At 61.1% G+C, this 57,671-nt stretch carries 49 protein-coding genes (2 of these 49 running past the window's edge); 19 read left to right on the forward strand and 30 right to left on the reverse strand.

Features of this window, described 5'->3' with window-relative positions; all coding sequences use genetic code 11:
• Positions 1–48, forward strand: the final stretch of a protein-coding gene (locus CPY51_RS11950; RefSeq protein WP_111160449.1) for a DUF4169 family protein. Its footprint begins 147 nt before the window's first position; only the last 48 of its 195 coding nucleotides appear in the window; its start codon lies beyond the left edge, outside the window; the stop codon is at positions 46–48.
• Between the two features lie 105 nt (positions 49–153).
• Entirely contained in the window at positions 154–381 is a 228-nt protein-coding gene (locus tag CPY51_RS11955; RefSeq protein ID WP_111160450.1) for a ribbon-helix-helix domain-containing protein, read from the forward strand.
• Between the two features lie 18 nt (positions 382–399).
• Here CPY51_RS11955 and CPY51_RS11960 read toward each other — a convergent pair whose 3' ends face one another.
• The 3 genes from CPY51_RS11960 to CPY51_RS11970 form a co-directional block, all read right to left on the reverse strand.
• Positions 400–4,191 carry an AsmA family protein gene (locus CPY51_RS11960; protein ID WP_111160451.1) on the reverse strand — a complete coding sequence of 1,264 codons (3,792 nt, stop codon included), beginning with the start codon at positions 4,189–4,191 and terminating at the stop codon, positions 400–402.
• Positions 4,192–4,284: 93 nt separating this feature from the next.
• Positions 4,285–5,697 carry an FAD-binding oxidoreductase gene (locus CPY51_RS11965; protein WP_111160452.1) on the reverse strand — a complete coding sequence of 471 codons (1,413 nt, stop codon included), beginning with the start codon at positions 5,695–5,697 and terminating at the stop codon, positions 4,285–4,287.
• Positions 5,698–5,822: 125 nt separating this feature from the next.
• Positions 5,823–6,857 carry an aldo/keto reductase gene (locus CPY51_RS11970; RefSeq protein WP_111160453.1) on the reverse strand — a complete coding sequence of 345 codons (1,035 nt, stop codon included), beginning with the start codon at positions 6,855–6,857 and terminating at the stop codon, positions 5,823–5,825.
• 91 nt (positions 6,858–6,948) lie between these two features.
• Between CPY51_RS11970 and CPY51_RS11975 the strand changes: the two genes are divergently transcribed.
• Positions 6,949–7,854 (forward strand): LysR family transcriptional regulator, encoded by a 906-nt coding sequence (locus CPY51_RS11975; protein ID WP_111160454.1) that lies wholly within the window; start codon positions 6,949–6,951, stop codon positions 7,852–7,854.
• 13 nt (positions 7,855–7,867) lie between these two features.
• On the opposite strand, the gene CPY51_RS11980 is transcribed toward CPY51_RS11975, so the two are convergent.
• A complete protein-coding gene (locus tag CPY51_RS11980; RefSeq protein ID WP_111160958.1) occupies positions 7,868–8,743 on the reverse strand; it encodes an AraC family transcriptional regulator in 876 nt (291 codons plus the stop codon).
• A 38-nt stretch (positions 8,744–8,781) separates the two neighbouring features.
• On the opposite strand from CPY51_RS11980, the gene CPY51_RS11985 reads away from it, so the two are divergent.
• Positions 8,782–9,189, forward strand: a complete 408-nt coding sequence (locus CPY51_RS11985) for a DUF2000 family protein (protein WP_111160455.1) — start codon at positions 8,782–8,784, stop codon at positions 9,187–9,189.
• A gap of 274 nt (positions 9,190–9,463) precedes the next feature.
• Here the strand turns inward: CPY51_RS11985 and CPY51_RS11990 are convergent, their stop codons facing one another.
• On the reverse strand, positions 9,464–10,132 hold the full coding sequence (locus tag CPY51_RS11990) for a YiaD family glycine zipper/OmpA-like lipoprotein (RefSeq protein ID WP_111160456.1): 669 nt from the start codon (positions 10,130–10,132) through the stop codon (positions 9,464–9,466).
• Between the two features lie 153 nt (positions 10,133–10,285).
• Positions 10,286–11,287 carry a flagellin N-terminal helical domain-containing protein gene (locus CPY51_RS11995; protein WP_244598625.1) on the reverse strand — a complete coding sequence of 334 codons (1,002 nt, stop codon included), beginning with the start codon at positions 11,285–11,287 and terminating at the stop codon, positions 10,286–10,288.
• 370 nt (positions 11,288–11,657) lie between these two features.
• On the opposite strand from CPY51_RS11995, the gene CPY51_RS12000 reads away from it, so the two are divergent.
• Both CPY51_RS12000 and CPY51_RS12005 read left to right on the forward strand, forming a co-directional pair.
• Positions 11,658–14,150: an ATP-dependent helicase gene (locus CPY51_RS12000; RefSeq protein ID WP_111160458.1), complete on the forward strand. Its 2,493-nt coding sequence runs from the start codon at positions 11,658–11,660 to the stop codon at positions 14,148–14,150.
• A gap of 245 nt (positions 14,151–14,395) precedes the next feature.
• Positions 14,396–14,920 carry an SAM-dependent methyltransferase gene (locus CPY51_RS12005; protein WP_244598626.1) on the forward strand — a complete coding sequence of 175 codons (525 nt, stop codon included), beginning with the start codon at positions 14,396–14,398 and terminating at the stop codon, positions 14,918–14,920.
• Positions 14,921–14,922: 2 nt separating this feature from the next.
• Here the strand turns inward: CPY51_RS12005 and CPY51_RS12010 are convergent, their stop codons facing one another.
• A complete protein-coding gene (locus tag CPY51_RS12010; protein WP_244598627.1) occupies positions 14,923–15,183 on the reverse strand; it encodes a hypothetical protein in 261 nt (86 codons plus the stop codon).
• 426 nt (positions 15,184–15,609) lie between these two features.
• Here CPY51_RS12010 and CPY51_RS12015 point away from each other — a divergent pair, with 426 nt between their 5' ends.
• Positions 15,610–16,890: a sugar MFS transporter gene (locus tag CPY51_RS12015; protein WP_111160460.1), complete on the forward strand. Its 1,281-nt coding sequence runs from the start codon at positions 15,610–15,612 to the stop codon at positions 16,888–16,890.
• A gap of 78 nt (positions 16,891–16,968) precedes the next feature.
• On the forward strand, positions 16,969–17,604 hold the full coding sequence (gene pncA / locus CPY51_RS12020) for a bifunctional nicotinamidase/pyrazinamidase (protein WP_111160461.1): 636 nt from the start codon (positions 16,969–16,971) through the stop codon (positions 17,602–17,604).
• Positions 17,605–17,616: 12 nt separating this feature from the next.
• On the opposite strand, the gene CPY51_RS12025 is transcribed toward pncA, so the two are convergent.
• Together CPY51_RS12025 and CPY51_RS12030 are read right to left on the reverse strand one after the other, a co-directional pair.
• Positions 17,617–19,005, reverse strand: coding sequence for a polysaccharide biosynthesis protein (locus tag CPY51_RS12025; RefSeq protein WP_244598628.1), 1,389 nt, complete (start codon positions 19,003–19,005; stop codon positions 17,617–17,619).
• 216 nt (positions 19,006–19,221) lie between these two features.
• Positions 19,222–19,626, reverse strand: a complete 405-nt coding sequence (locus tag CPY51_RS12030; RefSeq protein WP_111160463.1) for a hypothetical protein — start codon at positions 19,624–19,626, stop codon at positions 19,222–19,224.
• Positions 19,627–19,921: 295 nt separating this feature from the next.
• On the opposite strand from CPY51_RS12030, the gene panC reads away from it, so the two are divergent.
• On the forward strand, positions 19,922–20,797 hold the full coding sequence (panC, locus tag CPY51_RS12035; RefSeq protein WP_111160959.1) for a pantoate--beta-alanine ligase: 876 nt from the start codon (positions 19,922–19,924) through the stop codon (positions 20,795–20,797).
• 1 nt (position 20,798) lies between these two features.
• The gene (panB, locus tag CPY51_RS12040; RefSeq protein WP_111160464.1) at positions 20,799–21,620 is read left to right on the forward strand and encodes a 3-methyl-2-oxobutanoate hydroxymethyltransferase; all 822 of its coding nucleotides are present in this window, start codon (positions 20,799–20,801) and stop codon (positions 21,618–21,620) included.
• 5 nt (positions 21,621–21,625) lie between these two features.
• Here panB and CPY51_RS12045 read toward each other — a convergent pair whose 3' ends face one another.
• Positions 21,626–21,880: a DUF2164 domain-containing protein gene (locus tag CPY51_RS12045; RefSeq protein ID WP_111160465.1), complete on the reverse strand. Its 255-nt coding sequence runs from the start codon at positions 21,878–21,880 to the stop codon at positions 21,626–21,628.
• A 133-nt stretch (positions 21,881–22,013) separates the two neighbouring features.
• On the opposite strand from CPY51_RS12045, the gene CPY51_RS12050 reads away from it, so the two are divergent.
• Both CPY51_RS12050 and CPY51_RS12055 read left to right on the forward strand, forming a co-directional pair.
• Complete coding sequence (locus CPY51_RS12050) at positions 22,014–22,733, forward strand: AzlC family ABC transporter permease (RefSeq protein ID WP_111160960.1); 720 nt, start codon at positions 22,014–22,016, stop codon at positions 22,731–22,733.
• Positions 22,734–22,735: 2 nt separating this feature from the next.
• Entirely contained in the window at positions 22,736–23,044 is a 309-nt protein-coding gene (locus tag CPY51_RS12055; protein WP_111160466.1) for an AzlD family protein, read from the forward strand.
• A 9-nt stretch (positions 23,045–23,053) separates the two neighbouring features.
• Here CPY51_RS12055 and CPY51_RS12060 read toward each other — a convergent pair whose 3' ends face one another.
• Positions 23,054–24,889 (reverse strand): aminopeptidase P family protein, encoded by a 1,836-nt coding sequence (locus CPY51_RS12060; RefSeq protein WP_111160467.1) that lies wholly within the window; start codon positions 24,887–24,889, stop codon positions 23,054–23,056.
• Positions 24,890–25,168: 279 nt separating this feature from the next.
• Here CPY51_RS12060 and CPY51_RS32825 point away from each other — a divergent pair, with 279 nt between their 5' ends.
• Entirely contained in the window at positions 25,169–25,336 is a 168-nt protein-coding gene (locus tag CPY51_RS32825) for a hypothetical protein (protein WP_195909530.1), read from the forward strand.
• Positions 25,337–25,544: 208 nt separating this feature from the next.
• Here the strand turns inward: CPY51_RS32825 and CPY51_RS12065 are convergent, their stop codons facing one another.
• The 3 genes from CPY51_RS12065 to CPY51_RS12075 are packed head-to-tail and all read right to left on the reverse strand — an operon-like array spanning position 25,545 to position 28,176.
• A complete protein-coding gene (locus tag CPY51_RS12065) occupies positions 25,545–26,423 on the reverse strand; it encodes a 50S ribosomal protein L11 methyltransferase (protein ID WP_111160961.1) in 879 nt (292 codons plus the stop codon).
• 14 nt (positions 26,424–26,437) lie between these two features.
• Positions 26,438–27,562 carry an FAD-dependent oxidoreductase gene (locus CPY51_RS12070; RefSeq protein ID WP_111160468.1) on the reverse strand — a complete coding sequence of 375 codons (1,125 nt, stop codon included), beginning with the start codon at positions 27,560–27,562 and terminating at the stop codon, positions 26,438–26,440.
• Between the two features lie 8 nt (positions 27,563–27,570).
• Positions 27,571–28,176 carry an SCO family protein gene (locus CPY51_RS12075; protein WP_111160469.1) on the reverse strand — a complete coding sequence of 202 codons (606 nt, stop codon included), beginning with the start codon at positions 28,174–28,176 and terminating at the stop codon, positions 27,571–27,573.
• 449 nt (positions 28,177–28,625) lie between these two features.
• On the opposite strand from CPY51_RS12075, the gene CPY51_RS12080 reads away from it, so the two are divergent.
• Positions 28,626–29,090, forward strand: coding sequence for a chemotaxis protein CheW (locus CPY51_RS12080; RefSeq protein WP_111160470.1), 465 nt, complete (start codon positions 28,626–28,628; stop codon positions 29,088–29,090).
• A gap of 280 nt (positions 29,091–29,370) precedes the next feature.
• On the opposite strand, the gene CPY51_RS12085 is transcribed toward CPY51_RS12080, so the two are convergent.
• From CPY51_RS12085 to CPY51_RS12105, 5 genes are all read right to left on the reverse strand, one after another.
• Entirely contained in the window at positions 29,371–29,859 is a 489-nt protein-coding gene (locus CPY51_RS12085) for a CreA family protein (RefSeq protein ID WP_420820691.1), read from the reverse strand.
• 62 nt (positions 29,860–29,921) lie between these two features.
• Complete coding sequence (locus CPY51_RS12090) at positions 29,922–30,512, reverse strand: 3'-5' exonuclease (RefSeq protein ID WP_111160963.1); 591 nt, start codon at positions 30,510–30,512, stop codon at positions 29,922–29,924.
• A 127-nt stretch (positions 30,513–30,639) separates the two neighbouring features.
• On the reverse strand, positions 30,640–31,293 hold the full coding sequence (locus CPY51_RS12095) for a methionine ABC transporter permease (RefSeq protein WP_111160471.1): 654 nt from the start codon (positions 31,291–31,293) through the stop codon (positions 30,640–30,642).
• Entirely contained in the window at positions 31,274–32,365 is a 1,092-nt protein-coding gene (locus tag CPY51_RS12100) for a methionine ABC transporter ATP-binding protein (protein WP_111160472.1), read from the reverse strand. The genes CPY51_RS12095 and CPY51_RS12100 overlap by 20 nt, the downstream gene beginning before the upstream one ends.
• Positions 32,366–32,471: 106 nt before the next feature.
• Complete coding sequence (locus CPY51_RS12105; protein ID WP_111160473.1) at positions 32,472–33,317, reverse strand: MetQ/NlpA family lipoprotein; 846 nt, start codon at positions 33,315–33,317, stop codon at positions 32,472–32,474.
• Positions 33,318–33,595: 278 nt separating this feature from the next.
• Between CPY51_RS12105 and CPY51_RS12110 the strand changes: the two genes are divergently transcribed.
• The 4 genes from CPY51_RS12110 to pbpC all read left to right on the forward strand — a co-directional run bounded on the left by CPY51_RS12110 (position 33,596) and on the right by pbpC (position 42,715).
• Positions 33,596–34,237: a DUF1007 family protein gene (locus CPY51_RS12110; protein ID WP_111160964.1), complete on the forward strand. Its 642-nt coding sequence runs from the start codon at positions 33,596–33,598 to the stop codon at positions 34,235–34,237.
• A 62-nt stretch (positions 34,238–34,299) separates the two neighbouring features.
• Complete coding sequence (locus tag CPY51_RS12115; RefSeq protein ID WP_111160474.1) at positions 34,300–34,986, forward strand: DUF2161 domain-containing phosphodiesterase; 687 nt, start codon at positions 34,300–34,302, stop codon at positions 34,984–34,986.
• A 188-nt stretch (positions 34,987–35,174) separates the two neighbouring features.
• On the forward strand, positions 35,175–40,628 hold the full coding sequence (locus CPY51_RS12120; protein ID WP_111160475.1) for an alpha-2-macroglobulin family protein: 5,454 nt from the start codon (positions 35,175–35,177) through the stop codon (positions 40,626–40,628).
• A complete protein-coding gene (pbpC, locus tag CPY51_RS12125; RefSeq protein ID WP_111160476.1) occupies positions 40,628–42,715 on the forward strand; it encodes a penicillin-binding protein 1C in 2,088 nt (695 codons plus the stop codon). Before CPY51_RS12120 ends, pbpC begins: the two co-directional genes overlap by 1 nt.
• 193 nt (positions 42,716–42,908) lie before the next feature.
• On the opposite strand, the gene CPY51_RS12130 is transcribed toward pbpC, so the two are convergent.
• The 11 genes from CPY51_RS12130 to aqpZ form a co-directional block, all read right to left on the reverse strand.
• On the reverse strand, positions 42,909–43,289 hold the full coding sequence (locus tag CPY51_RS12130) for a helix-turn-helix domain-containing protein (protein ID WP_111160477.1): 381 nt from the start codon (positions 43,287–43,289) through the stop codon (positions 42,909–42,911).
• Positions 43,289–43,585, reverse strand: a complete 297-nt coding sequence (locus tag CPY51_RS12135) for a type II toxin-antitoxin system HigB family toxin (protein WP_111160478.1) — start codon at positions 43,583–43,585, stop codon at positions 43,289–43,291. Before CPY51_RS12135 ends, CPY51_RS12130 begins: the two co-directional genes overlap by 1 nt.
• Positions 43,586–43,631: 46 nt before the next feature.
• Entirely contained in the window at positions 43,632–45,785 is a 2,154-nt protein-coding gene (gene ligA / locus CPY51_RS12140) for an NAD-dependent DNA ligase LigA (protein ID WP_111160479.1), read from the reverse strand.
• 190 nt (positions 45,786–45,975) lie between these two features.
• Positions 45,976–47,649, reverse strand: a complete 1,674-nt coding sequence (gene recN / locus CPY51_RS12145) for a DNA repair protein RecN (protein WP_111160480.1) — start codon at positions 47,647–47,649, stop codon at positions 45,976–45,978.
• 13 nt (positions 47,650–47,662) lie between these two features.
• A complete protein-coding gene (locus CPY51_RS12150) occupies positions 47,663–48,532 on the reverse strand; it encodes an outer membrane protein assembly factor BamD (RefSeq protein ID WP_195909510.1) in 870 nt (289 codons plus the stop codon).
• 286 nt (positions 48,533–48,818) lie between these two features.
• Positions 48,819–49,775, reverse strand: a complete 957-nt coding sequence (gene lpxC / locus CPY51_RS12155) for a UDP-3-O-acyl-N-acetylglucosamine deacetylase (RefSeq protein ID WP_111160482.1) — start codon at positions 49,773–49,775, stop codon at positions 48,819–48,821.
• Positions 49,776–50,086: 311 nt separating this feature from the next.
• A complete protein-coding gene (gene ftsZ, locus CPY51_RS12160) occupies positions 50,087–51,820 on the reverse strand; it encodes a cell division protein FtsZ (protein ID WP_111160483.1) in 1,734 nt (577 codons plus the stop codon).
• Positions 51,821–51,928: 108 nt separating this feature from the next.
• Positions 51,929–53,260 carry a cell division protein FtsA gene (gene ftsA / locus CPY51_RS12165; protein ID WP_111160484.1) on the reverse strand — a complete coding sequence of 444 codons (1,332 nt, stop codon included), beginning with the start codon at positions 53,258–53,260 and terminating at the stop codon, positions 51,929–51,931.
• Complete coding sequence (locus tag CPY51_RS12170) at positions 53,257–54,189, reverse strand: cell division protein FtsQ/DivIB (RefSeq protein ID WP_111160485.1); 933 nt, start codon at positions 54,187–54,189, stop codon at positions 53,257–53,259. The genes ftsA and CPY51_RS12170 overlap by 4 nt, the downstream gene beginning before the upstream one ends.
• Positions 54,177–55,103 (reverse strand): D-alanine--D-alanine ligase, encoded by a 927-nt coding sequence (locus tag CPY51_RS12175; protein ID WP_111160486.1) that lies wholly within the window; start codon positions 55,101–55,103, stop codon positions 54,177–54,179. Before CPY51_RS12175 ends, CPY51_RS12170 begins: the two co-directional genes overlap by 13 nt.
• A 305-nt stretch (positions 55,104–55,408) precedes the next feature.
• Positions 55,409–56,098 (reverse strand): aquaporin Z, encoded by a 690-nt coding sequence (gene aqpZ / locus CPY51_RS12180; RefSeq protein WP_111160487.1) that lies wholly within the window; start codon positions 56,096–56,098, stop codon positions 55,409–55,411.
• Between the two features lie 300 nt (positions 56,099–56,398).
• Here aqpZ and CPY51_RS12185 point away from each other — a divergent pair, with 300 nt between their 5' ends.
• A protein-coding gene (locus tag CPY51_RS12185) for an MFS transporter (protein WP_111160488.1) crosses the window boundary here: on the forward strand, positions 56,399–57,671 show its 5' portion. The gene runs 32 nt beyond the window's last position; 1,273 of the gene's 1,305 nt are visible here — the first part of the coding sequence; its start codon is at positions 56,399–56,401; the stop codon falls past the right edge of the window.

Below are 57,671 nucleotides of genomic sequence, written 5' to 3' on the forward strand. Positions count from 1 at the left end.
AAGGCTCTCGACCAAGGCCACATCGAGCCTCCAAAATCAGACGACTGAGACAGACGTCAGGCGCCAATTGCATCTGAAATCAATCACTTACTCCTCTATCCGGAATCAGTTTCCGAGCCCCTTGATTCAATTCGTGAAGCGCCGGAACCCCTGATGATCCGCAAGCATTCCGCGACGCTGCACGGCCACCGCACCAGCTTTTCCCTCGAAGACGCGTTTTGGGATGAGCTCAAGATCATAGCGGGCGCACGGGGCATATCGCAGGCCGCCTTGATCTCCGAAATCGACGACCAACGTCCGCCGGACAGCAACCTTTCCTCGGCGCTGCGGCTTCACGTTCTGCAGTGGCTGAAAGATCTCGCCGCCGAAGGTGGGGGATAGCGTCGGCGAGTACTGACCCTATTGAGGGTTGCCCGGCAGGGCGTTGAAGTTCAGCGAGCCGGCGCCCTGCGGAGAGACCCCATTCGTCGTCTGGCCTTGCTGCGATTGTGCTTTCGTCTTGGCATCCGCGTCGGCCTTTGCCTTGGCGTCGGCCTGCGCCTGGGCAGCAGCCTGCGCCTTTGCATCGGCATCCGCCTTTGCCTTGGCTTCGGCGTCGGCCTTCGCCTTTGCCTCGGCATCCGCCTGGCGTTGCGCAGCTGCCTGCTGTGCCAGCACCCTCAGCCGCTGCTCCTCCGCCTCCCGCTGCTGCTGGGTGATGGCGTCTCGCTGGCGCTGCAGCTCCCGCTCCACGGCGTCGTATTTGTAGAGCGCCACTTCGCGGCGCAGGCGCTGCTTTTCGAGCACGCTCGCCTGCAAGCGTTCCACACGCCGCCGTTCGCGCTCAAAGGCCCGCAGAGATAGGAATCCGGTGATATCAGTGACGTCGAGCGTGCGGCCGGGCGTCACCAGCGCGCCGGAAAAGTCGAGACGCAGCCCTGGATTGGCACCGGTCATCGCGTCCGCGCCGGCATTGAGGTCGATCCCGAGCGAGCCCTTGAGCCTTTGATCCGGCAGGTCGATCTCCGCATGCCCGGAGACCTTGGCAAGGTCGTTCACCGCATTGACATTGTCCACACGGACGACCCCGGACGAGATGTTGAACGGAACGCTGAGCGGACCGAGCGCGGCCTCGCCATTGTTGAGCAAAGTCTGCACGATCGGGCGAATTTTGTCGGCGGCCACGTCGCCCTGGATCTGGTCCGTCGCCGACAGCAGCGACGGCAGAATGGCAAGATTCAACCCCCGGATCTTGGTCTCGCCAAGCTTCAGTTCGCCTGAACCGCTCGCGGCGGCGGCAAGCTCGCTCATATTCTTGCCGCTCGCCTCAAGTGTCAGACCCATAGCAAAGCGGCCGGTCGCCAACGGCGCGCCGTCGCGCTGCCAGCCGACCGCGGCAAGATCGGCATTGGCGAGATCGAGCTTCGTCTGCAGCAGCGCGGTGCCGTCGGAATTGGCAAACATCAGCCGGCCGCTGAGCTTGCCGCCGCTCCAGCCGCCGGCGATATCGTTCATCTGTACAGCATCGCCCTTGTAGGCGACGTTGCTGCTGAAATCGCTGATCGGCCCGAAAACATCAGGCCACATCTGTTTGGCCGAAAGCTTGAGGTTGACGTCAAGCCCGTTGAACGTCGGCAGGCCGAGCTTTGCCTTGGTGAGATTGCCGGTCGCGGGATCCGTGACCGATCCATAGATCGCCTCCGCCAGCCAGCCGAGGTCGGCTTTGCCAAGTGCAATCTCGCCCGACGCCTTCAAATTCGGCGCCTTGCGGTCGAAGGTGAGTGCACCTGAAACAGGATTGTCGGCAAACTGCCCCTTCATATCGGAGAAAACCAGCTTGTCGGCATCGATCGCCGCATTGGCCTGGAACTTGGCCGGCATCCCCGTCCCCATCTGCGGTAAGCCGATGCCGTTCATGACGAGGTAGGGATCGAGATCGGCGCTCTCCAGCGACATCGCGATATTGCCGTTGAGAAACGTTGCCGGCCGCACGTCGACTTTTCCGTTGGCCGTAAACGAGGTCTTGTCGGTAGCAAAAGTCAGGGCCGCATCGGCGGGATCGGTGCCGTTTGCCGTAACCTTCAGCGTCAGGCGGCCATTGGCATCGGCCTCGACCGGCAGAGGATCGAGCCCTGCCTGGCCGAAGAGGATCGAGGTGACGGAGTTCTCGAGCGTCGCCTCCAGCGTTGTCGTCCCCTTTCCGGTGAGCGCCAGGAGATCCGACATGCGATAGTCGAGGTTGACGCGGCTGCCGTTCGAGACGCCGGCAAGCGTCAGCGCCAGACCATCGCCCTGATCGCCACCCAGCGTCAGTGCGCCGCGAAGTGCCGTATTGCCATACCAGGCCGAATTGCGCACGAGGCGGTCAAGGACGGGGTGATGTGGCAAATGCTTGCTCATCATCTCGAAGAACGCGCCGGGATCCGCCGCCTTGAAGGTGATCTCGCCGGAGCCCTTGTAGTCGAGCAGCGACCCTTGAGCCCTTCCCGTCGCGGTTATCTCGGCGCCGGCAAGGTCGCGCACGGACAGGCGGTCGAGCTGCAACGACCCATCGGCAATACCGAACGCGGTCTCGACATTCTCGGCCTGTACACCGAAGGCGCTGAACTTGTCGGCCTTCAGATGAGCGCTGATCCGGTGGTCGAGAACGTTGTTGCCCGCCTCCTGGCCGGTGAACAGGCTCGTCAAAGCCCTGAGCGCATCGAGATCGAGCGTATCGCCGGAAAGATCGACGGCAAGTTTCGGTTGCTCGTTCGCCTGCGCCTCACGGTCGAGCCGGCCCTTGAGGTTTGCCGAACCGATGGCGATTTCGAGGTTCTCGAAGCGTTGCCGCCCATGCGCCAGGCTGACATCTGCGGAAAAACCGGCGGCCTTCAACTGCCTGATTGCCGGATCGACAGCGCCGGAAAGCCACGAGGCGAGCCCCGACGGCTGGTTCGAAGCGACGACGATGTTGCCGGTGAAATTGGCGTCGCCATGAAGGGTCAGCCTGCCCTTCGCCTCGACCTGGGTTCGTCCTGGCAAGGTGCCAACCGCATTGTCGATCTTCCAGCCGGTCCCAGCCGGCTCGAGATCCAGCTTGATATCGCGCAACGTCGTGTCGCCCGCAACGATCGCCGGCAGCCGCACACTCGCGTGGCCCGGCACCTGCGGCACCGGTATGTCGGCAGCGATCGCGATCAGGTTGTTCAGCCGCTGCCGCGCCGAGACGCCGGGATCGCGCGTCGTCTTGCCGCTGGGGCCGGGATCGGCGAGCCGGTTGACGTCGATCTGCTGACCGTCGGCCGTCAACAGGAATTCCGGCTGGTTGCCGGTATCGAGCGTTGCTTCGCCGGTGATGACATAAGGGTCGTCGACCGCGCCGAGTTCAAGGCGATATTCGGGAACGCGGATGCGCTCGTTGGTCAGCTCGAAACGGCCCTTGATGCGCGGGTCCGACGACTTTCCGTCGCCCGAGGACTTGCGCACCTGCTTGGTTTCGACGCCGCCGGAGAAGAAACCGATATAGTCCGGCTTGCTGTTGACCAGTTTCAATTCGCCGTCGAGATCGATGTTGACCGGATGCCGCTGCGGCAGCAATCGGGTTCGGACCCGCAGGACGCCGTTCTCATCGGGCTGGCTGCTGGAAATTGAGAAATTGCCCTGCTCGCCGTCAAGCGCCGCATCACCCTCCACACGCCACGGGCCGGCGAGAGATTTGGCCGACATCTCGGCGTTGAGGCCGGTGATGTGGCGGGTACGGCCGGATTGCTCATCGATGAACTCGACCTCTCCGCCCTCGACATGCACGTTTTCGAGCACGACTGTCTTGGCCGGAATTTCGGACTGGCTGCCCCGCATCCAGTCGAGCGTGCCGTCCTTCAGTAACCTTAGACGTACCTTCGGCTGGGACACGCGCATGTCGAAGATCAGCGCTTCGCCGGAGAGGAACGGTGCAAGCTCGGCATCCATCGAGAATTCGGCAATCTGCACCAGCGGCGTCCCGTCCGGCTCTTGCCCGACACGAACGTCATGCAGCGTCACCGAGGGAAAGGGCAGCAGGCGAGCGTCGACGCTGCCGTGGACGGTGACCTTCTTGCCGATGATTCGGCTTGCCTGGTCCTCGAAACTCTGACGAAAACCGGTCCAGTCTATGAAGAGCGGAGCAAGCAGAGCCACGAACAGCACCACTACCAGGATTCCACCCAGAATAACCAGGACCTTACCTAACAATGAACACCGTCTCCGTTCCGCCTTCCGATTGCGACGCTAGCCTAGCGTCATTCGTGTCTGGAGCAAGCCAAGATCATGGCAATATTCTATTTTTCAATGCTCGCGGAAGATCTTGCCGGGATTGAAAATGTCGTCCGGATCAAGCCCCCGCTTGATTTGCCGCATCAGATCGACGGCGCCGCCAAGCTCCTGTTCGAGAAACGACATCTTGCCCTGGCCGATACCATGTTCGCCCGTGCAGGTGCCGTCCATCGCCAGCGCCCGGGCATTGAGCCGCGTCACGAAACCCTCGGCAACAGCAACCCCCTCGGGGGTCTTGTCGTCGAAAAGCAAAAGCACGTGGAAATTGCCGTCGCCGGCATGTCCGACGATTGCCGCAAGCAGCCCGTGGGTCTCGATATCGACCTGCGTCTCGGTAACGCAATCGGCCAACCGCGATATCGGCACGCAGACATCGGTTGACAGCGCCGCCATCTCAGGCGCCAGCGCCCTCGCCGACCAATAGGCGTCGTGACGTGCCTTCCAGAGCTTGTTCCGCTCCTCCGGGTTTCCCGTCCAGAGAAATTCGCCGCCGCCGCACTCCGCAGCGATTTCGGCAAACTCCGCCGATTGCAGCGGCACCGTCTCGTCTGTTCCATGAAACTCCAGGAACAGTGTCGGTTGTTCGGCGTAGGAGAGACCGGAATAGGCGTTGCATGCGCGCATCTGCACGGCATCGAGCAGCTCGATGCGCGCCACCGGAATGCCCATCTGGATTGTCATGATAACCGCATCGCAGGCAGCCTTGATGCTGGGGAAGACGCAAACGCCCCCCGCGATCTTCTGCGGGATGCCCTGTAGCTTGAGCGTCACCGAGGTGAGTATCCCGAGTGTCCCCTCGGCACCGACGAAGAGCCGGGTCAGATCATACCCAGCCGACGACTTTCGCGCCCGGCGCGCCGTGCGGATTTCCTCGCCGTTGGCGGTGACGACAGTCACAGCGAGCACATTGTCCTTCATCGTCCCATAGCGCACCGCATTGGTACCCGACGCCCGCGTCGACGCCATGCCGCCGATCGAGGCATTGGCGCCGGGATCGATCGGGAAAAACAGGCCCGTATCCCTGAGGTAGGTATTGAGTTCCTCGCGCGTCACGCCCGGCTCGACCGTGCAGTCCAGATCTTCGGCATTCACTTCCAGGACGCGATTCATGCGGCTGAAATCGATGGATATTCCGCCCCGCGGCGCGTTGACCTGCCCCTCCAGAGAGGAGCCCATGCCAAATGCGACGACGGGAACCTTGTGCTCGGCGCAGACCTTGACAGCAGCCTTCACGTCGTCGGCGGTTTCAGCAAAGAGCACGCCGTCCGGAAGCTGGGCGGGAATATAGGTGGTGGTGTGCGCATGCTGCTCCCGAAACGATTGGCCCGTCTGGAAACGGTCGCCGAATGCCTGTTTCAGAATGCCGAGCGCGGCGGCGATTCCCGCCTCGTTGCGCGTTCCTGCCGTTGCATCCGCCAGCGCCATTCTTCCGACTCCATCCCGCTATGTCATGGGTTCATTGAACGGTTCTATGGGACAACGGAACAGTCCTGTCCAGTCCAAGATTCCAGCGCGAATTCTTTGCGTGGCAGGAACTGAACAGGCCCTGCTTAGACCAGTGGCGGGTTAAGACGAGCAAATCCCTCCTGCCGCCTATAAGGAAAGTAAGGATAGGGCGCCGTCACGGCACTGACAGCATCAAGATGCGCGATCTGGTCCGCATTCAGGCTCCAGCCGACAGCACCGAGATTTTGCCGCAACTGCCCCTCATTGCGTGCGCCGATGATAACGCTCGACACCGTCGGGCGGCTCAGCAGCCAGTTGATTGCAATCTGCGGCACCGATCTACCAGTCTCCTCTGCGAGGATATCAAGCACATCGACGATTTCGAACAGCTTCTCGTCATCGACCGGCGGGCCGAACTCCGCTGTCTGGTGCAGGCGGCTTCCTTGCGGCAACGCCACGCCGCGGCGGATCTTGCCCGTCAGGCGTCCCCAACCGAGCGGGCTCCAGACCAGCGCACCGACGCCCTGGTCCGCACCGAGTGGCATCAATTCCCATTCGTAGTCGCGGCCGACCAGCGAGTAATAGACCTGATGGGCGACATGGCGCGGGTGACCGCCCCGGTCGGCCGCAGCCAGGGATTTCATCAATTCCCATCCGGCAAAATTCGATGCGCCGACGTAGCGGACCTTACCGGACGAAACCAGATCGTCCAGCGCCGACAGCACCTCCTCGACCGGCGCAGCCGCATCGAAGGCGTGGAGTTGCAAGAGGTCGATGTAGTCGGTGCCGAGACGACGAAGCGCATCCTCGGTCGAGCGGATCAGCCGCGCACGGGAGGTGCCCGCATCATTCGGTCCGTCTCCCATCGGCAGGCCCATCTTGGTCGAGACCAGGACGTCGGCGCGTCGACCCCGGATCGCCTGCCCCAACACCTCTTCCGAGGCGCCGGCGGAATAGACGTCAGCCGTATCGAACAGATTGACGCCGGCCTCAAGGCAAATGTCGACCAGCCGACGGGCCTCCGTCGCATCCGTCGTCCCCCAGGCGCCGAAGAGCGGGCCACTGCCGCCAAAGGTTCCCGCGCCGAAACTCAATGCCGGAACCTTGAGGCCGGATTTTCCAAGATTTCTGTATTCCATGTCGATCTCCTGTTGTTCCCATAGAGGTAGATCACCTGGCGGCTATGAGTTAGACTGCGTCAAAGCACAGCAATCATGAGTTCAATTCACAATGGGTCGACAGGATATCAACCGCTCCGGCGCGATGGAGGTCTTCGTTCGGGTTGTCGACCTCGGTGGCTTCTCCGCTGCCGCGCGCGACTGCCGAATGACGCCCTCCGCCGTCAGCAAGCTTTTGTCACGGCTTGAAGGCCGCCTCGGCACGCGTCTCGTCAACCGTTCCACCCGCAAGCTGCAGCTGACGCCGGAAGGCTGCGTCTTCTACGAGCGCAGCATCCGCATCCTGGCGGAAATCGCGGAGGCCGAACGGCACGCTTCGGCGGGCGAACAGCCGGCCGGTCGCATCCATGTCAACACGAGCGCCTCGTTCGCCAATCATATCCTGGCACCGCTGGTCTCTGAATTCCTCCACCGCCATCCCGCCGTCACGCTCGATATCAGCATCACCGATCTGGTCGTCGATCTGATGCAGGAGCGGGCCGACGTCGCGATCCGGGCAGGACCGATGAAGAGTTCACAGCTGATTGCCCGCAAGCTTGGCGGAACCCGGATGGCGATCGTTGCCTCGCCCGCCTATCTTGCCGAACGCGGAACGCCGACCTCGGCCGCCGACATAGACGGTCATTTGAAGATCGCCTTCTCCTATCAGCGCGCGGTCGAGGGCTGGCCGCTGATCGTCGACGGCGCGCGCATCGTCGCGCGATTGGAAAATCCGCTGCGCGCAAGCGACGGTGAAGCGATGCGACACCTGGCTCTGGCGGGGGCCGGCCTTGCGCGACTGGCGGGCTTCACCGTTCGTCGCGATATCGATGCCGGGCGGCTGGTCGAGGTTCTTGAAGCAGCAAACCCCGGCGATATCGAGGAATTTCACGCCGTCTACATCGGCCAGGGAGGGCCGCTGCCTGCTCGCGTCAGGGCATTGCTCGATTTCCTCGGTGAGAATGTCCGGCTTTCCTAATATCCCTGCAAACTCAAGCCGAGACGGGACCGCCGCCGATCATGCTGCCCCAGGCGCCCGGCGCAATACCGAAGGCTTTCTTGAAGTGCCGTGTCAGGTGGCTCTGATCGGCAAAGCCGGTCGCCGCCGCGACATCGGCAAGCGCCCCGCCGGCAGCGATCATGCTGCGGGCCTGCTGCAATCGGCGCATCAGCAGGAAACGGTGCGGACTGGTGGCGAAGGCCGCGCGAAAATGCCGGGACAGCGCAAAGCGATCGAGCCCGGTCACCCGCTCCAGCTCTTCTGAACGAACGCCGCGCATCGCATGCGCCTCGAGATATTCCCGCGCCGCATTCGCCTGCCTTAGCGCTACCGCCCCCAATGGTTTAAGCGGCGCCCGTGCGTGGCCGGCAAGGCCGTCGGCCACGCGGGAGACGAAGTCGTCGACGAAAAGCTCATCCAGTTCGCGGTCAAGGTCGCCGAGCGCACCGAGCAAAAGGTTTGCAAGGCGGTCGTCCACAAGGACAGGATCGTCAACGAAAGGCAGCCCGATGCGCGCCGCTCCAAGGCATCGGACCAATAGCGACGGCTCGAGATAAAGCATCCGATAGACAAGTCCGTCCTCGGTCGCCGCCCCGCCATCGTGCAGTTCGTCCGGATGTAGCACGATCACCCTGCCCGGCTGGCTGTAACGGCGCTCGCCGCGGTAGCGGAATGTCTGCACCCCGCGGATCGTCACGCCCAGCGCATAGGTGTCGTGCCGATGCAGGTCGAACGCGTCGCCGCGAAACTGCGCCTGGATACGCTCGATCCCGGGATAAGCCGGCGCCGAGAAGATGCCATTCGCCTGCGGCGTCTCGCACGAACGTTCAAGACCGGCAAAGACGTTGCCGGATACATCCTCGCCCAATGAGTGATCCTCGATAAACGGCATGGAAGATACATTTAATGTTCGATACCAAAATTGCGATCGTCCTGCGAAACAATCTTGCGTCATGGCAAAAGCTGAACGTCACGGCATTTCTGGTGAGCGGCATCGTCGGTCAGTATCCTGACGTCATCGGCGAGGCCTATCGCGACAATGCGGGCAACCTCTACAATCCGCTTTCGATCCAGCCGATGATCGTGCTCTCGGCGGATGACGAAACCATCGCCGCGATCCACCGCCGCTCGCTGGAACGCCGGATTACCTCATCGATCTTCATCGAGGAAATGTTTGCGACCGGCCATGACGTCGCCAATCGTGAGGTTTTCGGAAAGTTCGGGCCCGAAGACGCCCGTGTCGTCGGCATTGCCCTGCGCGCCGAAAAAAAGATCGTCGACAAGATCACCAAGGGTGCGACGATGCACACATAGTGCCCCGCGCCCTACCTGAAAGGACTATTGCCTATGCAGATGTGGCTCCAGTCCTCATGGTGAGGTGCGATGCTGCCGAAGCGAAGGCGGAGGCGGCGAAGCTCGAACCACGAGGGCTGGCCTCGGGGTGCATCGTTTAAGAAAATGGCCGGCATCCATGCAAGCGCCCTCGTCCTTCGAGGCAATTCTTCGAATTGCACCCCAGGATGAGGGCTCAACGTCCCACACGCGCGTGCTGCGCGACCTCCCCCATCAAGGGGGAGGTAACTAACACTCAGCCGTTTTGCGTGATCGGAGCGATCTGGATTTCGACGCGGCGGTTCTGCGCGCGACCGGCCTCCGTTGCGTTCGTGGCGACCGGCTGTGTCGGGCCGAAGCCGACGGCGGACATGCGGCGTTGATCGATGCCCTGGCTGCCGAGATAGCCGGCAACCGACATGGCCCGGCGTTCCGAAAGCTCCTGGTTATGCTGCATGCTGCCGGTCGAGTCCGTATGGCCGTTGACGTCGACGAGCGTACGATTGAACTTCCGGAGCACGATCGCCACGGAATTCAGCGTCTGGTAGAATTCCGGCTTCACCGCATCCTGATCGGTGTCGAAGGTGATCGCCGACGGCATATTGAGGATGATGCGGTCGCCGACGCGGGTGACCGAAACCCCCGTGCCCTGGAGCTGCTGGCGAAGCTCCGCTTCCTGTTGGTCCATGTAGTTGCCGATCGAACCGCCGGCGAGCGCGCCGATGCCGGCGCCGATAAGTGCTGCATTGCGCCGCCCGACCGGAGAACCGCCGACGGCAAGGCCCGCGATCGCGCCCAGCCCCGCGCCGATGGCAGCTCCACCCGCCGTATTGGAGACTTTCTGCTGACCGGTATAAGGATCGGTCGTCGTGCAGGCGTTGAGGAAAGCGGCGGAAACGGCAAGCAGGACGAATTTCTTTAGCATGGAATCAATGGTCTCCGGATCAGATGGCTGAGAGCTGATGAATGATTAAGGCAATATCATGGATGCACGCTTCCAAGCCACTGGAAGCACTCCCGAAACGGGTACTTCCATGGCCTTTCACACAGGATTGCAACCCTACTTTGCTTCGCCGCGTCAATGGATGTTCTGGAACAGCTGCGCGATCACGGTGAAACTGGCATTGGCGATCGAAAGCGATTGTACTCCGAGCTGCTGCTGGGTCTGCAGCGCCGCCAGTTTCGTCGATTCCTGCTCCATATTAGCGTCGACCAGCTTTCCGACGCCGCTCGTCAGCGTATCGCTCATGTTCTTGGCAAATGTATCCTGCATGTTCACGCGCGCCTCCAGCGAACCGAAGGCCGACCCCACATTGGTCATCTGGCCGAGCATCGCGTTGACGACGCTCAGCATGTCGTCGATCTGGCCATTGGTGGTCGTCGAATCGAGCGCGATCTCCACCTGCCCCGTCGTGCTGCCGCCCTGGTTCGTCAGCATCACGTAGTTTTGCCCGGCGCCGACCTGGGCTGCAAAGGCCGTCGACGTCAGCACGCCGTAACCGCCGCTGCCGCTGGTCCGATCGTCGATCAGATAGCGCGCATCGGAGGTCGAAAACGAGCCGGTGCTGGAGGCGGATCCGTCGTAGCTGAGCCGTCCGATGGAGAAGGTCCCGTCGGCACTGCGGATGATGGATGCCGGGATTTGCTTGGGTAGCGAAGGATCGGCATTGCCGCTGAGCACTACCCAGTTGTCGCCATTGAAATTCGCCGATTGCCCGACGCTGCGCAATTGTTGCTTCAGCTGGGTAATCTCGTCATTGAGCTTGGTCTTGTCGACGCTGCCCTCTTCGGCCGTCACAAGCTTTGCCTTGATCTGCGTGACGATGTCGACAGCGGTCGAGACGCTTGTGGAGGCGACGTTGACGGTCGCCTGCGCCAGACCCAGCGCATCCTGGACCGCAGAAACCGCGCCGATATCCGAGCGCGTTCTCGTTGCAATCTGCCAATAGGTAGCATTGTCCTTGGCTGTGCCGACGCGATAACCTGTCGCGATCTGCCTTTGGGTGGTCGTCAGTTTGGCCTGGGTATCTCGCAATACCTCCAGGGCCACCTTCACTGAAGGGGTCAAATTTACACTCACGGAACTGGTACTCCGACGCAACGATACACGGACGCAAAACTGAACAAAATGAACCTTCCGAAACGCAGTCATGCGCCTGGGCTGAAGAAATCAGCGATGGAGTGGAGGCGGAAAAAACAAAGGGCCCCACGCCGCGGTACGAAACCATTCTTCATCGAGTATACTTAATAAACGTATAAAATTTAGAAGCTCTTCATCATAACTAGTAACCATGACACTGACATCGAAGTATAGCGGCCTCCATCCGATGTTCCCCACGGTCACGACGGATCGAGGGGACGATCGAGAAAACGCCATCAATGTGCACTTTTTGTTCTTATTTTAGCCCGTTCCTTTTGCCTTTCGGAACCGAATCACTACATTGGGCCGCATGACGACAGGACATGACGATATCCCCTTCTTCGACGAGGAGCCGCAGGAGGCCGCGCCGCGCAGACCTGCCGCGGCTCCAAGTGCTCCCGCGGGCTCTGGCGTCGGCGGTATTGCTGCCCGCGCGATGGCTGCCCGCGACGCCGGCCGCCGGCCGGATTATCTCGCTGGTCTCAACCCGGAGCAGACCGAAGCCGTCGAGACTCTCGAAGGGCCGCTGCTGGTGCTCGCCGGCGCCGGCACAGGCAAGACCCGCGTGCTGACCACCCGCATCGCCCATATCCTGTCGACCGGCCGCGCCTACCCCTCGCAGATCCTGTCCGTCACCTTCACCAACAAGGCGGCGCGCGAGATGAAGGAGCGCGTTGCCCTTCTCGTCGGTGGCGCCGTCGAAGGCATGCCCTGGCTCGGCACCTTCCACTCGATCGGCGTCAAGCTGCTGCGCCGCCACGCCGAGCTGGTCGGCCTCACGTCCGATTTCTCCATTCTCGACACCGACGACGTCGTCCGCCTCATCAAGCAGCTGATCCAGGCTGAGGGCCTCGACGACAAACGCTGGCCGGCCAAGCAGTTTGCCGGCATGATCGACGGCTGGAAGAACAAGGGCATGACGCCGGCCGATATCCCCGAAGGCGACGCACGCGCATTTGCCAACGGCAAGGGCCGCGAACTCTACGCCGCCTACCAGGCGCGCCTGAAGACGCTGAATGCCTGCGACTTCGGCGACCTCCTGCTGCACCCGATCACGATGTTCCGCAAGAACCCTGATGTCCTGAAGGATTACCACCAGCGCTTCCGCTACATCCTCGTCGACGAATACCAAGACACAAACACCGCCCAGTACATGTGGCTGAGGCTCTTGGCGCAGCGGCCGAAGGGCGAGCTGCAGAATGTCTGCTGCGTCGGCGACGACGACCAGTCGATCTATGGCTGGCGCGGCGCCGAGGTCGACAATATCCTGCGGTTCGAAAAGGATTTCCCGGGCGCCAAGGTCATCAAGCTCGAGCGCAACTACCGCTCGACCGAACACATTCTCGGCGCTGCCGCGCACCTGATCGCCCACAACGAGGGCCGGCTCGGCAAGACGCTGTTTACCGACCGCACCAACCCCGACGACGACAAGGTGCAGGTGCATGCCGCCTGGGATTCCGAGGAGGAAGCCCGCGCCGTTGGTGAAGAAATCGAGCAGCTGCAGCGCGGCGACAGCAGCGGCCTGAAACACGCTCTCAACGATATGGCGATCCTGGTGCGCGCCTCGTTCCAGATGCGAGAGTTCGAAGATCGCTTCGTCACGCTCGGCCTGAATTATCGCGTCATCGGCGGCCCACGCTTCTACGAACGTCTCGAAATCCGCGACGCAATGGCCTACTTCCGCCTCGTATGCCAGCCGGCCGACGACCTTGCCTTCGAGCGGATCGTCAACACGCCGAAGCGCGGCCTCGGGGACACCGCGGTTCGCACCCTGCACGACTATGCCCGCGCCCGCGACATTCCGATGCTCGCGGCGGCACATGATCTCATCGAGACGGACGAGATGAAGCCGAAGCCGCGCAAGGCGCTGTTCGACGTCGTCATGTCCTTCCGCCGCTGGCAGGAGCGCCTCGAAAACACCCCGCATACCGAACTCGCCGAGCAGATCCTCGAAGAGTCCGGCTATACCGACATGTGGAAGAACGACAAATCGGCCGAAGCGCCGGGTCGGCTCGACAATCTGAAAGAACTGATCCGCTCGATGGACAGCTTCGAGAGCATGCGCGGCTTCCTCGAACACGTGTCGCTGGTCATGGATGCAGAGACGAACGAAAACCTGGACGCGGTGTCGATCATGACGCTGCACTCCGCCAAGGGACTGGAATTCCAGACAGTCTTCCTGCCCGGCTGGGAGGAAGGCCTGTTCCCGCACCAGCGCTCGCTCGACGAATCCGGCCGTGCCGGGCTCGAAGAGGAACGCCGCCTCGCCTATGTCGGCCTGACCCGCGCCAAGCGCCACTGCCATATCTGGTTCGTCTCGAACCGCCGCATCCACGGCCTCTGGCAATCGACCCTGCCCTCCCGCTTCCTCGACGAACTCCCGGCGACGCACGTCTCGGTCGCCGAGACGGAGCAATCCTATGGCGGTTACGGGCGCGGCGGCTACGGCCAATCCCGCTTCGACAAGGCGGAGCCCTTCGCAAACAGTTACTCAACCCCCGGCTGGAAACGCGCACAGGCCAACCGCACCGACGCCACCCGCGACAACTGGGGCTCACGCTCCGGCCACGCCGTCGAACGCATAGGCTACGGCGAAAGCGGCCCGAAAGCCCGCACCATCGACGGCGAACTCGTCGCCAAATCCACCACCGAAACCCCTTCCCGCTTCGCCATCGGCGAACGCGTCTTCCACATAAAATTCGGCAACGGCAACATCTCGGGGATCGAGGGTAACAAGCTCACGATCGAGTTTGATCGAGCCGGGGAAAAGCGGGTACTGGACGGGTTTGTGGAGCGGGTTTGAACTTCCCCTGAATCCCGAACGGCGTGCTAGCCTTTCACCGAATGATTCGTTCTCTTTTCAAGGTCGTGGCCCGAATGCAAAATAGATCACACGCTGTGATGGCGCAGCGGACTGAACCAAATGATAGTCCTGATGACTTCCCCACTCCACCGTGGGCGACAAGGGCGCTCCTCGAACACATCCTTTCCGACAAATCCTCGCTTGTCAGCAGAACTTGTCTTGAGCCAGCATGTGGTGCAGGACACATGGCGAAAGTCTTGAAAGAATATTTCGGCTCTGTGACTTCCTCAGATGCATATGACTATGGATACGGGACCGCTCGTGATTTTCTTGCAATTCCCTACGAGGCCAATTCCCATGACTGGGTTATCACAAATCCGCCCTTCCGGTTGGCGGAAGCGTTTGTGCTACACGCACTTAACGTCGCTCGCGTTGGCGTCGCAATACTTGCAAGAACTGTCTTTCTAGAAAGCATTGGTCGATACGAAAACATTTTTGTTAATCAACCACCTAGCAGGTTTGCTCAATTCACTGAACGAGTGCCGATGGTTAAAGGTCGGCTCGATAGAAAGGCAACTACCGCGACGGGCTATGCTTGGCTTGTATGGGAAAAGGACGTAGCTGAAAGCCCGCGGCTCATGTGGGTGCCGCCTTGCCGAAAATTATTAGAACGTGCTGGAGATTACGAAATGCCAATTTACTCGACCAAACAGCATTTGGACTTGTCCACTACTGGGCGCACCAGCGTAAAAATGCTATCTCAGGTCTAATATCATCCAAGTTTTTTTACGTCTTTTAGCGCTTGCTCAATATTCTTGGCTGCAAGATCGAGCGCCGCTTTTGCTTCTTCCAGAGCCTTTAGAGCCTGGTGAGCGGCTCTGCCTGAAGAATAAGGTCCGGGCGGTGGGAGGTCGTCGGTTGAAGCTACGGCAGCGCCTTGAAATTTTCTACCGGATATTACTTCCGCAATCCGTCCTTGATTTACGCCAAACCAAGCGGCGATATCATGGTGACGATCGTTGCGAGCGACCATGCCCTTAACTAAGGAAGCGTCTGCCTCGGAAAGCCGTCGGCCACTCGGTTCTGCTCGCTGCGTCACAATCTCACCTTTTATTGATGCTCCTTGCAACTATTATTACATAATGAAATTTTGACAAGACTGCCCATGGTTTTACTTCCTCCAATTTGAAATGCCTTCTTCTAACAAGATTCAATTCTAGCAAGTAAGCGTAACCATCACCACACCTGCCCCAAGCCCGCCACCCAACGCGTTGCTGCCCTGCAAAATCGACATCGCTAGCACACTACCAATATCGGACCCCTGAGCTATATCAATTCGTGCGGCCCGAGCCTTCCGTATCTTTGAACGGTCTCCCCGGCGAGCCGCTGCCAGTTCCGCTATCTCGGTGGACCTGAAGGAGTTATCCTGCTGGCAACAACGGATTTAAGGACAGATCAAGTGGCTGGGATAACAACAAGCAGCTCCGTCGCCGTCGGCACGTCAGTACGGCAGGGGCAGAACAACTATCAATTTGCGCTTGTCGCGCTAACGTCGCTGTTTTTCATGTGGGGCTTCATTACCTGCCTGAACGACATTCTGGTGCCGCACCTGAAGAATGTCTTCTCGCTCAACTACGCGCAATCGATGATGATCCAGCTCTGCTTTTTCGGGGCATATTTCATCGTTTCGTTGCCGGCCGGAGCGCTGGTCAAGCGCATCACCTACAAATGGGGCATCGTCGTCGGCCTCGTGATTGCGGCAATCGGCTGCGCGCTCTTCATCCCGGCGGCCCATTATAGGATCTATGTCCTGTTCCTCGGCGCGCTTTTCGTGCTTGCCACCGGCATCACCATCCTTCAGGTCGCTGCCAATCCCTATGTGACCGTCCTCGGCGCCCCAGATACCGCGGCGAGCCGGCTGACGCTCACCCAGGCCTTCAATTCGCTGGGCACGACCCTCGCTCCAACCTTCGGCGCCTTCCTCATCCTGTCGGCCGCAACGGTCGCTGTCGACAATGCGACGCCGGAGCAACTCGACGCGCTGCATCTGGCCGAGGCGAGCGCGGTCAAGTTCCCCTATCTGATCCTCGCCATTACCTTGATCGTACTCGCCGCCATTTTCGCGGCGCTGAAGCTGCCGCATGTCGAAGACGAGGAAACCGTCCAGCCGATCCGCGGCGGCGGCTCCGCATGGCAGTATCCTCACCTGATCCTCGGTGCGATCGGCCTGTTTCTCTATGTCGGCGCCGAAGTCAGCGTCGGGAGTTTCCTGGTCAATTTCCTCAGCCAGCCCGACATCGCCAAGCTCTCCGAAGCCGATGCAGCCCATTATGTTTCATATTTCTGGGGCGGCGCGATGATCGGTCGCTTCATCGGCTCGGTGGCGATGCGATATGTCGACGACGGCAAGGCGCTTGCCTTCAATGCCCTGATCGCAGCCATTCTGTTGTTGGCGACAGTCTTGACGACTGGCCATGTCGCCATGTGGACCGTGCTTGCAGTGGGGCTCTTCAATTCGATCATGTTCCCGACGATCTTCAGCTTGGCGCTGCACGGCCTTGGGCGATACACCAGCCAGGGCTCCGGCATTCTGTGCCTCGCCATTGTCGGCGGTGCCGTGCTGCCGGTCATCCAGGGCGTCCTCGCCGATACCATCGGCATCCATCTCGCCTTCCTGATGCCGATCCTTTGCTACGCCTACATCGCCTATTACGGGCTCAAGGGTCACAAGGCTGTCTGAAGCGAAGTCAAAGCCAAGCACTTGATCCTTGCACGAGTGCTTGGCATCGTGGCGACAGGAAAAACGAAGGACGTGCCGATGAAGACCCTGCTGCTGATCGATATCCAGAACGGCTTCTGCCCGGGCGGCAATCTGGCGGTGCCGGAGGGCGACCAGATTGTGCAGGTCGCCAACCGGCTGATTGGCAGCGGCCACTACGATCTGATCGTCGCCTCGCAGGATTGGCATCCGGCCGATCACGGCAGCTTCGCGTCATCGCACGCCGACAAGAAACCTTTCGAGATGGGAACTCTTTCCGGCAAGCCGCAGATGATGTGGCCGGACCACTGCATCCAGGGAACGGAGGATGCCGAATTCCATCCGGCGCTGAATACGGCAGAAATTCATTCGATCCATCAGAAGGGCCAGGACCCCTTGGTCGACAGCTATTCGGCCTTCCGCGACAATGATCAGGCAGCGCTGACGGGCCTCGCCGAATATCTGAGGTCGAAAGGGGTGACGGAGCTCGATCTCTGCGGCCTTGCGACAGACTACTGCGTGAAATTCTCCGCGCTCGACGCAGTCGAGATGCTTCCGGGCGTCAGGGTCCGCTTCATAGAGGACGCCAGCCGCGGCATCGATCCGGTCGGCGTTCGGGACGCAATTGAGGAAATGCGCTCCCGCGGTGTCAGCATCGTCGATAGCAGCGAGGCAGTTGCCGACACAGGTCACTAACACTGCCGAGCCCTATGATGAGGCCCGATGCCGGAACATTTTGACGAAAAAACTATAGAGGCCGAGGAGACAGAAGAACCCCCCGCCAACAACTCCGACAGCGACTGAAATCCACAGATTGTAGTTGAAGCCGGCTGTCGCAAGGACAGGAATGACGATCCCCACGGCAGACAGCGCCACCGGCTGCCAGATGAGATCGAACGGCAATGCGATAAGCACCTTTATTCCGATCAGCATTCCGATCACGGCGCCGACCATGCCGCCAGCCATCAGGATGCCGCCGCTCTGGCTCGAAACAAGATGGCCGGCGGCCAGCACGCCTCCATTGAGCAGCAGGCAATCCGCCAAAGACAACAGAAAGATCGACCTCAGGTGGTGGCGCAGATGCGACGGCGTCGGCAGCATGTTCTGGGTCAGCGCCCGGCAAACCGCAACACCGGTCACAAAGGGCGCCGCGGCCAGGAAACCCTGCTGCAGGCCGCTAGCGATGATGAAATGGCCGATCGGCTGGAGCAGCGCGAAAATGCCCGATGCAGTCATGAACGCGAAGCCCGTAAGCAGGGAATAATATTCGCCCAAGCTGCGGCGCAATAGCGACGTCTCCCCCTCGCGGTCGTAGAGAGCGACAATGTCGGGATATTGAATGGCCTGGAGCGCAGAGACGATGAGCACGAACGGCCGCTGGAGAAGATCGAGCGCCAGCAGCACTCCGGCTGCTCCTTCGGTACCGAGCATGCCTGTCAGGATCGATTTCAGTGTGAGCGGCGCCAGCATTGCGACAACGGCGGCGCCGGCGGCAACGCTGCCATAGACGAAATGCTTGCGCACCAGCTTGGGCTCGAAAGCCGCCGCCTCCGTGAGACGGTTCCGCGTCGCCAGGAAGGCGACAAGCGAATAGACGAGGTACCCCGCAAGCAGGCCCCCTGCGGTGAAAGCAAAGGTCTGCGAGAGCGCTGTACCGCCGAGCGTACCCGCGGCAAGGATTGTCGCGCGCGAGCCCTGCAGCCGGGAGAAGATGCGGAATTGCTGCTTGAAGCGCAGAATTGTCAGATGCAGATCGCTGGCGCCCTGGAATACCGCCACCAGACCGCCGAGCAACGCAATGGCGGGAGGGACGCCAAAGATGATGGAGGCCGCTGCGGCAAGAACGCAGAAAACGGCCGAGACGGCAAACTCAATTGTCAGGGCGCGACGCTCCGACGCTTCGCTGTGCTGCGTTCGGCCCGGATAGAAACGGCTGCAGGCAAAGCGAATCCACTCGAAGCAGAAAATCGCCGTGAACTGGCTGATCGAGATGAACAGGGAATAGCGGGAATAATCGGCCGGCGAAAGTACATGCGCTACAGTCAGCAACAGCCCGAAAGCTACTGCCGCCTGATAGAAATATGCCGCCAACGCCACGATCTTCGCCATCTCTGGAGATAAGCGCAAAAAGCTGAGGAAAGTCCTAAATTGCCGCGAGATCCGGCGCGCTTGCGGCAATCGGCCGTTCCGTGGGCCCGCTCGCCAAGGGATGGCGTTGGCGCGTCACGGCCTGTCCAGGCACGCTTGCAGCGCGCCCGGGGTATCCGAGGATCGACAGTTGCCCAGCCTTGACGGCTTCCAGACCCGGTTAGTTTATCTCGGGCATACGTCCCAGAATCCCGAGGTTCGGGCTGGCGTCGTGTAGTACCAGCATTGTCCTGCCTTCGGCGGGTTGCCGGCAATGGCAACGGCAGCGGCACCCGCGACAAACCCTACCGCAGCACCGGCAGCGATCGCGCCGCCGGGCCGCCAATAGCGACGCGGATTGACGACGACGACACCGGCCGGGCGTCGATACACTGGCCCGCCTCGGCGCGTGCCAACAGCAGCGCAGCCACGCGGACCGCAACCTGCGGCGGCACATCCGCGCGGGCCGCATCCGGCAGCACCACGGCGATAGTAGGCATCAGCAGGCGAAGCAGCCAGCATCGGCGCGGCGATGACCATTACGAGCGCGACAAATGCCAAGGAATTCCGAATGAAACTGAAAATTTTCATAGCCCTCTCCCAAACTTTTCGGTCGCATTAACGCCGAATGATAACACCCTCCCTGAGGTATACCAATATGTCTTTGATCGTAAGACGTGCGCGCAGATCGACGGTCCCGTTACGTGAAGTTGCGTTCACGACAATGATGACGACCTCCAAAGGTCCGAAAATTCCGGGTATCCCACGTGTCTGCCGCTCGGCCCGTTTGCCTTTCGCCGCAGCACAGGGTAGAGAGCCGGCAAATTACGAGGGTGGGATGACGGAGGGGCGAATGCCGCGCCGGCATCCGGTAAGGGAGCGCCTGATGGAAGTGATCGACACGATAGCCGCGATGCGCGAAAAACTTGCCCCGCACAGGCAGGCAGCCCGACGCATCGGTCTCGTGCCGACGATGGGCTATCTGCATGCCGGCCACATGGAGCTTGTCAGGCGTGCCCGCAGCGAGAACGACGTCACCGTCGCCTCGATATTCGTCAACCCACTGCAATTTTCCGCCAACGAGGACCTTGCAAGATATCCGCGCGATCTGGCCCGTGACAGCGACATGCTGCGCGAGGCCGGCATCGACTTCATCTTTGCCCCCGGCGTCACCGACATGTATCCAAGGCCGATGGAAACCGTCGTCGACGTGCCGTCGCTGGGCGCGGAGCTTGAGGGCGCGGTCAGGCCTGGGCATTTTGCCGGCGTCGCCACCGTCGTGACCAAGCTCTTCAATATCGTGCAGCCGGACAAGGCTTATTTCGGGGAAAAGGACTACCAGCAGGTGGCAATCATCCGCCGCATGGTCGAGGACCTAGCCCAGCCGGTCGAGATTGTCCCGGTTCCGACCGTGCGCGATACGGACGGCCTGGCGCTCTCCTCCCGCAATAGCTACCTGACCAGCGAGGAGCGGGCTGCAGCCGCAATAGTGCCGCGCGCGCTCGCAGAAGCGGAACGGCTTTATAGCGAGGGGGCGGACAACCCCGCCGACTTTGAAGCCGCAATCCGCAATTTCATCTCCCGCGAACCACTTGCGACGGTCGAAGTCGCGGCTGTTCGCGATCCGGAAACGCTGAAGCCCCTGCCAAGGCTCCAGGGCCATCCCGTCCTCGTCGCGCTCTTCGTCCGCATCGGGACGACAAGGCTGCTCGACAACCGGGTGATCGGCCAAACGAACGACAACAACCAGAGAGCGGATTGAGATGAGCGCCACCGGCCACGTAAAGCGGATCACCCCTGCACAGATCGAGGCGATGAAAGGCGGCCGCCCGATCGTGTCGCTGACCGCCTATACGACGCCGATCGCCCGCCTCCTCGATCCACATTGTGACCTGCTGCTGGTCGGAGATAGCCTCGGCATGGTGCTCTACGGGATGGAAACGACTGTTGGCGTGACGCTCGAAATGATGATCGCTCACGGACAGGGCGTCATGCGCGGCGTCAAGCACGCCTGCGTCATCGTCGACCTTCCTTTCGGCGCCTATCAGGAATCGAAAGAACAGGCGTTCCGCAGCGCTGCCCGCATCTTGAAGGAAACGGGATGTGATGGGGTCAAGCTCGAAGGCGGCGAGGAAATGGCCGAGACGGTCTCGTTTCTGACTGCCCGAGGCATTCCCGTTTTCGGTCATGTCGGGCTGATGCCGCAGTTGATCAACACCATGGACGGCTATCGTTCGCTTGGCCGCTCCGAAAAAGAGGCCGAGAAAATCCGCCGCGACGCTCGCGCGATCGCTGAGGCCGGAGCCTTTGGTATGGTCGTCGAGGGAACCGTCGAACCGTTGGCGCGGGAGATAACCGCCGCGATCTCCGTCCCGACCATCGGGATCGGCGCGTCGCCCGCCTGCGACGGCCAGATCCTCGTCTCGGACGACATGCTCGGCCTCTTCAACGATTTTAAGCCGCGCTTCGTCAAGCACTTCGCCGAGCTTGCTCCACTGGTTTCGAAGGCAGCCGAAGCCTATGCCGACGAGGTCAAGGCCCGCACATTTCCGGGACCCGAGCATACGTTCAAGCCGAAGAAATAGCCTGGCTACTTCTTGTCGTCCGGCTTGCGTTCCAGCAGATAGATGGCTTCGCTGAAATCTTCCATCTGCTTCGTCAGGGCTGCATGCGCATCCTGTAGCCCCTGATTATAATAGTTGGCGCCGATTTCGGTCGCAAAGAAGTCGAGCAGAAATTCCGCTGGAAGAACGCCGATCGTCTGGTCCAGTTCGTCTGCGAAATATTGCTGGATGCGCCCGACGATCGCAGCCTTTTCCTCCTTCGAAAACACGATCTTCTTCACCGGCGATTTCTCCTTGAAACTAGTCTTGGCAATGATGGTTCAGCGGAATCGATAGACCTATCAATGTATTTGAATTGCCCGCGAAGGCCATGCGACTTACAGCACAACATTAACCGGAGGGGCAGCAATGGCAATCAACCGGCCTGAATTCTACGAAGGCCTGCGCGGCGGCACGATGGTCGGGCTCGCAGCCGCACCATTTGGAGCACTTTTCGGCGCGCTTGCCCGCGACCAAGGCATGTCGCTCGGCGAACTGACGCTGATGAGCGGAACCGTCTATGCAGGCGCCAGCCAGATGGTTGGCCTCGACCTGTTCGGCCATAATGTCCAGGCTTGGCTGATCGTGCTCTCCATCCTAGCCGTCAATTTTCGCCACATCCTCTATTCGGCAGCGATCGCCCGATATGTCAGCGAATTCTCGCCCGTCCAGAAATTCTTCACCTTCTTTTTCCTCGTCGATCCGCAATTTGCCGCCGCCGCCAAGCGCGGCGAGGAAGGAAAGCCGGTCACTTTCATCTGGTATCTCGGCTTCGCGCTGGCGATCTATATTCCCTGGATCGCGGCGAGTATCATCGGCGGGCTGCTTGGCAGCCTGATCGGCGATCCGAGCATCATCGGTCTCGATATCCTGCTGCCGATCTATTTCCTCGGCATCGTCATGGGCTTCCGCACCCGCGACAATTTCCTGCCCGTTGTTGCAGCCAGCGCCATCGCCTCCGCCGTTGCCTACCGCTATGTCGGCTCGCCCTGGCATGTCAGCATCGGGGCGCTTGCGGGCGTCGCACTGGCGGCTGTGTTGCCGCTGAGGCCGGAAACGGAGCGAGATCTCGCCACTGAAAACGGCGAGGTCTGACGATGACGCAGTTTGATCCCCACATGGTCCTTCTTATCGCCGCTGCAGCGATCGTCACCTATCTCACGCGTTTCGGCGGTTATGTGCTGATCACGCGGATGGCGCGCATTCCGCCGCGCATGGAGGCGGCCCTGAATGCGGTGCCCGCCGCCGTGCTGACAACGCTGGTTGCCCCCGCCTTCTTCAACGGCGGGACGGACACCAAGGTAGCGATGGCAATTGCGCTCGTCGTCGGCCTGCGGTTCTCGCCTACGGCAATGTTGATCGCCGGCTGGGCCGTGGCCATGGCCTGGCGCCATCTGGCGGGCTGATAGCCGCGCTCAATGGCTGAGTGGCAGGGTTGCGTTTTCCAGCCAGCTTCGAACGTCCGCGTCGTGGATCAACGGCATCAGCGCCTCGCGGGTGCGGAGATGGTAGTCGTTGAGCCAATGCAGCTCCTCGTGCGTCAACAGCTCGCTGACCACAAGGCTGCGGTCGATCGGGCAATAGGTCAAAGTCTCGAAACCGAGCATCGCCATGTCGCCGCCGCCGATCTCCTCGGCGTCGCGGACATAGATCAGGTTCTCGATGCGGATGCCGAAACTGCCGGGCCGGTAGTAGCCGGGTTCGTTTGACAAGATCATTCCGGGCAACAATTCCTGCGTCGACAGACGCGAGATACGCTGTGGCCCTTCGTGGACGGAAAGAAACGAGCCGACGCCGTGCCCGGTGCCATGAGCGTAATCCGCCCCGGCCTTCCAGAGCGCGATGCGCGCCAGCGGATCGAGATCGCAACCGCGTGTTCCCACGGGAAAACGCGCTATGCTGATCGAGATCATGCCCTTCAGCACCAGCGTAAAGAACTGTCTCTGCTCTTCCGGCACTGTACCGATCGCGACCGTGCGAGTGATATCGGTGGTGCCATTGACATATTGCGCGCCGGAATCGACCAGGAACAGCTCGCCCGCCTCCAGCCTGCGGTCGGTCTCGGTCGTGACGCGATAGTGGATGATAGCCCCGTGCTCGCCGGCGCCCGAGATTGTGTCGAACGACACGTCCTTCAGTGGGTTCTGCATGCTCAGCCCGACATGGGCACGCACGGCTTCAAGCTTCTTCACAGCAGCGATCTCCGTCACCGTGCCTGGCTTGGACGTCTCCAGCCAATGGAGAAATTCGACCATCGCAGCGCCGTCCTGGAGGTGGGCAGCAGCCGAGCCATTAAGTTCAGCGGTGTTCTTCCGAGCACGCGGCAGCTTTGCCGGATCCGTCCCCTCGACCACCTCCCCGCCTTCGCGGCGGATGAGATCGGTCAGCGCATACGGTGCGAGATCGGGATCGACGAGGATGCGGCCGCCACCGGCTGAGGTCGCTGCCAGCCTGGAGGTCAGCTCCGACGGCGAAAGTTGGACGCAGATCTGCGCCAGATAGGCCTCCGCCTCGATATTGGTCTTGCGTTTGTCGAGAAACAGCTCGGCCTTGCCATTCGCATGGATAATGGCGCGCGCCAGCGGATGAGGCGTGTGCGGCACGTCGCTGCCGCGGATGTTGAATATCCAGGCGACGGAAGACGGATCGGTGACCAGCACCGCCGAAAGGTTCTTCTTCTCGAGCGACTGCGCGATTGTCGCAATCTTCTCGGTTGCGAGAACGCCTGCTTGGGCGACGGCCTGGATGATCACCGCACCCAGCGGCTCGCCGGGCCGATCGCTCCAGAGTCGATCAAGAGGATTGTGCGGCAGGAATACCAGCGTTCCGCCAATATCAGCCAGCGCCTTCTCAAGCCGGCGCACCTCCGCGCCGGTGTGAAGCCAGGGATCGACGCCGAGGCGAAGCCCTTTTGGCGCATGCTGCGGTATCCAGATGTGCGGTGCTTCGTTGACCAGATCGCCGCCGGTGAAAACCGTCTGGTCGACCTGCTCGACAAGCTGCGTGGTGTAGCGGCCGTCGACGAAGACGATCGCCTGCGATCGCGTCACCAGCGCGACGCCGGCAGAGCCCGTAAACCCGGTCAGCCACGCCAGTCGCTCCGAGCACGCCGGTACGTATTCGCCCTGGTATTCGTCAGCCCGGGGGATGAGAAAGGCATCGATGCCGAGCGCGTCGAAGGAGGCCCTAAGGCCCGCCACGCGTTCGCGGCCGAATTGCGGAGTGGAGGTGACGTCGAAGGACTGAAACATGGGCTACCCGGTGAGATGAACACGAATCCGCAGCCAGGCTGCACCCCCATGTTAGCCGAATTCATCACCATTGCGAAACAATGCGACGCGAAAACGCTCATCCGAGCAAATGCCCATTTTCCGAGCATAGATTCGTGATTATGGCAACACGACGGCGAAAGACATGCGATTGACGCATGGCTACCATGATGCATTCCCATCTGCCGCTCTGCGTCGGACTAGCTATATAGGGGACATCAACGGGTTCGGAAAACGAACCCACCCGAAAAGGAAATGAAAATGGCCAACTCTCGCTTCGCATATAGCAGCCCATTGCAGGCTGGCGAACGCCGGACCGTGCGCCATGTTATCGGCGCGCTTCGTCAGATCGAGGCCGAAACGTCGAAGATGGTCGGCGCAAGCCATGGTGATATCCGCCGTAACGGCGCAAACAGCTACGCGTTCTGATATATCGAGGTCCGGTCTCCTCCCCCTCCTCCGGATCGAAGATAAGAACGCTAGAGCCCGCTTGAGCACTCCTCCCCTCGAGCTCGCGGGTAAGGTCAGGTAAGACTGATCTGCAAGGCGGTGCCATTGGCACCGCCTTTTGCATTTCGGGGATTTCTTAGCAAGACAGCCTAGTTACGATCGCAGCCGGAATCAGTTTGCGAGGCGTTTAAGGACGATCGAGGTGGATCGTCACCCAGCCGTTGCGCCAGATCGTGCGGACATGGCGAAGATTTGCGCCGCTATAGGCAGCGATTACCTTCCAACGCTGGGAGGCGAGAATGCCGGACAGAATGACGGAACCGCCGGGCGCCAGATGAGCGGCCAGTTGCGGAGCCATGCGGATCAGCGGTCGCGCCAGAATATTGGCGATGATGAGGTCGAACGGCCCATGCCGCGAGAAAGACGTCGAGTGGAATCCCGGAGCGGTCTCCAGGCTTATCCCCGAGGCAATGCCATTGCGCCGGACGTTTTCGCGAGCCACACGAACGGCGATCGGATCGATGTCAGTCGCCAGCACCGGAATGTTCTTCAGTTTGCGCACGGCAATCGCGAGCACGCCACTACCAGTGCCGAGATCGAGCGCGTTGCGCACCCGCCGGCTGCGGACGACAGTCTCGATCGTCTCCAGGCAGCCTGCCGTCGTGCCGTGATGACCGGTACCGAACGCCTGGCCGGCATCGATCTCTATGGCGATATCGCTCGGACGGAGCTTGTCGCGGTCATGCGATCCATGCACGACGAAACGCCCTGCCCGCACCGGCTTCAGTCCATCGAGCGATTTCGCGATCCAGTCGACATCGGGGATCACTTCCTTCTCGATCGCAAGTTCCGGAAAGGCGGGCTTCAGCAGCGCCGCAAACCTTTCACGCACGTCCTCTTCCTGATCCATGTAGAGATAGATCGAGGCTTCCCAGATATCGGCCTTCTCGTCGATCTCCGAGGTTGCGATCGGCAATTCCTCGTCCTCGAAGACAGGGGTCATGAGGTCGAGGATCTGCTCGGCCTTTTGTTCGGTCGTGCTCACATACAAGCGAATTTCATTCAACGCGTCGGTCTCTTTCATTCGGCCCAGTCGATCCATGGCGGCTTCGGCGTGTCATAACCGGCCACGCCACGCAGCAGGTAATGCCTGGCAGACGGCAGGCGCAGAAGCAGCGGCGCCGCAAAGTCGCGGAGCGCAACCGCCAACGGGTTCTTCATGGTGATCAGCCTGGTCAGTCCGTAGGTTTGCTTTAAGACCTGCTTTACCGCAGGCATTCTGAGCGCCGAATACTCCTGTTCACGTCCTTCCGCAATCAGGTAGGCCAGCCAACTGGCGTCCTCTATGCCGAGATTCATGCCGCGCGCCCCTGCCGGCGAATGGATGTGCGCAGCGTCGCCGGCAAGGAATACGTTTCCAGCCGACATTCGGTCGACGTGGCGAAAGTGGATACGGAACTGCGAGGACCAGGTCTTTTCGTGATCGAGGTCCGGATGCGCAATCCTGCTTTCGAAATCCGGAAGCGTCGAGATGAAGCGCAGGGTATCGACGGCGAGCGGCAGACGCCCGACCATCCCTGGATCGAAAAGCCTGATTTCGGCGAAATGCGAATCGATCGGCTTGGAATAGCGAAAATCGGCGAGGTAGAAAGAGGCTTCGAGCGCCTCCCCGGGAAAGCCGAGGCCTATCGATTTGCGCACGACAGAATGCGCGCCATCGGCGCCGATGACGATATCCACCTGCACAGTCTCGATCGAGCCATCGGGCCGGCGCAGGGTCACTTCCGGCTTGTTTCTGTCCAGCCCTATGCCCTGCACTGCCGTGTTCCATTCGGGAGTGACGCCATATGAAACAAGTGCGGCAATCATCAAACGTTCCGTTGCCCCCTGAGCCAGACCGTGGAGGGCACTGAACCGTCCGGGAATCTTGCTGGTATCGAGCTCGAACAATTGCCTGGTCGTGGATCGCGCGCGAAAATGAGCGATCTGCTGGGCCTCCGCCAAGATGGTCTCGGTCACACCGGATGGCGATAGCAGCGTCAGCGTCCGGGCGTTGATCCCGAGTGCCCGGCTTTCGCTGAGCGGTGCCGGGCCATCTCCGTCATCGACAATCCGGGGTGAGAAGCCCCGCCTCGCCAGCTCAAGCGCAGCGGCAAGACCAGCAGGCCCCGCGCCCGCGATCAGGATCGTTTTTCCCCCGGCCATGATCTCCCCTACCCCTTCTTGATCAGGTTCTCCAATTTCTTGACCGCCGTATCGGGATCTTCCTGATAGGCGATCGACCCTGCAAACCGTCCCGATCCGTCCAGGAGGAAGACCAGCGCCGTATGGTCCATGGTATAATCGCCGGTCGGGTTCTTTTCGTCCACCGGAACCTTCTTGGCGTAGACCCGGAACCCCTTGACCATGTCCATGACCTTGTCGGGCGGGCCTGAAATACCGGTAATCCGCTTGGAAACATTCGAGACATATTCGTTCATGATCTGGGGCGTATCACGCTCGGGATCGACTGTGACGAAATAGGCGCCGAGCTTCGAGCCATCCGGGTCGACCTTCTGCAACCAGTCGTTCATTTCGAACAGCGTGGTCGGGCAGACATCAGGGCAATGGGTATAGCCGAAGAACACCACCGCCGGCTTGCCACGGAAGGCAGTTTCCGTGATCGGCTGGCCGCTTTGCGAGACAAGCGCAAAAGGAACGCCGAACGGTCCCTGAGCGGCCGTCGTGTCAGGCCCTTTGGTGATGCCGAGTGTCAGCCAGCCGAGCACTGCTGCCAGAATCAACACGACAACCCAAACCGCTATGCGAACTCTTTTCATGACTGCCTTATCCCCTGCGGCGGCTCATTTCCCAGCGAGCGGCCAAGAACCCCGCGCCGCGTGATATCGCGTCCGGACCACGGGTGCAATTCAACAAGACGTTTCTGCGCCGGGCGATATCTCGGGCACCCTAACACGAAGCGACAGAGGCATTGAGTGACATATGAGCGCAAGGTTATTTGGTTGGACGACGCGCCGTTAAGTCGATCGTAACCACTACAAGTCAACAATCGCAGCACTTGGCCCGCGCAAAGACACCATCCGCCAGCCAGATCATTTCGATTTTAACAGGGCATGATGCCCGCCGGGAAGTTCGAGCCGCATTTTGTCGTGCGCCGGACGCTCCTGATGCCCTGGAGCACATCGTTGCTCGGAGCTGTGAGCCTTTGATCCATTTTGCCGTGAAGGTCGCATCCTTCTAGGCAACTGCCAACCGGGAAGAGTTGACCATGACCAACGCCATCAAACAGACGGGTGCCTACCTGGAAATCGTATCCTTCCATCTCGGCGACCAGGAATTCTGCATCGACATCATGGCCATCCGCGAAATCCGCGGTTGGGCCCCGGTGACCCCCATGCCGCACACCCCTCCCTACGTTCTCGGCCTCATCAACCTGCGCGGTGCGGTCATCCCCGTCATCGACATGGCCTGCCGCCTCGGCATGAAGATGACCGAACCATCGGAACGTTCCGCCATCATCGTCACCGATATCGCCGGAAAGCTCGTCGGCCTGCTCGTCGAGCAGGTCTCCGACATGATGACCATCAAGAGCGAGGATCTGCAGCCGGCTCCGGAAATCATTCCGGAAGCACAGCGCGCCTTCTGCCGCGGCATCGTCGCGCTGGAGAAGACCATGGTCTGCTTCCTCAACCTCGACACCGTCATCGCCGACGAGCTGGCGCAGGCCGCCTGAGGTATCCTTGAGATAAAACGCAGATCGCCCTGGAGCAGGAACTCCAGGGCGACTGTTTGTCCATGCGCCCCGACTGGGGTGTTAGCCGGAATGCAGGCCGGGCAAGGCATGAACAGGGAAAATGAGCGTGGCTTTCGGCCAGTCCCTCCTCCATGTTCGGTGTCAGCTTAACCCTAAGTTAACCTCGATCAAAAGCCCGCCGCCCGGACAAACGGCAAATCCACAACCAAGGCGACCGACTTTTTTTGGTACAATTAGATCGCTTATTATATTACAGGCCTCAAGGCTTGCCGTTCTTCCATGTCACCGACTGTCCGTAGAGCGGAATGGTCGAAATCGACATCTTCGCCGAACCATCCGTCAGTTCCCGGCTATGGGCCAAGTAGATCAGCGTGTCGTTCTTCTTGTCGTAGACACGGTTGACCACCAACTTCTTCCAGATGAGCGACATGCCGGCACGGAACACCTCCTCGCCGCTCTCCGACAGGCTGATCTTGTCGATTTCGATCGGTCCGGTCTGGCGGCACGAAATCGAATTGTTCGACGGATCCTCGAACCACTTGCCGTTCTTCAACCGGTCGATGACGCTGCGGTCGAAATACGTGACATGGCAGGTGACGCCCGAAACTTCAGGGTCCGTAACGGCATCGATGATGATATCGTTGCCGGTCCAGTCGACCCCGACCTTGCCGACCACTTCGGCCGAGGCCGTCCCGGCGAAAAGCGTAAGAATAGAGGCGGCGAGAATGTGAATGCGGCGCATGGGCATGGGATCTCCCTGTTGATGCGATGCACTAGATAAGCCTCGCCTAGGCCATTGCAAGCAACGGACTATGCCCGGCGACAGGTACAAGGCTCGTAGCCGCGCGCCGTCAGCCGTCCGATCGACATGCCGATTCTCGCCGGGATAGACGCGATGTCAGCGGCCTTGACGACCTTCGCCATCTCGATCGCGGCTGCGGCGCATACGGCGGCATCTTCGGCGGCATTGTGATGCTTGAACCGCAGCGCCAGATGTTCGGCGAGAACATTCAGACGGTGCGAAAGAAGATGCGGCCAAATGCGCTGCGCCATCTTCAGGCTGCAGAGATAGGAAAGCTCTGGGTAGGACTGACGATAGTGATCGAGGCTGGCGCGCCAGACGCTGAAGTCGAAGGCGGCATTGTGCGCGATCATCGTCGCGCCACGGAAATCGTCGTGAAATTCGTCCATCACCTCGGGAAACGTCGGCGCGTCCTCGACATGCTCAGGGCGAATACCGTGGATGGCGATGTTGAAGCCCGAAAACCGCATCTCCTTCGGCCGGATCAGGCGCTCCTCGACGCGCGTTACCCGACCGTCCTCGACCCAGGCAAGCCCGACGGAACAGGCGCTTCCGCGCTGCTCGTTGGCAGTTTCGAAATCGACGGCAATGGTTTTCAACGGGACGTCCGGGTTGGCGGAAACAGGAAACCGCGGCCAGAAAGAATCGGGCCGCAGCAATGCCTTAAATTTGCACGACCCAACCTTGACTGCTACCCCGGCCGGTGCTGCGCCTGTGGATACAGCCTCAGCGATGATCCAGCCTTCGGACCAGGCGGTCGCCCAGCCATTGCATGCCGCAGACCAGCACGATGAGCACGACGACGACCGCGATCATGACGGTGGTCTCGAAGCGCTGGTAGCCGTAGCGAATGGCAAGATCGCCAAGGCCGCCGGCCCCGATCGCCCCTGCCATGGCGGACGCGCCGATGAGCGTCACCAGCGTGACCGTGAATCCCGCAACGATGCCCGGCAACGCTTCGGGAACGAGCACTTCGCGGATAATGGTCCAGCGGTTGCCGCCCATGGCGCGCACGGCATCCACCAGCCCCCGGTCGACTTCACGAAGCGACACCTCGGCGATACGCGCATAATAGGGCGTGGCGGCGATGGCCAGGGGCACGATCGCAGCCCAGGTGCCGAGCGACGTGCCGACAATCAGCCGTGTCACGGGGATCAGCGCGACGAGCAGGATGATGAAGGGAACCGAGCGGAACCCGTTGATGATGGCGCCGAGAACGCGGTTGATCCCCCGATGCTCGGCAATGCCGCCGCGTGCGGTGATCAGCAGCGCAAGGCCGAGCGGCAATCCGGCAACGAGCGAGATGATGCCGGATGCGCCCGTCATCAGGATTGTTTCCCAAAGCGAGCGCCAAAGCAGTTCAAGCATGATCGGTGTCATAGCCAAGTCCTTCCACCCGAGCCGATCTGGCCGTCAAAAACTGTTGAACCCGGGCGGGGAGCCCCGCATCCCTCGTCGGCACCGTGATGAAAAAGCGGGCGACCGGCTGGTTCTGGATATGATCGATCCCGCCATGAACGAGTCGGAACGAATGCGGAAATGCGGCCGAAAGGTCCGCGAAAAGCGCTCCATGGGCGGCTGGGCCAGCCAGATCGACGCTGAAGATCACTTCGGTGCCACCGCTCGGTGAAAGGCGGCGCGCGATATGCTCCGGCAGTTGCGGCCGGATGCCGGACAGGAGGCTGGTCGTCACCTCGCTCTTCGGCTCGGCAAAGATCGACCATACCGGCCCCTCCTCGACGATCCGGCCGGCATCGATGACCGCGACGCGATCGGCTATGCCGCGCACGACTTCCATTTCATGGGTGATCAGCAGGATGGTCAGGCCGAGCTTGCGGTTGATGTCCTTCAAAAGCGCCAGGATCGAGCGCGTTGTCTCCGGATCGAGCGCGGAGGTCGCCTCATCGGACAAAAGCAGCGCCGGCCTCGCGGCAAGCGCCCGCGCGATGCCCACTCTCTGCTTCTGGCCGCCTGAGAGAGACGAAGGATAGGCCTTCGCCTTGTCCGACAGCCCAACGAGCTCGAGCAACTCACTTGCGCGACGTAGGCGCTCTGTCTTGGCCACGCCGGCTATCTTCAACGGAAGGGCAACATTCTCTTCGACGGTCTTTGCCGACAGCAGGTTGAAATGCTGGAAGATCATGCCGATCCGGCGGCGAAGCGGCTGCAGCTCACGTTCCGAAAGCCCCGCAATATTCCGGCCTTCGATGTGGATCTCGCCGGAATCGCACTGCTCCAGCCCGTTGAGGCAGCGGATCAGCGTCGATTTCCCCGCCCCGCTCCGCCCGATGATCCCGAGTATCTCTCCACGACGCGCCCGCAGCGATATGCCGTCAAGTGCTGCCGTTTCGCCGAAACGTCGGTACACATCGACAAGCCGGACGATGTCGTCGCTGGCTTCATCCGATGAAGTTTGTCGCTCGATGGCGGCCGCTGGAACAATGGAATTCATAGACATGCTTTCATAATACTAGGCTTTGGCCAAAACACCGAAGGCGGCCCAGACAAGAATGCCTGAGCCGCCCGATGCCCCACCGCTAGAGGTGCAGGATCGTCAATTAATAGGCGCTGATGCCGGTTCCCTTGTAGACCTTGTCGAACGCGGCCTTGACGGTATCGTTCTGGTAGGAGGCGACCAGCGTCTTCACCCAGGCCTCGTTTTCGCTTCCCTGCTTGACCGCGATGAAGTTGCGATAGGGATTGTCGGTGACCGGTTCCTGCGCGATGCGGTCCTGTGCCGACAGCCCGCTCTTCAACGCCCAGTCGGTGTTGACGACTGCGGCGTCAAGATCGTCGATCGAACGGCCGACGATACCCGCGTCGAGTTCCTTGATCTCGATGTTCTTCGGATTGGCGACGATATCGGCGGTGGTCGCGAGAATGCCAGTGCCGTCCTTGAGCTTGATCACGCCTTCGTTCTGAAGAACGCGCAACGCCCGCCCCTCGTTGGAAGGATCGTTCGGAACGCCGATCACGGCGCCCTTCGGCAGCTCGGCGACCGACTTGTATTTCTTGGTGTAGAGGCCGATCGGCCAGACGCCGGTATAGCCGACGCGAACGATGTGATAGCCGTGCGTCTTCACCTGGTTGTCGAGATAGGGCTGATGCTGGAAGGCGTTGGCGTCGACCTCGCCATGTTCGAGCGCATCGTTCGGCTGGGTGTAGTCGTTGAAGACCACGGTCTCGACCTTGAGACCCTTCTTTGCGGCCTCCGATGTCACGACACGCCAGACGTCTTCGTCCTCGCCGCTCATGATGCCGACCTTGATCGTCTTGTCGGCGGCGAAGGTCGGAGCTGCGATTGTCAGGCCCATGAGGCCTACGACTGACGCCAGCAACAACGCGAGGCCGCTGCGACGAGAAATGCCGGTTGATTGAGTATGGAAAGCTGTCTTTTTGATCATTGTTTTATCCCGTCTGAAAAAAGAGGCTCGGCGCCCCAAAGCAATCGCATAATCGCAATTGCGAACGGGAGGCGCGACGAACGATTGTCCTAACTCAAGCTGATGTCGGGAAAACTCGTTTGGGTTGCCACGTATTAGCGAGATATAATTCCATTAATTTTATAGACTACCTCGAACGCGCCCCCGCAATGACCAGTCCCAAATTCGTCTCATTGCTCGTCGACAAGCAAAGAGAGTTATTATCCGCCGGCCACGGCAACCGCAAAACGCACGGCTCCATGAAACGATCATTTTTCCTCTTGGCTGCCGCGTTCTCGCTCCTGCCCGTCGCAGCAGATGCGCATCCCCACATCTTCATCGACGCGCAATTCGCAGTCGTCGCCGCGCCGGATGGGACGATCGCCGAGCTGAAGAACGTCTGGCAGTTCGACGAGGTGTTTTCCTCGTCCGTCCTTCTCGATTTTGACAAGAACGGCGACCTGAACCTCGACGCCAGTGAACTCAAAGCGGTCGGCAAGACCGTCCGCGAGTCCTTGGGCAAGTACAATTACTATACGAACGTCACGCTCAACGGCAAACCCGTGCCGATGGGCAAGCCTGACGTGATGCATGCGGACTACAAGGACGGCGCGCTGACACTGACCTTTTCGCTGAAGCCGGTTGAGAAGACCCCGCTCAAGGGGCTTCTGATCTTCGGCATCTACGATCCGAGCCTCTATACCGCCGTCGATTTCGCTGAAGACACCGACATGGCAACGACGGGCGCCGCCTTCGGCGCCTGCAAACGCAAGGTCGTCAGGCCCAATCCAGACCAGATCATCGCCCAGAACCAGGCAACGCTCACCACGCTGTTCTTCAACGATCCGATGGGGACGAACTTCTCCCAACTGGTCGCGACACGATTGGAAGTTCAGTGCTGACCCAATAGATTGGCGTCGAGTGCCAAAAGGCGATTCGGCATTCACCTTTCAAGGGGTGTGATTTGGAGACGACGCTTTATCTGCCGATCAAGAATTTCCTCGAAAAGGCGGGCTACACCGTCAAGGGCGAGATCGGCGGCTGCGACCTTCTCGCACTTGGTGATGGCGAGCCACCGCTGGTCGTCATCTGCGAGCTGAAGCTGAGTTTCAACCTCGAGCTTGTGCTGCAGGCGGTCGACCGTGCTGCGGCCAGCGACGAGGTCTGGCTCGCAGCTCGAATTTCCACCAAGGGAAAAGGCCGTGAAAAGGATCGCCGTTTTCGCGACCTCTGCCGCAGGCTCGGCTTCGGCATGCTCGGCGTCTCAGATCTCGGCACCGTCGACGTCCTTGTCAGCCCATGCTCGCCGATGCCGCGCAAGAATCCTCGCCGGAGAACCCGGCTCATCAGCGAGCACAAACGTCGCCAGGGAGATCCGACCGCCGGCGGAGGGTCGCGCATGCCTGTCATGACCGCCTATCGCCAGCGGGCCTTGGCCTGCGCTGCGGCGCTGGAAGCCGGCCCGCAGCGGCCAAGAGACATCCGTGCCCTCGCGGCCGACGCCGCCAAGATTCTGCTCGACAATGTCTACGGCTGGTTCGAGCGGGTCGATCGCGGCGTTTACGCACTGACCGAGCAAGGACGGCTGGCCCTGCAGCGCTGGCCGCAATTAAGTCCCGAGGCCGAAATCACGATCGCCGCCGAGATTTGACGAGACCTGCCGCCGCCAACTGTTCCGATCTGTGGCAGCTACTAGATATTTCGCGTATCCTTTATTGGTCTCATTCTCCGTGTCCCCTTGGAATTACAGTGAAAACGGGAATGTGGGCTCCGAGCTCGGTTGACAATTCAGCCGAAAGTAGAAAAGTGCGCCATATCTAAAGCACTGCGGGGGGTTCCATGTCTAAGCGCGCGTTTATCGGACTGTCGGCCTTTCTTTTTGCCACCATTGCTGCAGTGCTGCCGGCAGGTGCGGCAGATACCAAACGCCAGGCAGTCACCACACAGGACGGCGATTATTTCGGTTTCGACCTGCGCACTGAGCAGAACCTGACGCTCGACCAATGCGAGACAAGCTGCATCGGCGATCACTCCTGCCGCGCCTTCACCTATAACCCCAAGGTGAAGTGGTGTTTCCTCAAATCCGATTTCAACCAGCTGAACAGCTTCCCCGGCGCCATTGCCGGCAAGATCGTCGACGCCGCCAGCCAGCCTGACATTGGCGCCGCCCCGGCACTACCCTTCGTCTCCGACAAGCTGGTCCAGGACGCCGCCGCCGCCAAGGATGGCTTGGCCTTGAGCGATGATCAGAAGAACCAGGGCGTCGAAAGCCTCGTGGCGCTTGCACATGTAGACCTCTCCGCCGGCAACGCCGTCGACGCCGTCAAGGCCTTCTTGGGTGCGCTCGCGATCACGCCGGACAACAGTGCCTTGTGGATCGAGACAGCTCGCGCTGCCAACGGCATCAAGGACAATTCCGATGTTGCCGGACAGGCAGCACTTGCCGCGCTCAACGGCTACCAGCTGACGCGCACCACCGGGAGCCGCGCCGACGCGCTCGCTGTGCTGGCGACGTCTCTGGCGAACTCGCAGAACTACCGTGCGGCTCTCAACGCCTACAAGGCCAGCCTCGCTTTGGTCCAGTCGAGGGACGTCAAGGCGGCCTATGCGGATTTGAGAACCAGGCAGGGCTTCCGGATCATTGCCAACACCATCGACAACGACAGCATAACGCCGCGAGCCTGCGTGCAGTTTTCCGAACAGCTGATCAAGAGCGGCACGGACTACACCCCCTTTGTGCTGCTCGACGGTGCAACGCCGAAAGCTCTGGAAGCCAAGGGTGACCAGATTTGCGTCGAAGGCCTGACCCACGGCCAGCGCTACAAGCTGACGGTCCGCGCCGGCCTCCCCTCCTCCGTCGACGAAAACCTCGAGGCTCAGGCCGACCTCACGCTCTACGTCAAGGATCGCTCCGCAAGCGTCCACTTCACCGGCGACAATTTCGTCCTGCCGGAAACCGTTCGCCGCGGCATTCCGCTGGTCTCGGTCAACACACCGAGCGCCAACCTGAAGCTCTACCGCATCGGCGATCGCGGCATCGCCCCACTTCTGACCAGCTCGCAATTCCTGACGCAGATCGACAGCTACAGCGCCCAGCGGCTGCAGGACGAATCAGGCGAACTGGTCTGGCAGGGTGCAATCGATATCCAGTCGGATCTGAACAAGGATATCGTGACCAGCTTCCCTGTCGGCGAAGCGCTGCCGCAGCGCAAGCCTGGGGTCTACGTCCTGACCGCGACGCTTCCAAACGGCGGGCAGGAATGGGATTCACAGGCAACGCAATGGTTCGTCGTCTCCGACATCGGCATCTCGACCTATGCCGGCACCGACGGCCTCAACGTCTTTACCCGCTCGCTCGATAGCGCCAAACCGCTCGCCGGCATCGAGCTTCAGCTACTCGCCAAGAACAACGAGATTCTCGGCACGGCAAAGACAGACGCCAACGGCCACGCCACCTTCACCGCCGGCCTGATGCGCGGTACCGCGGCGCTGACACCGGCTGTCATCACCGCCAAGGACGGCGACAAGGACTACGTCTTCCTCGACATGACCCGCGCCGGCTTCGACCTCTCCGACCGCGGCGTCACCGGCCGCGCTTCCCCGGGTGCGATCGACCTGCTCGCCTGGACGGAACGCGGCATCTACCGCGCCGGCGAGACCGTTCATGCCTCGGCGCTCGCGCGCGACAGCGCTGCAGCCGCAGTCGAAAATCTGCCGCTCACTTTCATCTTCACCCGGCCTGACGGCGTCGAGGACCGGCGGATCGTCAGCAACGGCACGCTCGGGGGCTATACGATCGACCTGCCGCTGCAGGCCAATTCCATGCGCGGAACCTGGACGATGCAGGCCTTCACCGACCCTAAGGGTACGGCGATCGGCGAAAAGCAGTTCCTGGTCGATGACTTCGTGCCCGACCGGATCGAGTTCGACCTGAAGAGCGACGCGAAGAATATCGAGATCGGCAAGCCGGCGCAGGTGAGCGTTGACGGCCGCTATCTCTACGGCGCCCCCGCAGCCGGCCTCAACCTCGAGGGCGAGGTGTCGCTGAAAACGACGCGTGAAAACGCTGACTTTCCGAACTATCTGTTTGGCCTCGCCGACGAGCAGGCAAGCGAGGACACCAAAGTCCCTCTGGACGACTTGCAGCCGGTCGACGATCAGGGCCACGAGACCTTTGACGTCAACATCGCCGACGCGCCCGCGACGACCCAGCTGCTGAACGCCAACATCACTATCCGCATGCAGGAAGCCGGCGGTCGCGCGGTCGAGCGGTCGCTGACCCTTCCGGTCAAGGCCCAGGGGCCGATGATCGGTATCAAACCCGAGTTTTCAGGCGATCTTGCCGAGAACTCGATCGGCCGGTTCAATGTCATCACCCTCGACAAGGACGGCCAGAAGCAGTCGCTATCCGGCCTGAACTGGAAACTGCTGAGCATCGAGCAGAACTACCAGTGGTACCGCGACGGCACCGCCTGGAAATACGAACCCGTCACCTCCACCAAGCAGGTCGCAAACGGTACGATCAACACCACGACCGATGGGGGAGAAATCTCGGTTCCGGTCACCTGGGGCCGCTTCCGTCTTGAGATAGATACCGCAGCCGCTGATGGCCCGACCTCCAGCGTCGAATTCGAGGCTGGCTTCTATGTCGCATCGACCTCTACGGAGACGCCGGATGGTCTCGTCATCGGCCTCGACAAGGAGACCTACGCAATCGGCGACACCGCCAAGCTGAAGGTCTCGCCACGCTTCGCCGGCGAGGTGCTCGTGACGATCGGCACAGAAAACGTCATCGCAACCGAGACCGCCAGCATTCCGGCAGGCGGCGGCGAGGTGGACATTCCCGTCACTGCCGATTTCGGCGCGGGCGCCTATATCACCACCACGCTCTTCCGCCCCGGCACCGCCCAGCAAAGCCGCATGCCGATGCGCGCCATCGGCGTCAAATGGCTGAAGGTGGATCCGGCGGACCGCAAGCTCTCCGTAAAGCTGACGCCGCCTGAAAAGACATTGCCGCGCCAGCCGCTGGTCATTCCCGTTGAAGTCAGCGGCGCCGATGTCGGCACGGAGGCCTACGTCACGGTTGCCGCAGTCGACGTCGGCATCCTGAACCTGACCCGCTACGAGGTGCCAAGCCCCGATGGCTGGTATTTCGGCCAGCGCCAGCTCGGGCTCGAGATCCGCGATCTCTACGGCCGCCTGATCGACGGCTCGCTCGGCGCCACGGGCCACTTGCGCACCGGCGGCGACGGCGCCGCGGTCGCCCTGCAGGGCAGCCCACCCACCGAGAAGCTGGTTGCCTTCTTCTCCGGACCGGTGAAGGTCGGCCCGGACGGCAAGGCGTCCGTCAGCTTCGACATACCGCAATTCAACGGCACGGCGCGCATCATGGTGGTCGCCTGGTCGAAGCATGGCGTCGGCCACGCAAGCACCGATGTCGTCATTCGCGACCCGGTCGTGGTCACGGCCAGCCTGCCGAAATTCTTAAGCCCAGGCGACAACAGCCAACTCCGTCTGGACATCGCCAACACCGACGCACCCGCCGGCGCCTACCAGCTCCAGGTCACCAGCAACCCGGCGATAGCGGTCGCGCAGGCCGCGTCCCTGCAAACCATCAACCTGACCGCCGGCGGCAAGGTCGCCCTGACCCTGCCCTTGACCGGGCAGCAACCAGGCGACGGCGTCGTCTCCGTCAAGCTGTCGAACGCATCGGGCATTTCGCTGGAGCAATCGCTCGACATCCCGGTTCGCCCCTCTTCCCTGCCCGTGACGATAAGCCGTCCGCTGACCATCCAGCCCGGAACGAGCCTGACGGTCAACGGCGACCTCCTGGCCGATAGCCTGTTGCAGGGCGCGTCCGTCAGCCTCAACGTCGCCCGCGCGCAAGGCTTCGATATCCCGGCGCTGCTAATGAGCCTCGACCGCTACCCCTACGGTTGCGCCGAGCAGATCACCAGCAAGTCGCTGCCCCTGCTCTATTTGAGCGAGCTCTCCAAGAAATCCGGCTTGCCTGAGGATCCCGATACGCAAAAGCGCGTGCAGGATGCCATCTATCGGGTTCTGTCCTATCAGTCCTCGACCGGCAGCTTCGGCCTCTGGGCTCCAGGCTCCGGCGATCTCTGGCTCGACGCCTATGTCACCGACTTCCTGACCCGCGCTCGCGAACAGAAATACAACGTCCCGGACCAGGCCATGGTTCAGGCGCTCGACAATCTGCAGAACTCGACCGCCAGCGACACCAACGTCAAGGACAACGGCAACGAGATCGCCTATGCGCTCTACGTGCTCGCCCGAAACCGCAAGGCCTCGATCAGCGACCTGCGCTACTACGCGGATACGATGCTCAACGACTTTCCGACGCCGCTCTCAAAGGCGCACCTGGCAGCCGCACTCGCGCTTTACGGAGACGCGCAGCGCTCGAAGAGCACGTTCCTCGCCGCCCTGCAGATGTCGGAAAAGGATGCGGTGACCAAGGTGAGCTTCATCCGCTCCGACTACGGCTCGACGCTGCGCGACGGTGCCGCAGTCCTGGCGCTGGCTGCCGAAAGCCGCCCCGTGCCGCCGATCGTCCCGGAATTGACGAAGATCGTCTCCAAGGAATGGCAGCAGAAAGCCTATACCAGCACCCAGGAACAGACCTGGATGCTGCTCGCCGCCCGCGCACTGGCGAACGGCGATGACGACCTGAAGCTCGACGTCAACGGCGCTGCCCATACGGGTGCCTACAGCGCCCGGATGACTGGCGACGCCCTGCTCGAACACCCCGTCACGGTCACCAACCAGACGACGCAACCGCTGCAGGCGTCGGTAACCACCGTCGCCTCCCCGAAACAGCCGCTGACAGCAGGCGGCGACGGCTTCAAGATCGAGCGCGCCTACTACACGCTTGGAGGCGACGAGGCCAATGTCAGCCAGGTCAAGCAGAACGAGCGCTATGTGGTCGTGCTGAAGGTCACCCAGACCAACAGCTGGCCATCGAAGATCATGATCACCGACCTCCTGCCCGCCGGATTCGAGATCGATAATCCCGGTCTCGTCAACAGCGCCCAGCTTTCGAACTTCGACTGGATCGGCGAAGTCGAACCGGCCCATGTCGAGTTCCGCAGCGACCGCTTCATCGCGGCGATGGACCGCACCGGTGACGACAACGGCGAGATCACGCTCGCCTATGTCGTGCGCGCCGTGACGCCGGGTACGTACGATCAGCCGGGCGCCAATGTCGAGGACATGTATCGGCCGCAGTTCTTTGCCCGCACGGCGACCGGTCGCATGGAGGTCGAGGCGGCGAAATAATGTCGATCTGGCGAAAACTCGGGTTTGGCGTATCGGCGGCAGCCCTTCTGGTGACGGCGGCAATGTTCGGTCTCGACGTTGCCGACCGTGCCTTTCCGCCGCCTTTGCAAAAAGCCAACCTCGTCTCCTCTGAAGTTCTCGACGCCGACGGCCAGTTGCTCCGAGCCTTCGCGACACCGGAAGGCCGCTGGCGGCTGAAGACCACCGCCGCCGATGTCGATCCGCAGTTCGTCCGCATGCTGATTGCCTACGAAGATCGCCGCTTCGAGCAGCATCACGGCGTCGACCTCGTCGCAATCGGTCGCGCCGCCCTGCAGTTCGTCACCCACGGGCGCGTGGTCTCCGGCGCCTCGACGCTGTCGATGCAGGTGGCCCGCCTGCTCGAGCCGCGCCCCGAAAGGACAATCAGCGCAAAGCTGCTGCAGCTCGTCCGAGCAATCCAGATCGAGCGGCGGCTGAGTAAAGCTGAGATTCTCGACCTCTACCTGACCCACGCCCCCTATGGCGGCAATCTGGAGGGCATCCGTGCGGCGAGCCTTGCCTATTTCGGCAAGGAGCCACGCCGCCTGACGGTCGCGCAATCGGCCATGCTGGTCGCCATTCCGCAGCTCCCCGAGAGACGCCGTCCCGACCGTAATCTTGCAGCCGCTACCGCCGCACGCCATCGTGTACTCCAACGCGCAGCCGTTGCTGAGGTCATTGGCGATGGGGAAGCCGAGCGCGCCGAACTGACAGCGATCCCCACCGGCAGGCTGCAATTGCCGGCTTACGCCGCCCATCTGGCCGAAGCCGCACTTCGCAAGGAGCCCGGTGTCGACCAGCACAGGACGACACTGCGCCGACGCATCCAGCAGGGACTTGAGACCGTTACGAAGGAAGCAGCGGCTCGCCTGGACCCGAAGGTCTCGATCGCCATGGTCATGGCCGATTCCAAGACCGGCGAGATCGTCGGCGAGGTCGGCTCCGCCGGATATTTCGACAGCAGCCGCTACGGCTGGATCGACATGACCCGGGTCTACCGCTCTCCCGGCTCGGCCTTGAAGCCATTCATCTACGGCCTCGCCTTCGAGCAGGGACTGGTCTCGCAGGAGACCATCATCGAGGACCGCCCGGCGGACTTCTTCGGCTACCGCCCGAAGAACTTCGACACCACCTACCAAGGCGACGTCAGCGTCCGCCAGGCATTGCAACTCTCCCTGAATGTCCCCGCCGTCAGGATACTCGACGCCGTCGGCCCGACCCGGTTGCTCGTCCGCTTCCGTCGCGCCGATGTGAGACCTGTCCTGCCGCCCAACGAAACACCCGGCCTCGCGATCGGTCTCGGAGGCCTCGGCATAACGCTGAAGGACCTCGTCCAGCTTTATGCAGGCCTTGCCAATCGTAGCAATCCCGTCCGCCTCGGCGACGGCATCGTCGACAAGCCCGCCATCGTCGATAGCGAACCCCTGCTTGAACCGGTCGCCGCATGGAATGTTGCCGACATCCTCTCAGGCATCATCGCGCCGGCCGGTAGCGCCCAGCATGGAATCGCCTATAAGACCGGCACCAGCTATGGCTTCCGCGATGCCTGGTCTGTCGGTTACGACGGCCGCTACGTGCTCGGCGTCTGGGTCGGACGCCCCGACAACGGCGCCGTCCCCGGCCTCACCGGCTATGGCACCGCAGCACCGATCCTCTTCCAGGCCTTCGAAAAATCCGGCGTCGGCATTACACCCCTGCCAGCCGCCCCGACAGGCGCCGTCCGCATAGCCCAATCCCAATTACCGATAAGCCAGCGCCGGTTCTCTATGACCACAAGCGGCCTCCTCTCCGCTTCGACGCGCGAACCCGCCCCACAGATCGTCTACCCGCCAGAAGGCGCGCATGTCGAACTCGGCGCCAACGGCGACGGTACCCTGATGCCGCTCGTCCTCAAACTCCAAGGCGGCCGCGCGCCCTTCCGCTGGCTCGCAAACGGCAAGCCGCTCGCCGACATCTCCCGCAACCGCATCAGCCAATGGCAACCAGACGGCAATGGCTATTCGACGCTTACGGTGATCGACGCGGTAGGAAGGGCGGCGACTGTTGGGGTGTTTTTGACAAAATGACGCTGCCCCGAGCAAGCGCCCTCGTGCTTCGAGGCTCCGGCCAAAAGCCTCCGCACCTCAGCATGAGGGCTAAACGATCGCAAAGGCTAGAAAAAACCGCCGCCCCATCCCTCATGGTGAGGTGTAGGCGTAGCGCAGCGTAGACACACCTCCAACCACGAGGGATGGCCTCGGGGCCAGAGCTGACGAAACTCTAAGCCACCGCCAACTCATAAGGACGAACAAGCACATCCGCCGGCAAGCCCCAGGCTTCACGCAACCTGAAGATCATCTCGATAGTGAGCGCCCGCTTGCGATTAAGAATTTCCGATGCCCGGGAGCGCGAGCCCAGCAGCCCGGCTAAGTCACTTTGGCTTCTGTTGGTCATTTCCATGAAAGCGCGCAACGCGACTATCGGCTCAAGATCATCGATAGGGAAATGCCGGCTTTCATAGGCTTCGATCAAATCTGCAAGCACATCAAAGCGATCCGCCTCCGGCGTACCCGCTTCTGGCGGCATTTCAAAATAAGGCTCAATCTCCGAAATGGCCCAGGCAAGGTCCGCATCCGTTCTGATCGGTCTGATATTATCCATCATACGGTCTCCGCACTGATTTTGTCATATTCCCGATGGGTGCCGACAAACTTTATCAGCACGCGTTTGAACGAGTATGCGACATAGACAACCAGTCTATATTTGTTTCCTGCGATATCGAAGATCACTCTGTTGTCACCCACGAAGTCCACGTTTGAGCCGAACATCAACTTGATATCTGCTGGACGATGCCACTCGACTTTGCTGACAACCGCGTGCCACGTGCTTAACGGTATTTTTGCTTGGGGATGGCGCTCCCAAAATGCTCTCAGAGTTGACTTCGAGATGATCTGCATGCACGTTATTATTCCCAATATGGGAACATGTCAAGGCACAGCCACCCTACCCCCCGATCAACGCCAGCCACTCGTCCTCGTCCATGATCTGAACATCGAACTCACGCGCCTTGTCGAGCTTCGAACCCGCTCCCGGGCCTGCAACGACGATGTCGGTCTTTTTGGATACCGAGCCTGAGACCTTTGCGCCGAGGCTCTCGGCTTTGGCCTTGGCTTCGTCGCGGGTCATCTTTTCCAGCGATCCGGTGAAGACCACCGTCTTGCCGACGACCGGGCTTCCCGAGGCGACGGGCTGCTCGGCTTCGTCAGGCGTCACTTCCTTCAGCAGCCGCGAGATGACCTCGGTATTGCGGGGCTCCTTGAAGAACTCGACGACGGTGCGCGCCACGACTTCGCCGATGCCTTCGATGGCGTTGAGATCGTTCCAGGCATCTCCGTGCAAGGGTGCCGCATCCTGCATCGCCTGCTGAAAGGCGCCGTAGGTGCCATAGGAGCGCGCCAGAAGCTTGGCGTTGGTCTCGCCGACATGGCGAATGCCAAGCGCGTAGATGAAGCGATTGAGGGCGATCGTCCGGCGCTCGTTGATGGCCGCATAGAGCTTGCCGACGCTGACCTTGCCGAAACCCTCGATATTCTCGAGCTTGGTCAGCGAGTTCGCCTGCCGCGCCTCGAGCGTGAAGATGTCGGGCGCTGTGCGGATCTGCAGCGCGGGATCTTCGCTCTCGAAGAAGAAGTCTATCTGCTTGGCGCCCAGCCCCTCGATGTCGTAGGCATTTCGCGATACGAAGTGCTTCAGGTGCTCGGTCGCCTGCGCACGGCAGATGAAACCGCCCGTGCAACGCCGCACTGCGTCAATCTTGCCGGTTTTCTCGTTGATGTCGCGGACGGCGTGGCTGCCGCAGACCGGGCAGATCGTCGGAAATTCGTAGGGCTTGCTCGTCGCGTCGCGTTTCTCCATGACGACATCGACAATCTGCGGAATGACGTCACCTGCCCGCTGGACGATCACCATATCGTGGATGCGGATGTCGCGCCCTTCGCGGATCGGTTCACCCTTGTTGCCGATGCCCTTTATATAGTCCTCGTTGTGCAGCGTTGCATTGGTGACGACTACGCCCCCGACCGTGATCGCCTCCAGTCGCGCCACCGGCGTCAGCGCACCGGTGCGACCGACCTGGATATCGATGCCGACCAGATGGGTAAATGCCTGCTCCGCCGGGAATTTATGCGCCGTCGCCCAGCGCGGGCTGCGCGACCGGAAGCCGAGCCGCGCCTGCAATTCGAGGCTGTCGACCTTGTAGACCACGCCGTCGATATCATAATCGAGGTCCGGCCGCTGCAATCCGATCTCGTTGTAGTGCGCGAGGATATCGTCAACGGAATTCAGCCGCTTCATCAACGGGTTAACAGGAAAACCCCAGTTCTTGAATGCCTGGACCATCTCATATTGCGTATCGGCCGGCATCTCCGACATTTCGCCCCAGGCATAGGCGAAGAACTTCAGCTTGCGGCTGGCGGTGACCTTCGCGTCGAGCTGGCGCAGCGAACCGGCGGCGGTGTTGCGCGGGTTGACATAGGTCTGCTTGCCCTCGGCCTCCATCTGCGCGTTCAGCGCCAGGAAATCGCTTTTGGCCATATAGACCTCACCGCGCACCTCGACGACAGCAGGCGCTCCCTTTGGAAGCTGGTTCGGTATCTCCTTGATCGTCCTGATATTGGCCGTGACGTTCTCGCCGGTCGTCCCGTCGCCACGCGTCGCGGCGCTGACAAGACGGCCGTTCTCATAGCGGATCGACATGGAGAGCCCGTCGATCTTCGGCTCCGCTGTAAAGGCGATCGACTGGTCGGGCAGCCGCCCAAGGAAGCGATAGACCCCAGCCACGAAATCCTGGACGTCCTCTTGAGAAAACGTGTTGTCGAGCGACAGCATCGGGCGGGCGTGGACGACAGCCGAAAAAGTGACCGAAGGTGCAGCTCCGACCCGCTGCGACGGACTGTCGGCCCGGATAAGATCCGGAAAGCGCGCTTCGATGGCGTCGTTCCGCCGCTTCAGCGCATCGTAGTCGGCATCTGAAATCTCCGGCGCATCCTTGCCGTGGTAGAGCGCATCGTGATGGGCAATCTCTTTCGCCAACCGCTCAAGCTCGGCAGCGGCAGTTCCCTCGGTCAAGCTATCGACGGCAGGCAGATCGGTCGGCATGAGCATCACTCCAGAGATTCTGGAGATGGTTTTAGAGCAATTTTTGGCGATGAAAAGATGTCCACCTCCCCCTTGATGGGGGAGGTCGCGCGGAACGCACGGGTGGGGGGTGAACTTTGGGTGTCACAAGAGATCACCCCACCCCGGAGCTTCGCTCCGACCCTCCCCCTCAAGGGGAGAGCATTACTGACTACCCATTCCCCGCCAGCAACCTTGCCGCCGCCGCCCTCGCCTCGTCGGTAACCGATGCGCCAGCGAGCATTCGAGCGATTTCCTCGGTCCGGTCCTTGGGCTCCATCGCCGCGACTCGCGTAAATATCTTTTCCGAGCCATCCCCCGACGGCCCCTTCGAGATCAGCAGATGCGTCGCGGCACGAGCAGCAACCTGCGGCGCATGTGTCACCGACAGCACCTGCACCCGCTCCGAAAGCCGCTTCAATCTCTGGCCGATCGCATCGGCCACCGCCCCGCCAACGCCGGTGTCGATTTCGTCGAAGACGAGCGTGGGTGCGGAACCGCGGTCGGCAAGAGCAACCTTGAGAGCCAGAAGGAACCGCGAAAGCTCTCCGCCGGACGCGACCTTCATAATGGAGCCGGGTCGGGTGCCCGGATTGGTCTGAACGTGGAACTCGACGATGTCGATACCGTCGGCGGTCGCCGCGTCCTCGCTGCTTGAGATCTCGACCATGAAACGCGCACGTTCGAGCTTCAGCGCGGGCAATTCGGTCATCACGGCGGCAGCAAGCGCCTCGCCCGCGTGATGACGCTTGTCCGAGAGGGATCGCGCCGCTGCGTCGAATGCTGCCTTGGCGACGGTAAGCTCGGCCTCGAGCTTGCCCAGCCTCTCCTCGCCCGCATCGAGATCGGCAAGTTCGATGATCATCCGCTCGGCCAGCGCCGGCAGGCCCGTCACCGGCACAGAATATTTGCGCGAGGCAGCTCGCAGCGCGAATAGGCGCTCCTCGACGCGCTCCAGCTCCTTCGGATCGTACTCGGTCTTCCGAAGTGCGGCTTCGACTTCCATCTGCGCGTTGGACAGCTGGTCGAGGGCGGCATCGAGCAGCGCGACGGTGTCTTCCAGCAGCCCCGGCGCTTCATGGCTCTTGCGTTCGAGCCTTCGCACCAGAGAGGCTATATGCGGTACCGGCGAGGCGTTGCCGTTGAGAAATTCGGATGCCTCGGAAATGTCGCCGGCGATCCGCTCGGCCTTCATCATTCGCGAGCGGCGATCGGCGAGATCGTCCTCCTCACCGTCCTGCGGGGAAAGCGCTTCCAGCTCTTCCACTGACGAGCGAATATAGTCGGCCTCGCGCGCAGCGTTCTCCACCTTCTCGCGGTGCTTCTTCAGCGTCCGCTCGGTGTCCCGCCAGATCCTGTAGAGAGCAGATACCTGCTGCAGGTCGTCGTTCAATCCGGCGAATGCGTCGAGCAGCATGCGGTGGGCGTCGGTGTCGACCAGCGCGCGGTCGTCATGCTGCCCGTGAATCTCGACGAGCAACTGGCCTGCCTGGCGCATCAGCTGGACGCTGAGCGGCTGGTCGTTGACAAAGGCCTTGGTGCGGCCGTCTGCGGATTGGGTGCGGCGGAAGATCAGGTCGCCGTCATCGTCGATGCCGTTGTCCCGCAACAGCCTGCGCGCGGCGTGGTTCATGGCGACGTCGAAGACGGCAGTCACCTGCCCCTTGTCCTCGCCATGCCGCACGAGATCGCCGTCGCCGCGCCCCCCGAGGGCCAGCGACAGACTGTCAAGCAGGATGGATTTGCCGGCGCCGGTCTCTCCGGTCAGGACAGAAAGCCCGGTCTCGAAGGCAAGATCCAGCCGCTCGATCAGGACGATATCGCGGATCGAAAGCTGGATCAGCATCTGTGCTCAAATCTCACGTACCAAGAAGCAGTTTCTTGCCGGCGCGGGCGATCCACGAACCACTGTTTTCACGAGGTTCAGTGCCGCCGCTCTTCAGGAGCTTGTACGAGTCTGCATACCACTGGCTATCAGGATAGTTGTGCCCGAGCACGGCAGCGGCCGTCTGCGCTTCCTCGACAATGCCCATTGCATAATAGGCTTCGACGAGTCGCGCCAGTGCTTCCTCGACCTGGTTCGTCGTCGGGTATTGCTCGACAACGATGCGGAAGCGCGAAATCGCCGGCAGATAGTTTTTCCGCTCGAGGTAATAGCGGCCGATCTGCATTTCCTTGCCGGCAAGCTGGTCGCGGGCAAAACGTATCTTCGCCTGCGCATCGCTCACATATTCCGACTTCGGATAGTCGTTGACGACCTTTTGCATCGCAACGATGGTCTGCTGGGCTGCACGCTGGTCCTGCGTGACGTCGGTGATCTGCTTGGAATAGGACGAGCCGACCAGATACTGCACATAGGCAGCGTCGTCAGATGTAGGATATTGCTTCAGATAGGCATTTCCGCTTTCGACCGCGTCGTCGTAGTTGCCCTGGCGGTACTTCACGAAAGTGCTCATGACCAGCGCCTTGCGAGCCCAATCCGAAAACGGCTGTTCGCGGTTGATGGCGTCGAATTTCTTTCCGGCCTCGCCGAGGTTGCCGGCCTTGATGTTGGCAAGCCCCTGATTGTAGAGGGCCTCCGGAGGATCCGTATCGACGGCGAGCTTGGTGATATCGATGTCTTTGTCAGCCTGACATCCGGAAACCGCAGCACCCACACCGGCCAGGAGAAGCGATACGAGCAAGGCCCGTGCTGTATTCTTCATGCTTTCAGATCCTGCAAAACCCATCGGAAAAATCCCAATTGCCGTCGTGACGGAAACGGCTGCTTCTCGATGGCGTTTCTATCCACAAAAGCACCATCAGGGCAACGCAATGATGATGCATTAACGCATTTTTGTGGCAGTGCCGCTGAGATTGCGGTCTTTAGCCACTGAATTGACAGAAGTTTCGGCCGCGGCGGGGTATCCCTGACATAACCGGGCCGGACGACTTGCGCAGCGGGCAGATCCAGCCTCAAGAAAAAAGCCGCCCCCTTTCGGAGGCGGCTACCCTGATCACTGGAAATTCTGGAGGTCATGCCGACCAGGGTGCAAACTCGGGTGCGCTGACCGCGACGAAGTCGCGCGTGCTGGCGCGTTGGCGCGGTGCCGAAGCCTCGACAACTTCATAAGCTGTCGGATCGCTGAGAAGAGCCTTCAGCGCATTGGCATTCATACGGTGGCCCCCGCGATAGGAACGGTAGCAGCCGATGAACTGAGTGCCGGCAAGAGCCAGGTCGCCGACCGCATCGAGCGTCTTGTGACGAACGAACTCGTCCTTGGCGTAGCGCAGGCCTTCGACATTGATCACGGTGTCGTCGTCGGAGATGACGACCGAATTCTCAAGCGAGGAACCGAGCGCATGGCCCGACGCCCAGAGACGCTCCACATCGCGCATGAAGCCAAACGTACGAGCGCGGGACAGTTCGGACTTGAACGTCTTTGCAGTCAATTCGCCTTCCCACTTCTGACGGCCGATCAGAGGGCTGTCGAAATCGATCTCGACTTCGAAGCGTGTGCCGTCATGCGGGCGAAACTCGCACCATGAACCGCCTGATTCGATCCGGACCGGCTTGGTGACGCGGATGTACCGGCGCTTGACGCCGAGCGGAACGATACCCGTCTGCTCGATCGCCTCGATGAAAGGATAGGAGCTGCCGTCCATGATAGGCATCTCGGCGCCCTGTACTTCGATCAGCACGTTGTCGAGACCGATGGCATAGATCGCGGCCATGACGTGCTCGACGGTCGCGACGGAGCGGGCCGGCGAAAGACCGAGGACTGTGCAAAGGTCGGTGTTGCCGACCTGCGAGGAAACCGCACGCAGTTCGGTAACGTCGCCGTTGTCGTGCATGCGCTGGAATACGACGCCTGTATCGGCTTCAGCCGGGAGTAAGGTAATAGACACATTGGCCCCGGAATGAACTCCGATACCCGACATCGTCAGGGGGCTAGCAATGGTGGTCTGAAAACCCAGCAATCTGATTGCCATTCAATTTCTGCCTTCATCTTCCTTCACCGGACCGGGCGGCTCTTGGGGTGCCTGCCCTTCATTGCTTGGTCCAGTCTGTCATTTCACTGCGGAATTCGAATGCAATTCGCTATCGAACACGATTCCGGTAGTGCGCTTGGTACTTACATACGCGCCGGGCGATCGCATTCCAAATCACTGTTTCTTTCGCAATGTAACGGAAGCAGGCCTCTGAAATCCCTAGGTAATTTTCGAAAAACAGAATGGCTGAAAGTTCCAGCGCCCGAGGCGGAAAATTACCTCGGGCGATGGAGTGACGTTAAGTCAGACACTCAGTTCGATTGACGGCGCAGGAAGGCCGGAATTTCGAGCTGGTCGTCTTCCTGGCTCATGCGTGCCTGCGGTGCCGCGCGGCCATGATCGTCGAGCTGGCCACGACGCGGAGCATAAAGGCTAGCCTCCGGCGACGGTGCGCGACGCTGCTGCGATGCAGCGGTCGGAGCGGGTGCGGTCATGTCGGCGGCGGGGGCCTCTTCTTCGCGACGTCCGAGCGAATTGGTGATCCGCTTCAGAAGACCCATCGGGCCGCGATCTTCGGCTGCAGGTGCCGCATTTGGCTGAGAGCGATGATCCATCTCGGCCTTCACGACCGGAGAGAAATCCTCGACCTTCGGCATGCGCACCTGTTCGGGGGCCTGGCGAATGATCGGCTCGTGACGCATCTGCGGCTGCGCGGCCGGTTGGCTCATCGGCTGCGAGACGGGCTGCTGCATAACCGGTGCTGGCTGTGGTGCGGGCTGACGCATCACGGGTGCGGTCTCCGGAGCGCCGGAAAACAGGCGGCTCTGGGGACGGAAGGTCTCTTCCTGTGCGACCGGCTGCGGGGTCGGCGCTGGCTGGCGGATAGCGATATCGAGTTCGCGTTCCATTTGCGCTTCCGCCTCGCGGATGGTCATTGCGATCGGGTCGACGGTCTTCGGGGCCTGCGCGACATAGGCAGGCTGGGCTGCGGCCGCTGCCGGAACAACAGCCGCGGAGGGACGGACAATCGGCTTCGCGATAGAACGGAATTCCATATTCCGTTCTGCAGCTTCGTTCATCGCACGGTCGATGCCGGTGGCGACGACCGAGACGCGGATGATGCCTTCGAGCGATTCGTCGAAAGTGGCGCCGAGGATGATGTTGGCGTCCGGATCGACTTCCTCGCGAATACGGGTTGCCGCTTCGTCGACTTCGAACAGCGTCAGGTCGCGACCGCCGGTGATGGAGATCAACAGGCCCTGGGCGCCCTTCATCGAGGTTTCGTCGAGCAGCGGGTTGGCAATCGCGGCTTCGGCAGCCTGCATGGCGCGGCCGGAGCCGGATGCTTCGCCGGTGCCCATCATTGCCCGGCCCATTTCACGCATCACGGAGCGAACGTCGGCGAAGTCGAGGTTGATGAGACCTTCCTTCACCATCAGGTCGGTGATGCAGGCAACGCCCGAATAGAGAACCTGGTCGGCCATGGCGAAGGCGTCCGCGAAGGTCGTCTTGTCGTTGGCGATACGGAAAAGGTTTTGGTTCGGGATGACGATCAGCGTATCGACCGACTTCTGCAGTTCCTGGATGCCCATTTCGGCCAGCCGCATGCGACGGCCACCTTCGAAGTGGAACGGCTTGGTGACGACGCCGACCGTGAGGATGCCCTTGTTGCGGGCAGCCTGTGCGACCACGGGTGCAGCACCGGTGCCGGTGCCGCCGCCCATGCCGGCGGTGACGAAACACATATGCGTGCCGTTCAGGTGGTCGACGATCTCGTCGATGCATTCTTCAGCAGCTGCGCGGCCGACTTCCGGCTGCGAACCGGCGCCGAGGCCCTCGGTGACATTGACGCCGAGCTGGATGATGCGTTCGGCCTTGGTCATCGTCAGCGCCTGCGCGTCCGTATTGGCAACGACGAAGTCGACGCCCTGGAGGCCAGCGGTGATCATGTTATTGACGGCATTGCCGCCGCCGCCACCAACGCCGAACACGGTGATCCGCGGCTTCAGCTCAGTGATATCTGGCTTTTGCAGCTTGATAGTCATTGCATCAGTTCCTTCTCTCTATGGCCGCATCGCCACGCCGGCCAATTCACTCAATGTCATTCGCCTGGCCTTGCCCGGAAGCGTTCATCGCGATCCGGGGCCATGCACTCAGAAACTTTCCTTCAGCCACTGCCCGACACGGGCAAAACGGCTGTTGTTACCGCCCAGCGACGAAAGCAAACCGCTTCCTGCCGCATGTGTCTCCATGTCCGCGACCTGCGGATAAATCATCAGGCCGACCGCCGTCGAAAAGGCTGGGCCCTTGGCTGCCGTCGGCAGGCCGGACACACCCATCGGGCGGCCGATACGAACGTTGCGGGCAAGGATGCGCCGCGCCACGTCAGGCAGGCCGGTCAACTGGCTGCCGCCGCCTGTCAGCACCACGCGCTTGCCGACGATCGGGCTGAAACCGGAACGCTGGATGCGGTCGCGGATCAATTCGAGCGTTTCTTCGATGCGGGCGCGCACGATGCGCGACACCAGCGCCTTCGGCACATGGGTCGGCTGGTCGCGGTCATCCTCGCCGATCGGCGGGATGGAAATCAGTTCGCGGTCGTCAGAGGTGTTCGGCAGCGCCGAGGCATGCACGACCTTCAGCCGTTCCGCATCCTCGATGCGGGTCGAAAGACCACGGGCAAGGTCGGTCGTGACGTGATGACCACCGATGCTGACGGCGTCGGTGTGAACAAGCTTGCCTTCGGCAAAGACCGAGATCGTCGTCGTGCCGCCGCCCATGTCGATCGCGGCGCAGCCGAGCTCGACTTCGTCGTCGACGAGAGCGGCAAGACCGCTTGCGTAAGGGGTCGCCACCATGCCCTCGACCGAGAGATGAGCGCGATTGACGCTGAGCTCGAGGTTGCGAAGCGCGGCGCGCTCGGCAGTTACCACATGCATCTCGACGCCAAGCGCATCGCCGAACATCGAAAGCGGATCGCGGATACCGCGCTCACCGTCCAGCGAGTAGCCGGTGGCCAGCGAATGCAGCACGGCGCGGTCCTGGCGGATCGACTGATGGCAAGCGGCGGACAGCACTTTCTTCAGGTCATTGCCTTCGACTTCCTGCCCACCGAGATCGATCGTCGCGGTGTAGATATCGCTGCCAAGGCGTCCGGCAGAGACATTGACGATCAGGCTCTCGACGGTCAGCCCCGCCATGCGCTCGGCAGCGTCGACGGCAAGCCGGATGACGCCCTCGACCGCATCGAGGTCGGCGATGACGCCGGTCTTGATGCCGCGCGAACGCTGATGGCCGATGCCGATGACTTCGATATTGTGCGTGCGGCCAGGCAAAACCTGGCTCTCCTCGCGAGGCGTCAGCCGCCCGATCATGCAGACGACCTTGGTCGAGCCGATGTCGAGGACTGAAACGATATGCGACCGCTTCGACGAAAGCGGCTTCAGGCGCGGCAATCCAAAGTGGGACGAACCGAATAAGCTCATGTGCTCTGTCCCGCCTTTGTCAAAGCTTTTGTCCTGTTGTCGACCGCTGCCTGCCGGCGGATTGCCGCGTCGGGCGTCAGCTCGATGGTTGTACGATCCTCGAGGCGAAGATCCACCGCTGCGATATCCCGCTGCAGCAGATCGTTCTGCCTGTTCATCTTGCTCAGCTGGGCCATCGCCTGCTGGACGTTGTCTTCCGGCAACTTCACGACGATGCCGTTGTCGAGGTAGACATCCCACCGGCGACCGGCGATACGCACGAAAGCCTTGATCCGGCTGCGAATGTCAGGCCACTGGGCAAACTCGTCGACGACGGATGCCGCGGCCGTTTCGGCATCGCGGCCAACAAAAAGCGGCAGCGCTGCGAACTTGTTGTCCCTGAGTGGCGCAATGACGCTTCCGTTCTTTTCGATCAAAGACAGCTCGGAGCCGTGCTGCCAGATCGCGTAGGCCTGGCGCTCCCTGAGCTTCACTTCGACCGTCCTCGGATAGACCTTGCGGACCTCGACATTCTCGACCCACGGAAGGGTCGCGATCTTCTTGCGGGCAGCATCGACGTCGAGCGCGACCAGCGAAGTGGTCCCGTCGAGACCCAGCAGCTGCAGGATCTCGATTTCCGACGTCTGGTCGTTGCCCGAGACCTTTACGTCCTCGATGGCAAATCCGACGGCCGTCGTGGTCGCCTGCGCCACCGTCTGCGTATGGCCGCCAAGCGACATCCCGTAGAACCCGGTCGCAGCGAGAAACGCTACCGCCGATACGGTGCCAGTGTGAGCTGGAATACTGATGCGACCGGAGCCGAGGCTGACAAGGAAGCGTACGGCGCGGCGCAACGGGCGAGGCAGCACGAACAATTCGTCAGCGTCGTCGAAGGTAGCCACAGCCCGGTGACGGGATCGCCTCATTCTTTTCACCGTCAACGATAGCAAGACGCGTCCTCCACCATCCAACGGAGAAATTCGCCAAATGAGTAGCCGGCATGGCCGGCCATTTCAGGCACCAGCGAAGTGGGGGTCATTCCCGGCTGGGTGTTGATCTCCAACCAGATAATTTCACCGTCTTCGGAAAAGCGATCGTCATAACGGAAGTCAGACCGGCTGACGCCACGGCAGCCAATTGCTTGATGCGCCCTTAACGACAATGATTGAATTTTTTGGTAAATATTTGGTGAAATTTTCGCGGGAATGACGTGTTTTGATCCGCCTGCCGCATATTTGGCATCGTAGTCATAAAAGCCGTGACCGAGCGGCACGACCTCTGTGACACCAAGCGCCACATCGCCCATGACGCCACATGTCAGCTCGCGACCGGCGATATAGCGCTCGACGATCACCTGCTCGCCATAGCTCCACTCCGGCGACGAGATGATCTGCGGCGGGTGCGTCTGGTCTTCCTGGACGATCACGACGCCGAAGCTCGACCCCTCTTTGACAGGCTTTACGACATAAGGCGCAGGCATTGGATGCGCCGAGATAATTTCGAAGCGATTGAGGACCAGCGATTCGGCAACGGGAATGCCCGCGTCCTTGGCCACGACCTTCGCCCTCGCCTTGTCCATGGCAAGCGCGGAAGCCAGCACGCCGGAATGGGTGTACGGAATCTGCAGATATTCGAGGATTCCCTGGATCGTCCCGTCTTCCCCGAAAGGCCCGTGCAGCGCATTGAAGACGACATCGGGCTTGAGATCGGCAAGGCGCGCGGAAACATCGCGCTCTACGTCGACACGCGTGACCCGGTAGCCCTCAGCCTCGAGCGCCTCGGCGCATGCCTTCCCCGACGACAGACTGACCGGTCGCTCCGAGGAAAACCCGCCCAACAGGACGGCAACATGCTTGCTGCTCATCAACGCCCCCAAATAACCACCAACCCTAAGACCGTACGCTTGCGCGAAGCTATTTTCCAAAGAATCCCGCCACGTTCCGGTGAAGGCATTACAACTCCATTATGGTTAATGAAGTGTTTACTTTGGTTAACCGACGTCCGGTTTCGGAATGAAAAAATTCCGTCGAATCAAATCGCTCCGAAGAATTGTTACTTGGAATCAGAGAGTTGAGATCACTGCAAGCGCTTTTGCGCATTTTCCTGAAATGCAAAGACCCGCGCCGGCAGGCCGGCGCGGGTCCATGATGCAGAAATTGGAAGCGGTGGTCAGGCCTCTTCTTCGCCGAAGAACTTCCAAACGATCCCGCCAATGGCGCCGCCGACCAGCGGCGCCAGCCAGAACAGCCACAATTGCTGCAAGGCCCAGCCGCCGACGAACAAGGCCTGCCCTGTCGAACGGGCCGGATTGACCGACGTGTTGGTGACCGGGATGGAGATCAAATGGATCAGCGTCAGTGCCAGGCCGATGGCAAGCGGCGCAAATCCCGCAGGAACCCGGCCGTGGGTCGTTCCGAGAATGACGATAAGGAAGAAGGCGGTCAGCAGCACCTCGATGACCAGTGCCGATACCAGCGAATAACCGCCCGGCGAATGCTCACCGTAGCCATTGGCTGCAAACCCGCCGAGCTCGAACCCGGCCTTTCCGCTGGCCACCAGATAAAGCACTGCTGCCGCGGCGATCGCGCCCACGACCTGCACGACGATGTATGGGATGAGGTTCGAAGCCGGAAATTTACCGGCAACCGTAAGCCCGACCGAAACTGCCGGATTGAAATGCCCGCCGGAAATGCCGCCAACGGCATAGGCCATCGTCAGCACGGTCAATCCAAACGCCAGTGCGACGCCTGCAAAGCCGATGCCAAGACCTGGAAAACCTGCAGCGATGACGGCACTGCCGCATCCGCCGAAGACAAGCCAGAACGTACCAAGAAATTCTGCGATAAGTTTTTTCTGCACATTCGCCTCCAACAACGTTCACAACCAGAACGATAGATTGTGTCTACTGCAAACTGAGTCTCGTCAAGAGCCTGCGGAATAGGCGAATGCGCTGAAAATGCGCACCCAATTTGTTATCGGTGGCAACTTAATAAGCGCATTGAAATATTTAACTCTTCCCGGCACAGGGGCATTAGGTGCGCTGCAGCATCGAATTGCGTCGCAAAATTGCCGTCTTTGCGTTTCCGCAGACAGAAAATTGCGTTAAAGACACCGCCTATCCCACAAGGCAAACAGATTGAATCCAGGATTGGTAGAACAATGACTAACGCGATATCCGGGCTATCGCCGGCCCCCTCGTCGTCGAACAACGCTGCGCTCAACTCACCGGCGCGCGTTCTTCTCGCAAGCCTCATCGGCACGACGATCGAATTCTTCGACTTCTATGTCTACGCGACCGCGGCGGTGCTGGTGTTCCCGACGCTGTTCTTCCCGACAAGCGATCCGACCTCCGCCATTCTTCAATCCTTCGCCACCTTCTCGATCGCCTTCTTCGCCCGCCCGATCGGCGCGATCGTCTTCGGACATTTCGGCGACAGGATCGGCCGCAAGGTCACTCTGGTGGCGGCCCTCATGACCATGGGCGTCTCCACCGTTCTGATCGGCTTCCTGCCCTCCTACGCCTCGATCGGCGTTGTAGCGCCTCTGTTGCTCGCCCTCTGCCGCTTCGGCCAGGGCTTTGGCCTCGGCGGCGAATGGGGTGGCGCCGTTCTTCTTGCCACCGAGAACGCACCGGAAGGCAAGCGCTCGTGGTACGGCATGTTCCCGCAGCTCGGCGCGCCGATCGGCCTATTCCTCTCGTCAGGCGTGTTCTGGTTGCTTCTGCACTTCATCTCCCAGGAGGATTTCATTACCTGGGGCTGGCGGGTGCCGTTCATCGCGTCGATCGTGCTGATTGTGATCGGTCTCTGGGTCCGGCTGTCGATCACGGAAACGCCCGAGTTCCGCGAGGCGATCGCAAAGCAGGAGCGCGTCGCCGTTCCGGTCGCTGAAATCTTCCGCAGCCACAAGCGGAGCCTCGTGCTCGGCACCTTCGTGGCACTCGCCACCTTCGTGCTGTTCTACATCGGCACCGCCTATCTCCTGTCCTACAACGTCAAGGTTCTGAAGATCAGCTTCCTCGACGCTTTGCTGGTGCAGATCGTCGCCTCGGTATTCTTCGGGATATTCATCCCGGTCGCCGGCAAGCTTTCCGATCGGTTCGGCCGCCGCGCCGTGCTGGTCACGACCACGATCGGCATCATCGCGTTTTCCTTCCTTCTGCCGGCCCTGCTCAGCGGCGGGCTGTTTGAAGTCTACGTGTTCGCAGCGCTCGGCATGGCCCTCATGGGAATGACCTACGGTCCGATCGGAACAGCGCTCGCAGCGCCCTTCCCGACCGCGGTGCGCTATACCGGCGCCTCGATCACGTTCAACTTCGCCGGCATCTTCGGTGCATCGCTCGCCCCCTACATTGCCACGTGGCTCGCCTCGACCTACGGGCTCGCCTATGTCGGCTACTACATGGCGATTGCAGCGCTGATCACGCTGGTCT

The sequence above is a fragment of the Arminella tubonensis genome, assembly GCF_003240585.1.
Taxonomy (GTDB): Bacteria; Pseudomonadota; Alphaproteobacteria; order Rhizobiales; family Rhizobiaceae; genus Rhizobium; species Rhizobium tubonense.

What these genes read in the sequence shown, in the direction of transcription:
- CPY51_RS11955 (WP_111160450.1), top strand. Translation starts at nt 154, where the DNA reads ATGATCCGCAAGCATTCCGCGACGCTGCACGGCCACCGCACCAGCTTT.
- CPY51_RS11965 (WP_111160452.1), bottom strand. Translation starts at nt 5,697, where the DNA reads ATGGCGCTGGCGGATGCAACGGCAGGAACGCGCAACGAGGCGGGAATC.
- CPY51_RS11970 (WP_111160453.1), bottom strand. Translation starts at nt 6,857, where the DNA reads ATGGAATACAGAAATCTTGGAAAATCCGGCCTCAAGGTTCCGGCATTG.
- CPY51_RS11975 (WP_111160454.1), top strand. Translation starts at nt 6,949, where the DNA reads ATGGGTCGACAGGATATCAACCGCTCCGGCGCGATGGAGGTCTTCGTT.
- CPY51_RS11985 (WP_111160455.1), top strand. Translation starts at nt 8,782, where the DNA reads ATGTTCGATACCAAAATTGCGATCGTCCTGCGAAACAATCTTGCGTCA.
- CPY51_RS11990 (WP_111160456.1), bottom strand. Translation starts at nt 10,132, where the DNA reads ATGCTAAAGAAATTCGTCCTGCTTGCCGTTTCCGCCGCTTTCCTCAAC.
- CPY51_RS12000 (WP_111160458.1), top strand. Translation starts at nt 11,658, where the DNA reads ATGACGACAGGACATGACGATATCCCCTTCTTCGACGAGGAGCCGCAG.
- CPY51_RS12005 (WP_244598626.1), top strand. Translation starts at nt 14,396, where the DNA reads ATGGCGAAAGTCTTGAAAGAATATTTCGGCTCTGTGACTTCCTCAGAT.
- CPY51_RS12010 (WP_244598627.1), bottom strand. Translation starts at nt 15,183, where the DNA reads ATGGTCGCTCGCAACGATCGTCACCATGATATCGCCGCTTGGTTTGGC.
- pncA (WP_111160461.1), top strand. Translation starts at nt 16,969, where the DNA reads ATGAAGACCCTGCTGCTGATCGATATCCAGAACGGCTTCTGCCCGGGC.
- CPY51_RS12030 (WP_111160463.1), bottom strand. Translation starts at nt 19,626, where the DNA reads ATGAAAATTTTCAGTTTCATTCGGAATTCCTTGGCATTTGTCGCGCTC.
- panC (WP_111160959.1), top strand. Translation starts at nt 19,922, where the DNA reads ATGGAAGTGATCGACACGATAGCCGCGATGCGCGAAAAACTTGCCCCG.
- panB (WP_111160464.1), top strand. Translation starts at nt 20,799, where the DNA reads ATGAGCGCCACCGGCCACGTAAAGCGGATCACCCCTGCACAGATCGAG.
- CPY51_RS12055 (WP_111160466.1), top strand. Translation starts at nt 22,736, where the DNA reads ATGACGCAGTTTGATCCCCACATGGTCCTTCTTATCGCCGCTGCAGCG.
- CPY51_RS12060 (WP_111160467.1), bottom strand. Translation starts at nt 24,889, where the DNA reads ATGTTTCAGTCCTTCGACGTCACCTCCACTCCGCAATTCGGCCGCGAA.
- CPY51_RS32825 (WP_195909530.1), top strand. Translation starts at nt 25,169, where the DNA reads ATGGCCAACTCTCGCTTCGCATATAGCAGCCCATTGCAGGCTGGCGAA.
- CPY51_RS12070 (WP_111160468.1), bottom strand. Translation starts at nt 27,562, where the DNA reads ATGGCCGGGGGAAAAACGATCCTGATCGCGGGCGCGGGGCCTGCTGGT.
- CPY51_RS12075 (WP_111160469.1), bottom strand. Translation starts at nt 28,176, where the DNA reads ATGAAAAGAGTTCGCATAGCGGTTTGGGTTGTCGTGTTGATTCTGGCA.
- CPY51_RS12080 (WP_111160470.1), top strand. Translation starts at nt 28,626, where the DNA reads ATGACCAACGCCATCAAACAGACGGGTGCCTACCTGGAAATCGTATCC.
- CPY51_RS12085 (WP_420820691.1), bottom strand. Translation starts at nt 29,859, where the DNA reads ATGCCCATGCGCCGCATTCACATTCTCGCCGCCTCTATTCTTACGCTT.
- CPY51_RS12095 (WP_111160471.1), bottom strand. Translation starts at nt 31,293, where the DNA reads ATGACACCGATCATGCTTGAACTGCTTTGGCGCTCGCTTTGGGAAACA.
- CPY51_RS12100 (WP_111160472.1), bottom strand. Translation starts at nt 32,365, where the DNA reads ATGAATTCCATTGTTCCAGCGGCCGCCATCGAGCGACAAACTTCATCG.
- CPY51_RS12105 (WP_111160473.1), bottom strand. Translation starts at nt 33,317, where the DNA reads ATGATCAAAAAGACAGCTTTCCATACTCAATCAACCGGCATTTCTCGT.
- CPY51_RS12110 (WP_111160964.1), top strand. Translation starts at nt 33,596, where the DNA reads ATGAAACGATCATTTTTCCTCTTGGCTGCCGCGTTCTCGCTCCTGCCC.
- CPY51_RS12120 (WP_111160475.1), top strand. Translation starts at nt 35,175, where the DNA reads ATGTCTAAGCGCGCGTTTATCGGACTGTCGGCCTTTCTTTTTGCCACC.
- pbpC (WP_111160476.1), top strand. Translation starts at nt 40,628, where the DNA reads ATGTCGATCTGGCGAAAACTCGGGTTTGGCGTATCGGCGGCAGCCCTT.
- CPY51_RS12130 (WP_111160477.1), bottom strand. Translation starts at nt 43,289, where the DNA reads ATGGATAATATCAGACCGATCAGAACGGATGCGGACCTTGCCTGGGCC.
- CPY51_RS12135 (WP_111160478.1), bottom strand. Translation starts at nt 43,585, where the DNA reads ATGCAGATCATCTCGAAGTCAACTCTGAGAGCATTTTGGGAGCGCCAT.
- ligA (WP_111160479.1), bottom strand. Translation starts at nt 45,785, where the DNA reads ATGCCGACCGATCTGCCTGCCGTCGATAGCTTGACCGAGGGAACTGCC.
- recN (WP_111160480.1), bottom strand. Translation starts at nt 47,649, where the DNA reads ATGCTGATCCAGCTTTCGATCCGCGATATCGTCCTGATCGAGCGGCTG.
- CPY51_RS12150 (WP_195909510.1), bottom strand. Translation starts at nt 48,532, where the DNA reads ATGGGTTTTGCAGGATCTGAAAGCATGAAGAATACAGCACGGGCCTTG.
- lpxC (WP_111160482.1), bottom strand. Translation starts at nt 49,775, where the DNA reads ATGGCAATCAGATTGCTGGGTTTTCAGACCACCATTGCTAGCCCCCTG.
- ftsZ (WP_111160483.1), bottom strand. Translation starts at nt 51,820, where the DNA reads ATGACTATCAAGCTGCAAAAGCCAGATATCACTGAGCTGAAGCCGCGG.
- ftsA (WP_111160484.1), bottom strand. Translation starts at nt 53,260, where the DNA reads ATGAGCTTATTCGGTTCGTCCCACTTTGGATTGCCGCGCCTGAAGCCG.
- CPY51_RS12175 (WP_111160486.1), bottom strand. Translation starts at nt 55,103, where the DNA reads ATGAGCAGCAAGCATGTTGCCGTCCTGTTGGGCGGGTTTTCCTCGGAG.